This window comes from Amycolatopsis sp. NPDC089917, from assembly GCF_040684635.1.
In the GTDB taxonomy this organism is placed as follows: Bacteria; Actinomycetota; Actinomycetes; order Mycobacteriales; family Pseudonocardiaceae; genus Amycolatopsis.
Map to the genome: position 1 here is coordinate 1 of NZ_JBFBGL010000062.1, position 47,587 is coordinate 47,587.

The window sequence follows — 47,587 nt, forward strand, 5'->3', positions numbered from 1 at the left end:
TCAGCCCGCCGGCGTGACGAATCCGGTGTCGTACGCCTTGATCACCGCTTGGATGTCCCGCAAGTGGCTTTCGCGACGCCGTCCGGAGGAGTCCGGCTTCGCCTTTCCACCGGCTTAAACCGGTTGCGGATGGGGCGCCGTCGTTCTTAGTGTCGCTTATGGTCACCACCTTGCGAGCGCTCGAATTCGCCGCGCACGACCCACAAGGCCTGGAGCGGTTCTGGTCCGGCCTTCTCGGCCCGGCAATCGACGACACCGGCTTCCGTCTCTCCTTCAGCCAGCGCGACGAACCGAAGAACCGCCAGAACCAGATGCATTTCGACCTGACGAGCGAGTCCCTCGAAGACCAACGGCGGACCGTCGCGAAAGCGCTCGAACTCGGCGGACGGCACATCGACATCGGCCAGCTTCCGGAAGAGCGGCACGTGGTGCTCGCCGATCCCGAAGGCAACGAATTCTGCGTCATCGAGCCGGGCAACGGCTTCCTCGCCGGCTGCGGTTTCGTCGGAGCCGTCGCGAGCGACGGCTCGCGGGAGGTCGGCTGTTTCTGGGGCGAGGCGCTCGGCTGGCCGCTGGTGTGGGACCAGGATCAGGAGACCGCGATCCGGTCGCCTCACGGCGGCCCGAAGATCACCTGGGGCGGCCCGCCGTTCACGCCGAAAACCGGCCCGAACCGGCTCCGTTTCGTCCTCGACGGCCCCCTCACGGAGGTCGAGCGGCTGGTCTCGCTCGGCGCGACCCACCTCGGCACCGGCGAAGACGGCCGGGTGGAAATGACGGATCCCGACGGCAACGAGTTTTCCGTCGTAGTGCTTGGCTAGCCTCCGCGGTGTGGACATGAGAGCCGTGGCCGAGAGCCTTGTCGCCGGGGAACGCGTCAGCGCCTGGGACCTGAACGACGCGGGACCGGACGATTTTCCCGAGCTGCGCGAAATCCGGCGCACCGGGAATCAGGCGCTGCGCAACGCGGCACGCGCTCTGTTGTTCGGGCTGGGCGGCCCGGAAGCGCTCGGCGAGGACGACCTCACGCTCCTCCGCCGTCTGATCAAGAGCAAGATCGCCGTCGAAGTCCCGCTCGCGATGCGGAGTTGCGAGTTCTGGTACGCCATCCCGACCACGGATCAGGCGGCGGTGCTCGACGCGTTCGGACTGTCCGACGCGGAGCCGGTGACCATGTCGCTGGGCACCGAGATCTGGAACCAGCACTACCACGGCTCCGGGCATCAACGGTGTGCCCGGCTCTACGTCAGCCCGGCGCTCGACGGATGGACACTCGTCTTCGGCAGGCCGTCGGACGATCAGCACCCCGCGGACGTCACCGGGGAAAGCTCCTGGAGCATCGAGCCGCGCGAGCAGTACCAGGCCATGCTCGCGAACGAGAAGGTCCGGCGCGGAGTGGATCGTGACCGCTGCGTCGCGTTGAGCCGCCGGTTCGGCGCGGCGCAGCTGTACTGGCGCAGCCATGGGGATTCCACGACGTCGTGGTGCGTCGCCGAAAAGGGCGAGCTGGTCCGGTTCTACGACGTCTCCGCACCCGAGGAGTCGGCCGGCGAACTCGCGGCCGAGAACGGCTACCTCCTCCCCCACGAGGACACCCCGCTGCCCGAAGGCTGGGCCGACGACATCGAGCACACCGACGATCCCTTGGACTGGCAACGGGAATGGGTCCGGCGCCACCGGCGGCTCAAAGCGGAACTCGGGCTTCCGGACCACTGCGACGCGGACACGATCGCCGAAGCGCTTTCGGTGCACCCGGGCAAGATCGGCCCGCACACCCGCGCCGAAGGGCACGGGGTCATAGCACTCACCAGATGTGGCCGGGAGTATGGCCACCCGCGAACCTTGTTGCGGGGCCTGGCTTACCCGCCCGCGCCGGAACGGCCTTCGTTTCTCGACGAGGACCAGACCTGACGAAGCACAGGTACGTTCGGCCATACGGCACAGGATGGAAATTGGTCTACACCTATTGACGCGCGCCCGGTGCCCGGCTCAAGCTGCTCTGACCGAGGGCCATCTTCCACTGTCGGAGGTTCGGCGTGCCAAGGAGAACCAGAAAACTACTCCCCCTGCTGGCGTCGCTCATCACGCTGGCCGGACTCATGATCGTCGTCATCAGCCCCTCCGCGTCGAGTGCGGCAGGCCACGAGGACTGCCGTCCCGACGGGCTGTACCGGACACCCGGCGTCGACACCCCCTACTGCACCGTCTACGACACCACCGGCCGGGAAAACCTGGGAGAAGGGCATTCCCGCCGGGTGATCGGCTACTTCACCAGCTGGCGCACCGGCAAGAACGGCGCGCCGGCGTATCTCGCGAGCAACATCCCGTGGACCAAGGTCACCCACCTGAACTACGCGTTCGCGCATGTCGACGCGCAGAACAAGGTGTCGGTCGGCGCCCCGGGCCCGAACAACGAGTCCATCGGCATGGAATGGCCGGGCGTGCCCGGCGCGGAGATGGATCCGGCGTTCCCCTACAAGGGACATTTCAATCTGCTGAACAAGTACAAGAAGCAGTACCCGAACGTGAAGACGCTGGTTTCGATCGGCGGCTGGGCGGAGACGGGCGGCTTCCTGAACCCGGACGGCACGCGCAACGCGTCGGGCGGGTTCTACAAGATGACGCAAAGCCAGGCGAGCATCGACACCTTCGCCGATTCCGTCGTGAAGTTCCTGCGCGACTACGGATTCAACGGCGCGGACATCGACTACGAGTACGCGACGTCGGCGAACTACGCCGGAAACCCGGACGACTACTGGATCGCGCAGGCCAACCGCGGCACGCTGTGGGCGGGCTACGAGAACCTGATGCGCACGCTGCGCCAGAAGATCGACCAGGCGGGTGCCGCCGACGGCAAGCACTACCTGCTGACCGCGGCCGTCCCCGCGTCCGGCTGGCTGCTGCGCGGCCAGGAGGTCTACGGCGTCACGCAGTATCTCGACTACGCCAACATGATGAGCTACGACCTGCACGGCGCGTGGAACCAGTTCGCCGGGCCGAACGCGGCGCTCTACGACAACGGCAAGGACGCGGAACTCGCGCACTGGCAGGTGTACACGACACCGCAGTACGACGGTCAGGGCTATCTCAACACCGACTGGGCCTACCACTACTTCCGCGGTGCCATGCAAGCCGGCCGGATCAACATCGGCGTCGGGTTCTACACCCGGGGCTGGCAAGGCGTGTCCGGCGGGACGAACGGACTGTGGGGCAACGCGCCACTGCCGGATCAGAAACAATGCCCGCCCGGCACCGGATCCCAGGTCGGATCGACCGTGCCGTGCGGCAACGGCGCGATCGGCATCGACAATCTCTGGCACGACATGAGCCTGACGGGCGCCGAGGTACCGGCGGGCGCGAACCCCATGTGGCACGCGAAGAACCTCGAGAACGAGATCACCCCGGACTACCTGGAGAAGTACGGGCTGGATCCGAAGAACAACCCGAAGGACCGGCTCTCCGGGACCTACAACCGGTACTACGACAACTCGATGGTGACGCCGTGGCTGTGGAACAACGACAAGAAGGTGTTCCTGTCCACTGAGGACGAAGAGTCCCTCGCCACGAAGGCGAAGTACGTGTCCGACAAGGGCATCGGCGGCATCATGATCTGGGAACTGGCGGGCGACTACGCCTTCGACGACGCCAAGAAGCAGTACTTCATGGGCGACACGCTGATCACGAAGATCAACGACGGCCTGCGCGGTGCCGCCCCGTACGGCGCGTCCAAGTCGTCGCGTCCGGCGCCTTCGTCGGTGCTGAACGCGAACGTCAAACTGACCGGGTTCGCGCTGGGCGACGCGAACTACCCGATCACCCCGCAGATGCGCATCACCAACAATTCGACCACCGCCATCCCCGGTGGGACGAAGATCGAGTTCGACTACGGCACGAGCGCGCCCGGCAGCATGTCCGACCAGTCCGGCTTCGGCCTGTCGGTCACGAGCAAGGGCCACAGCGGGCCCAACGTCGGCGGTATGAAGGGCGACTTCCAGCACGTGGCGGTGACCGTGCCGTCCTGGCAGACCATCGCCCCGGGTGCCACGGTCGAGATCCGGCTGAACTACTACATGCCGATCGCGTCGCCGTCGAACTTCACGTTCACCTTCGGCGGGACGACCTACGCGATCGCGTCGGACAACCCGCGTGGCGGCGGTGCCCCGCCGACGACGACCACCACGCCGACGGGAACCACGACCACGTCACCCACCACCACGACCAGTCCGACGACCACGACCCCGACCACCACCACCCCGACGACGACCACCTCGGTGCCGTCCGACGCCTGGAAGCCGAACGTCGATTACACGACCGGCACCCGGGTGACCTACAACGGCGCGGCTTACGTGTGCCGTCAGGGCCATCGGTCCCTGCCGGGCTGGGAGCCGCCGAACGTGCCTGCCCTCTGGACAGCCGCTTAGACCCCGGCAGCGCGTAAGCGTCGTGAGCGGCGATTCGGGTTCTAACCCGAATCGCCACTCACGACCCCGACGCTCTAGTAACGCCCGGCCGTCAACGTGTCGAAGTCCGGGAAGTCCCCCGCCAGCGTGGCGCCGGTGAAGTTCCCGACCCATCCGCCGTCGTCGTGGAAGAACCGGACGGACACGTAATCCGGCCGCGTCCCCATGTCGAACCAGTGCGTGGTGTTCGCGGGCACGCTCAGCAGGTCCCCCGCCTCGCACAGCACCGCGTACACCTTGCCGCCGACGTGCAGGTAGAACACGCCGGACCCGCGCGCGAAGAAGCGGTCTTCGTCATCGTCGTGGGTGTGCTCGGCGAGGAACTTCTGCCGGGCTTCGGCGGCCTCGGCCGCCCAGCCGGGCTCGTCGGACGGCGTCATGCGGACGGCGTCCACGAAGGTGTAGCCCTCGGCCGCCGAGACCTTGCCGATCTGCTCCTCGTAGGCGGCCAGCACCTGCTCGGGCGTCACTTCGCGCGGCAGGTCCTCGACGAGGTCCCACCGTTCGAACCGGACGCCGAGCCGCCCCAGTTCCCCGGTGATCACGGCCGGGTCCTCGGTCCTGAGCGCGATCTCGTCGGGCCGGTCGTCCGGCCACACGGACAGCAAGGTCATCGCACTCCCCTTTCCTCGGTCACGAGTCTTGTCTCTACCCGGAACCGGAGCAACCACTCCAAACATTCCAGGCGATGACGAGCGTGGCGCAGGTCATCGCCCCACACGTAGATCCCGTGCCGCGCGACGATCACCGCCGGCGTGTCCGCCCGGAACCCCGCCTCGAACGCGTCGCCGAGGACGCGCATGTCCTGGCCGTTGGCGATCACCGGGATCGTCACCAGGTCGTCGTGCGCGGCGCGGCCGAAGCCCTTGAGCATCTCCAGGTCTCGCAGTTCGACGCCGTCCGGCCAGTGCTCGGCGGCCACCACGGGAGCGAGCGCGTGCACATGGATCACCGCGCCCGCGCCCGACACCGCCGCGATCCGGGCGTGCAGCCCGGCCTCGGCCGAGGGCACCTTGCCCGGCTGCGGCTGGTCGGCGACGGCCAGCCCGTCCTCCCCGACCACCACGACGTCGTCGCTGGTCAGCTCGCCTTTGTCCCGGCCGCTGACGGTGACGGCGACCCGCAGCGGATCGCGTCCGAGCACCACCGACAGGTTGCCCGAAGTGCCCCGCATCCAACCAAGCCCGGCGAAGCGGGCGGACTCCTCGGCCAGCGCGCGCCCGGCGAGTTCCAAGACACTCACAGCGGGACGACCTTGATCTCGTCGAACGTCCGGATCGTCCGGTGCGTCCCGAAATCGGCGTCGCCGAACGGCTCGCCGTCGCGGGCGAGGCCGACGGTCTGCCAGCCGTCGGCGGCGGCCCCGTCGAGTTCGGCCGGGACGTCGGAGAAGAACACGACGTCGCCCGGCTCGGCCTCCAGCGCGGAGGCGATCGCGCGATACGACGGCGCCTCGCGTTTCGGTCCCGCGTTGACGGTGTCGAAATGCTTCTCGAACAGGCCGGTGACGTCGCCGTCGGTGGTCCGCGAGAACGACGCGACCTGCCCGGCGACCGAACCGGAGGAGAACACCGCGAGCCGCAGCCCGGACTCGTGCCACGACCGCAGCGCCGGGGTGACATCGCCGAAGAACTCCGTCGTGAGGTCACCGTCGGCGTACCCGCGCTGCCAGATGAGGCCTTGCAACGTCTTCAGCGGCGCGATCTTCTGGTCCGCGTCCATCCAGCCGTGCAGCACCCCCACGACGTCCACTGTGGACGCGTCCGTCGGGAGCCCGCCGAGTTCCTTGATCCGCGCGACGGCGTCGACGACCTCGGGGTCGTCCAGGTGCTCGTCGATCCACGGGCCCAGCCGCGGGCGCGCGTAGTCGTAGAGGGTCACGTGCACGTAGCTGGTGGCGGTCAGCGTGCCCTCGATGTCGAGGACCACCCATCGGGCGGTCAGCGTTGCGGTCACTGGTTCGCTTCCCCTTCTGCGTAGTACTCGCTGAGTCTTCCGGGTTCGAAGGCCCCGCGGTCGGTCACCACCGCGGTCACGAAACGCGGTGGTGTGATGTCGAAGGCCGGATAGTGCCCACGGACGCGTTCGCTGGCGACGCGGTGGCCGAGCGCGCTCAGCACCTCGTCGCCGTCGCGGTATTCGATCGGCACGTCGGCGCCGGTCGGTGTCGCCTGGTCGGGCGCCTGGACCATCGCGTAGAACGGCACGCCGAACGCCTCCGCCGCCACCGCGAGTCCCAGGGTGCCGATCTTGTTGACGACGTGCCCGTCCATGGCGACGCGGTCGGCCGCGGTCACCAGCGCGCCGACCTCACCCGACGACAGCACCGCGGCGCCCATCCCGTCGGTGATCAACCGGGTGTCGGCGCCCATCTCGGCGAGGGTCTCGGCGGTCAGCCGCGCGCCTTGCAGGTACGGCCGGGTTTCCGTGCAGAGGAAGGAGAACTCCTTGCCCTGCCGCCGCGCCGCGAGCACGAATTCGACCAGGTACAGATCGGCCCAGCAGTGCGTCAGCACCGTTGCGCCGTCCGGCACCGACGAGGCCGCGTGCTCGCCGAGCGCACGGCTGCGCGACCGGTACAGCTCGTCACCCGCTCGCGCACCCGCTGTCGCGGCTTCGACGAGGTCGCCCGTCGATTCGTCCACTTCGGACAGTACGGCGGCGACGGCCTTGCGCAGGTGGTTGTTGGTCTTGCGGGTCGCGACGATCCGCTCCCCCGCCCGCTCCAGATACGCGCGGGCGTCGGCGCGGCCGGACGCCTCACGAGCGGCGAGCACCATCGCGCCCAGCGCGGCGAAGTACGGTCCGGACGACTGAGTGACCATGTCCTCGATGGCCACCGCGACCTCCTCCGAAGTCCGGCAGAGCACCCACTCCCGCTCGAACGGGAAGACCCGGCGGTCGAGGATGTGCACGCCTTCGTCGTCGAGGCGGACGCTTTCGGCGAGGATCGGCAGCGTCATCAGCTGTACCCCGAAAGGCACGGCGGGATCGCGTTGAGGAAGTGGTCGCCGACCTCGCGGGCCTTGTAGGTCACGGGGTCGTGCAGGGTGAGTGTGCGGGCGTTGCGCCAGAAACGGTCGAAGCCGTACTTGGTCGCTGTGGCCCGCGCGCCGGTGAACTCGAAGACCTTGCTCGTGGTCTCGACGGCGGCCCGGCTCGCGACGATCTTCGCCGACGAGATGGCGATCGCCGCTTCGGCTCGCTCGGCCGGGGTCAGGTCGAAACCGCGCTCGTCGGCCTCGCCGAGCGCCGAAACCGCGGCGTCGACGGCGAATCCGGCCGCCCGCGCCGTCGCGACCAGCTCGCCGTAGCCGGCCAGGATGTACGGATCCTGGGTCGCTTTGTCCACATCGGACAGTGTCCAGGCCCGTGCGGTCCCCCGTGTGTACACCGCCGCGGCGTCGAGCGCGCCGGTCGCGAGGCCGACGTACACCTGGGCCAGCATGAGCTGGAACCCGATCGCGGCGAGGGAGATCCGGGGAACCTTCGGGTCCGACTGGTCCTCCGGCTGGGCGCCGAGGACATCGTCGTGAGCGACCCAGGCGGCCTCGAACCGCACCGCGCCGCTCGCGGTGAGCCGCTGGCCGATGTTGTCCCATTCCCCGGGGAAGGTGATCCCATCGGCCCGCGCGTCGACGACGAACGTCAGCTTCTCGCCGTTGTCCGTCCTCGTCGCGCTGACCACCAGGCGATCGGCGACGGCCGCGCCGGTGGCGAAGGTCTTGGTGCCTTCGACGGTGAATCCGCCGTCGACCGGGGTCAGCAGCAGGGCGGCGTCGAGCGGATTGCTCACGCCCGCCCAGAACCAGCCCGGTTCGCTCGCCGCGCGCGGCCCGAACAGGCCGGTGCGCCACAGCTGCAGATAGTGGTAGCCGAGCAGATGCCCGACCGACGCGTCCGCGGCCGAGACGATCCGGGTGGCCTGGTTCGCGGCCGCCCAGCCGGCGGTGCCGAGCAGGGGCAGGAGCCCGGACTCGCGCAGCAGGCCGACTTCGCGCACCGGAAGACGCCCGGCGAGGTCTCGTTCGGCGGCGTCCGCCACCAGGGTGCTCGCCAGCTCGTGCGCCGCTTTGCGCCACACTTCGGTCATTCCGCCCCCTCCAACTCGACCAGCGCGTCGAGCGCCACGCGGGTCGCCCTCGCCACCCCGTCCGCCACGACGTCGCGGTGCGGGTCGTAGGCCGACGGGTCGGGATGCTCGGGCCGCGCGTCGCCGTCGATCACGAGCACACCACCGGCCCGCAGGCCGCGCAATGCCGCGAACACCAGCAGCGTGGAGAGTTCCATCTCAATGGCGATCACCCGCGCGGCCAGGTAGTCGGCCATCGGGAGGGTCAGGACCAGCGGACTGAACGCCGCCCGCGTCCACACCACGCCCCGGTGCGCCTCCGGGGCGGCGCGGCTCAGCGCCACGACGGCCTCCGGGGTGGCGAACGCCGGGTACTCGGGGTGGATCAGCTGCTGGGTGACGCCGTCGTCGCGGACCGCGGCCTCGGCGATGACGAGGTCGCCGTCGGTGATCCCGTCGGCCAGCGAACCGGCGGTGCCGAGCCGGAGGAACGTGCGGACGCCCGCCTCGGCCAGCTCGCCGAACTGGCACAACGCGCCCGGGCCGCCGACGCCGTGCGAGGACACGACGACCGGGACGCCCTTCCAGGTGCCGGTGTAACTGCGGTACTCGCGGTTCTGGCCGACGAGAACGGCACCTTCGAGTGACTCGGCCACCGCGGTCGCGCGGTCCGGGTCGCCCACGACCAGCGCGCGGGGCGGCAGTCCGTGCCGGGGGATCTTGGTGATGGGCAGGACGTCGCTCACGCGGGTTGTCCCTTCTTCCGCTTGAGGTTGGACAGGAACAACGCCACGAGCGTGACGACATAGGGAGCGGCGTCGGTGGCCTGCTGCGGCAGCCCGATGCCCTGCAAGCGGAAGCCGAACGCCTCGGCGAGGCCGAACAGCAGCGCCGCGAGGAGCACCCCGAGCGGATGCGCGCGGCCCAGCATGACCGCGACGACGGCGATCCAGCCGCGGCCGGCGGTCATGTTCTCGGCGAACAGCGTCACCGAGCCGAGCGCCAACTGCGCGCCGCCGAGACCGCAGAGCGCTCCCCCGGCGAGGATCACTCCGTAGCGGTACTTGGTCACGTTGACGCCGAGGCTGGACGCGGCCTCCGGGCGTTCGCCGACACCGCGCAACCGCAGGCCCCACGGGTGCCGGTACAGCAGCACCGCGAGCGCGGGCACGGCCAGCCAGGACAGGTAGACCAGCAGCGACTGCCCCGGAATCGGGCCGAACTGGCCGAGCCCCTGCAAGGTGGGGTCGCTGAACGAACCCTCCGTGCCGAAGACCGTCCGGATCAGGAAGCTCGTCAGCCCGACCGCGAGCAGGTTGCTCGCGACGCCCAGCACGATCGGGTCGCCGTCGAAGGTGATCGACCCGATCGCGAGGATCAGCGAGTACGCCGTCGCCGCGATCACCGCCACGACGACGCCGATCCAGGCGCTGCCGGTGTACCAGCTCCCGGCGACGGCGCCGAAGCAGCCGACCAGGAGCGAGCCTTCGAGGGAGATGTTGAAGACCCCTGCCCGCTGGCACAGCGCGCCCGCGAGGGCGGCGAACAGGATCGGCGTCAGCGCGGTGAGCGCCGAGGAGAACAGGCTCGCGTCGATCATGCCCGCCTCGCCTTCCGCTTGAAGACCCCCGAAGCGGCCGCGAGGAAGATGATCAGCACCGCCTGCAGGACCGCGGTCAGTTCGCGCGGGACCTGGGTGGCGCGTTCCATGGCGAATCCGCCGCTGGTCAGCGCCGCGAAGAAGACCGCCGCGAGCAGCGTCCCGAGCGGGCTGGCCCCGGCGAGCAGCGCCGCGAGCAGGCCGATCCAGGTGTACTGCGGCGTGATCAGCGCGCCGTCGATGAACCGGTACGGGAAGCCGAGGACGGCGATCGCGCCGACCAGCCCGGCCGTCCCGCCCGACGCGGCCAGCAGCCGCAGCGTGAGTTTCGGCCGGTCGATCCCGGCGTAGGCGGCGAACCTCGGTGCCCAGCCGGTCACCCTGGTCTCGAACCCTGCGGGCGTACGGGCGTCGAGCACCGCGTAGACCGCGATCACCGCCACCACCAGGAAGATCCCGGTCGTCACGCCGTCGATTTCGGGCAGCCGGGCACCTTCGGCCAGTTGCGGGCTCTGCGGCAGGCTGGAACCGGCGTCCTTCAGCGGGAACCGCACCAGGTACCCGGCGAGCGACATCGCCGGGTAGCTCAGCAGCAGTGTGCTGATCAGCAGCGGGACGCCGAGGCGGTTCTCGCAGACAGCGGCCAGCGCGGCGTACGCGGCACCCGCGAGAACGCCCGCGAGCAGCGCGAGCACCACTTTGACCGGCCCGGGGCCGGGCACGTACAGGCCGACGGCGAGCGCGCTGATCGCGCCGAGCACCAGCTGTCCCTCGCCGCCGAGGTTCACCATGCCCGCCCGCAGCGGGATCGCGAGCGCGGTCGCCATTCCCGCGACGGGGACCGCGTAGGCGAGGGTGTCGCCGACGCCGTCGGGACCGAACGCGCCGGAGACGATCGCGCCGTAGGCGGCCAGCGGGTCGGTTCCGGTGGCCAGCAACAGGATCGCGCCGAGGACGAGCGCCGCCGCGATCGGGACGGCGACGAGGCGGACGCGGGTCATCCGGCACCTCCGGCCATCGCCAGGCCGACCGTGTGCGGATCGGCCTCGTCCTTGGTGAACTCCGCGACGATCCGGCCCTCGAACAGCACCAGCACGCGGTCCGACAGTGCGAGGACCTCGCTGAGCTCGGCGGAGATCAGCAGGACGGCGTGCCCGGCGTCGCGGTGGGCGACGAGCCGGGCGTGGATGTTCTCGATCGCGCCGACGTCGACCCCGCGGGTGGGCTGCTCGACCAGCAGGAACGGGGCGTCGTGGGTCAGTTCGCGGCCGAAGATCGCCTTCTGCTGGTTGCCACCGGACAGGGTGCCCATCGCGGCGCCGGGACCGGACGCGCGGACGTCGTAATCCTCGATGACCGCCGACGCGTGGTCGTCGATCGCCTCGCGGCGCAGAAACCCCTTGCGTGCCAAGGGCCGCTTGCGGTGGAAGCCGACGGCCAGGTTCTCCCGGAGGCTCGCCGTGGGCGCCGAGCCGACCTCGGCGCGGTCTTCCGGGACGTGCGCGAGCCCGGCGTCCCTTCTGGCCCGGACCGGCAGCCCGTCGAGGATCTGTCCTTTGAGGACGATGGTGCCGCCGGTCTTCAGGAGGCCGGTGATGGCGCCGGAGAGTTCTGCCTGCCCGTTGCCCGCGACCCCGGCGACGCCGACGATCTCCCCGGCGCGCACGGTCAGGGAAACGTCGTCCAGCAACGGTTTTCCTTCCACTCCGGGTACGGTCAGGGAACGGGCTTCGAGGATGACGTCACCGGGCGTCCCGGCCGGATGGACGCGGTCGAGGTCGACGTCGCGACCGGTCATCGCGGCGGCGAGCCCGGCGGCCGTCTGGTCCGCCGTGCGCCCGCGAGCGCTGACCCGGCCGTCGCGCAGCACCGTGACGTGGTCGCTGACGGCGAGGACCTCCTGGAGTTTGTGCGACACCACCAGGATCGTGCGACCTTCGGCGGCGAGCGCGCGCAGGACGCCGAACAGCCGCTCGGTTTCGGGCGGGGTCAGCACGGCGGTGGGTTCGTCGAGGATCAAGACGTCCGCCTCGCGATACAGGAGTTTGAGGATCTCGACCCGCTGCCGGAGCCCGACCGGCAAGTCACGGACCCGGTCGCCGGGCCGCAGCCGCAGTCCGTGCCGTTCGATCAGTTCGGTGACGCGGGCCGTCGCCGCCTTGCGGTCCAGCAGGCCACGGCGGGTCGGTTCACTGCCGAACACGACGTTCTCGGTGACGGTGAGTTCGCCGAACAGCGCGAATCCCTGCTGCACCATGCCGACACCGGCGTCGATCGCCTGCGCGGGCGAGCCGAAGGAGACTTCCTCGCCGTGCAAGGAGATCGTGCCCTCGTCGGGCCGGTGCAGACCGTAGAGCACGGACATGAGCGTGGACTTGCCCGCGCCGTTCTCTCCCATCAAGGCGTGGATCTCGCCCTTGCCGACGTCGAGGTCCACGTGGTCGTTCGCGAGCACTCCGGGGAACCGCTTGACGATCCCCCGGAGTGAGACGGCGTCAGGATTTGGCGGGGTCATCGACGACGATCGCGCCCGAGATGATCTGGTCCCGCAGCTCGCCGACCTTGGCCAGCACGTCGGGGTGGCTCGCGACGACGCACTGCGACGTCGAGGCGCCGGGCTCCAGCCCGGTCAGGGAGATGCCCTTCTCCTTGACACCGTAGGACTTCGTTTCACCGGTCTTGCCGCCGAGGATCGCGTCGACCCCGTCTCCGACGACGACGTTGGTGCGCTTGATGACGTTGTCCACGACCTGCCCCGGGCTGGCCGGGCACTGGTCGGCGTCGACGCCGAACGCGAAGAACCCGCCCTGTTTCGCCGCCTCGAACACCCCGAGGTTGCCCGCCGCCGAGGCCGCGCCCATGACGTGGTCGACGCCCTGACCGGCAAGCGTGCCGGCCAGCGCCTTCGCGCGGGCCGGGTCGTTGAACGGGTTCGCGCCGCCGATGAACAGCGGGGCGAGCGTGGTGCCGGGCTTGGCCTTCTCCGCGCCCTGACCGAACGGGATCGAGTACCGGCGGAACTGGGGCGTGTCGAGGACGACGACCGCGCCGACCTTGCCGGACTTGCTCAGCAGCCCGGCTTCGGCGCCCGCGAGGTAGCTGCCTTCGTGCTCGCGGAACACCGCGCAGGTGACGTTCGGGAACGGTTTGGCGGTGCAGGAGTCCACGAACAGGAACTTCTGCTCGGGGTTGCGTTCGGCCTCGGCCGCGATCGCGTCGGCGAAGTTGAAGCCGACGGCGACGATCACGGCGGGCTTCTCGCGCACCGCGGCCGCGAGGTTCTGCTGGATCGACGCGGGATCGGTGCTCTGGAACACCTTCTGCGTCCCGTTGTGCTTCTTGGCCGAGTCTTCGATGCCCTGGACGGCGAGCTTGAGGAAGTCGTTGACCCCGACCGGGCTCGGCGTGATCAGGACGAGCGCGGGTCCGGCGGCGTTCCGCGTGGCCGGATCCTTGGCCGAGGCGTTGCACGCGGCGATGAGCGTGACGGCGGAAATGGCCATGACGGCCCGCAGGAGGGTTCTCGGCGACATGTCCCGGACTGTATGGCTCCGGTCCACGATATGGCACCGAGTCCCACCATGCGAGAGCGTGTAGATCGTTATACGTCGCCCGGGTCGGCGCCGAGGACCGACGCGGCGGCGTACCGCGAACGATGGAGACCAGCCGTGCGGCGAAGGGTGAACCGGTCGATCTCCGCGCCGTCGTTGCGCAGGGTCCGCACGGTCAGGGTCGTCCGGCGGCCGAACCAGGCCGGCTCGACGTCGATCGCGAGGAACGAGTAGCCGGTGTAGCGCACGCGGGACCACGCCACCGTTTCGGTCACCTTCTCGCCGCCCTTGACCCAGTGGTACGACTGGAACTCGCCCGCGAACGTGTCGGGCACGGGGAAGCTGTAGAGGCTCTTCCCACCGCCACCGCAGGTCGCGTACACGGTGCCGTCGCGGTCGGGCTCGACGGAGTCGCCGATCTTGACCTCACGCGTCACCTTGCCGCCGCGCAGCGCGTCGGTGCGTTCGTAGATGTGGTTGTGCCCGTTGATCACGAGGTCGACCTGGAACTCGTCGAACAGCGGGACCCACTGCTCGCGGACGCCGCCCTCGGACGCGTGCTGGTTGGTCGTCGAGTACGCGCAGTGGTGGAAGAACACCACGACGAAGTCGACGTCCGGCTGCGACCGCAGATAGCGCAGGCGCCGCTTGAGCCAGGCCGTCTGGGAGCCGTGCGAGTAGCCGAGGTTGGCGGGGATCTCGTAGGAGACGTCGTTCGCGTCGAGGGAGATCACCCCGACGTTGCCGTAGATGAACGAGTACACGCTCGGGCAGTCGTGCGGGCCGCCGCCGGGGAAGTCCCAGCGCTTGAGCTGGCCGCCGTAGCCGTCGGGCGAGTAGAGGGCCTCCATGTCGTGGTTGCCGGTGGTGACCATCCACGGGACCGACGCCGCGACGCCCTCGATCTGGTTGTAGTAGGCGTCCCAGACCTTGGGGTCGAACAGATCGTGATCCGCGTCGGGCTTGCCGCCGGGCGGTTTGCCCGCGCCACTCGGGTCGGCGTAGGCGATGTCGCCCGCCAGCAGGTGGAAGCGCGGGTCCTGCCGCGCGACGGCGCCGTCCTGTGCGAGCGCCGTCGTCGAGACCCCCTGGTCGCCGAACGCGGTGAAGGTGAACTTGTCCGCCGGGACACCCCGGGCAGGCGCGGTGGTGAACGTCGAGATCGCGGCGGGACCGCCGTCGCCCGAAGCCGGGTCGAAACCTTCGTGCCCGACGGCATAACGGTAGGTGCGCCCGGGCCAGAGGTGATCGGCCTCGGCGTGCAAGTAGTACTGGTCGTACGGCGCGATGACCCCGGCGACCTCGGAATGCAGCGCGCGGACCTCCGCCGGGATCCGGTGACTCCAGCCGCCGTGACCGTCGGCGATGCGCAGGAACGGTTTCCGCACCGGCGCCGGCACCTGCCACGCGACGCGCATCGACGTCCGCGGATTCCGGCCGAACGCGAGATGCCGCCCCGCCGGGACGACCTTGTCGCCGTCGGCGTACGCGGCGCCCTGGAGCAGCAGCGGACCCGCCGCGAGAGCGGCACCGGCGCCCTTGAGCATGGTGCGACGGCTCAGGTACTCGTATTGTTCGGCCATCGTCAGGCGCGAGGCCAGCGCGTCGGGAACACCGACCCTGGGGATTTCCATGCGCGCGATCCTCGCGCACGGATATGTGGGGTTGCCGAAGCTGAAACGAACGTGAGTGGTCCAGCTGCTCAGGACGGACTCAAGGGGATCTCAAGCGGGCTTTACCACTCACGACCTTCTGGCCGATCACGCAAACGCGACCCGATTACCGTCGCCATCACACTTTGGTGCAATGAATTCAGGTTCATTGTTGCCTAAAATTACGAACACGTGTTCGACAAATGGGCGTATTATGGAGGGGTGTCCGAGACCTTCCTCCCTGAGTTGCCGCACGAGTTGTGGCGGGCCGGCAAGCTGGAGCTTGCCCATGGCGTGCAGCAGTTCCTGCAGGTGATGCGGGTTGCCTCCGCGGGGCTGGGGCAGTACTTGGCGGAGGTGGAGTCGCGGGGCGCGAAAGACTTGTTCGGCTATGGGTCGACGGCGGCGTGGTTCGCTGATGTAGCCGGGCTGTCTCGGGGCGAGGCGGCTCCGATTGTGAAGCGGGCTATCGCATTGAACCCGACTCGTTCCCTAGATGGAAGTAAAGTTCCGGCTGTCGCGCCTGCTATCGCCGCGGTGGCGGCTGAGGGGTTGATCGGTGAACATCGCGTCGATCAGATCTTGGAGATCTTGAAGAGGCTCCCGGCCGACACCTCTATCGAGGATCGGGAAAGCGCGGAGAAGATCCTGGCTGATCTGGCTCGTGGTGCGGGGCCGCGGCAGTTGGTGGACGCGGAGGCGAAGATCCTCGCCTGGCTCGACCCCGACGGCAGTGAACCCAAAGACCCCGAACCCAAAGAGCCGCGCCCGGAAGTCACGCTGGAACGTCGTCGGGACGGCTTCTGGAAACTCACCGGCCTGCTCGACGACGAACTCGGCGCCCGCACCGCCGCCGCCCTGGCGGCCCACGCGAAACCACGCCCCGCAGACGAATTCGGCCAAGCCGATCTGCGGATGAAGTGCGAACGCCAGGGTGACGCGTGGGCCGAACTACTCGACCTCGCGATCGCCTGCCCGGACCAGCCCGGAACCAGCGGCTACCGGACCCTCGTGCACGTCACCATCGGCTTGGAAGAGCTCAAGACCGGGATCGGGAAAGCCTGCCTCGACTTCGTCGGGACCATGACCGCCCGCGAAGCCCGCATGGCCGCCTGCGACTGCCTGATGCTCCCCGTCGTCCTCAACGCCGCCGGAGAACCCCTCGACCTGGGCCGCCTACGACGCTTCGTCACCCCAGGACAACGCCGCGCCCTCAACATCCGCGACCGCGGCTGCGCCTTCCCCGGATGCCATCGAAAACCCAAGAACTGTCACGCCCACCATATCGAGCACTGGGCAGACGGCGGACCCACCGACCTCCGCAACCTCGTACTCCTCTGCAGCTTCCACCACCGCCTGATCCACCACGGCGACTGGCAAGTCCACATGGCGCCAGACGGGCTACCGGAGTTCATGCCGCCCCAGTACTTGGATCCGCTCCGAAGAACCCGCCGCAACACCCTCCACCACGCCTGAACCCCCGCACCACCCGAGGAGCCCGCCAGCCAACCCGGCGACGGGCCCCTCACCATGCCCACGGACCGAAGCCCGCCACCGGACAGCGCTGAGCCAGGGTGGTCGTGAGTGGCAAATAGGGTTCTAACCCGAAACGCCACTCACGACCACCCCGACCGACCGGCCACCGGCGCCCTTGCCCACCTGAAATCGGTGATGCACCCCAGCCAGACCCAGTAGGCACTTAAGCCACAGTGGACTCGACCCCGAAACGCCACTCACGACGAACCCCACCCTCCGCATTCAGAGGACTAAATGCGGCACGCGCCCGACCGGAAGTCTAACGTTCCCCCCGGATGGTGCGCCTCAGCTTCGGAACCCGCTCGTGCAATGTCCGCTCCGCCCCGCGCTGCGTCGGCTCGTAGTAGTCCCGCCCGACCAGCTCGTCCGGCGGATACTGTTGCGCCAGAACACCTTCCGGCACATTGTGGGGATACCGGTAGCCCTTCGCGTTGCCGAGCTTCTCCGCTCCCGCGTAGTGCCCGTCGCGCAGATGCGGCGGCACCGTCCCGATCCGCCCGGACCGGACGTCGCTGAGCGCGGCGTCGATCCCGGTGATGACGGCGTTCGACTTCGGCGCGGTCGCCAGGTGCACGGTCGCCTGCGCCAGCGCGAGACGGCCTTCCGGCATCCCGATGAACTGCACCGCGTGCGCCGCCGCGACGGCCGACTGCAGCGCCGTCGGGTCCGCCATGCCGATGTCCTCGCTCGCGTGCACGACCAGGCGCCGGGCCAGGAACCGCGGGTCCTCCCCCGCTTCGATCATCCGCGCCAGGTAGTGCAGCGCGGCGTCCACATCGGACCCGCGGATCGACTTGATGAACGCGCTGATGACGTCGTAGTGCTGATCGCCGTCCCGGTCGTACCGCACCGCCGCTTTGTCCACTGTGGACTCGACGATGGCGAGGTCGATCGTCTTGGCCTCGGTCGCGCTCGCGGCGTCGGCGGCGGCTTCCAGCGCGGTCAGCGCGCGCCGCGCGTCACCGGAGGCCAGCCGCACCAAGTGCGCCCGCGCGTCCTCGGTCAGGGTGAGCTCGCCGCCGAGCCCGCGTTCGTCGGTCATCGCGCGCTCGATCAGCGCGACGATGTCAGCGTCGGTCAGCGGCCGCAGCTGCAGCACCAGCGACCGCGAGAGCAGCGGCGAGACGACCGAGAACGACGGGTTCTCGGTGGTGGCCGCCACCAGCAGCACCGTCCGGTCCTCGACGGCGCCGAGCAGGGCGTCCTGCTGGGTCTTGGAGAACCGGTGGACCTCGTCGATGAACAGGACGGTGTTCTCGGCGTTGTAGTTCCGGCGGCGCCGGGCCTCCTCGATGACCCCGCGCACCTCCTTCACCCCGGCCGACAGCGCCGACATCGCCACGAACCGGCGTCCGGTCGCGGCCGAGACGAGGTTCGCCAGCGTGGTCTTTCCCGTTCCCGGCGGTCCGTAGAGCAGCACGGAAGCGGGCGCGGCGCCTTCGACGAGCCGCCGCAGCGGCGCGCCCTCGCGCAGCAGGTGCTGCTGGCCGACGACCTCGCCGAGCGACCGCGGCCGCATCCGCACGGCCAGCGGCGAACCCGCGGGTACAGCGACCTCCCTCGGCTCGGCCGGCTCCTCAGGAGGCGGCCCGAGGTCGGGGTTCACGGTGAAGAGTTCGTCCTGTGCCACGGTGTCGACGGTAGCCGTAGCCACCGACGGTTCCGGTCACAGGTCAGCGCAGCCGCTCCCGGAACGAGTGCCACATGATCACGGCCGCGTACGGCACGAACTCACGCCCCCGCCGCCACACCCACGGGACGCCCTTGAGCACCAGCCAGCCGAGATGCCCGGCAGTGCTCGGCTCGACGCCTCCCGAGCAGGTCAGGCTGACCGGCAGCGGCACCGCGAACCCGGCTTCGGCGAGCCGCTCGGTGAACCCGGTCGCCAGCATCCGGTGCCCGAGCTCCGACGGGTGCAGCCGGTCGACGCTCCACGCGGTGAGGTCGTAGGCCCCCGGCAGCAGCTCGAGGTCGAGGCACGGCACGCCCTCGCGCTCGACGACGCCGTCGATGGCGGCGTTCAGTTCGGCCACCCGCTCGCTCAACGCCCGCCGCAGCGACTGCGGGAGGCGGAACACCTTGCCGTGGTCGTGGTACCGCACCGGCACCACGGTGGTGCCGACGGCGGCCAGCGACCGGATCACCTCGGTGAGGTCCGCGGCGATCTTCTCGGCGCTGAAATCGGGGCGCAGCGTGTCGTTCATGCCCGCCACCACCAGGGCGACGTCCGGCCGGTGCGCCACGGCCGCGGGCAGCTGCTTCGTCAGCACGCACCCCATGCGCGCTCCGGTGAACGACGGGTTCAGGTAGCCGTCCGGCTCGATGCCCAGGGCCTCGGCGACGAGCGGGCCGACCCCGCGCCAGCCGCCGCGGTTCGGCAACGGGTCACCCAGGCCCACGGCCGTGGAATCGCCGAGCACGACCAGTCTGCGAGCGGACCGGGGGACGGCCGGTGCAGGAGGAAGGAGAGGTTCGGGACTCGGGGTGACTTCGACACTGATCACGGTCACGATAGACACCATCGGCCACGCAGACTCACCTGCGGTGATGCCTGGGTAACGCGGCGAGGACGGTCGAGCGAAAAGTCCGTGCGGCGATTACCGGAACGCCGGGTAGAACGCGAGGTCCGCGTGCGGTCCCAGCCGGGCCCCGAGCGCCGCGGCGACCCGGGTGGCGTGCTCCGAGATGTCCGTCAGGCGGGCGCGCAGCGAATGCTTGGCCAGCTCCCGCCACCAGGTGACCAGCGCGGCCTCCCGGCTGATCGGCGTGGCGTGCCTGTCCAGGTTCAGCTCCGGGAGGATCTCCCAGGTGATGACCCACAGCAGGAGCAGCTGACCGTCCATCAGGTGCTCGGCCAGCGCGTCCTCGTCCGCGAGCCCGGGCCAGACCGAGACGACCTCGGCCCGCCACGCGGCGATCATCGCCTCGCTCATCCCCGGCGGCAGCGCCAGCGCGTCCGCGCTCGACGCGAACGGGAGCCGCAGGTACGCCGCGTCCATCAGGGTGCTGCGCACCCGGCCGCGCTCGAAATCGAGGAACCGCACTCCGCTGCTGGTCACGAGGTTGTTGTCCGGGCTCAGATCGACCGGGCTGAACGCGCGGTACGACGGCGAACCCGCCCGCTCGGCGACCGCCATGACCCGTTCCTGCACCGGCTCCGGCGTCTCGACGTCGAGCAGTTCCTCCAACAGCCCCGGAAGTTGCGCGCAGACCGCGGGCAGCGGCGCGTCCTCGTTCTTGACCGGGCCGCCCAGACGGCGCAGCAACGCGTTGAAGTCGGGCTCGCGGCTCGCGGTGCTCGCGTGCAGCCTGCCCAGCGACCGCGCCCAGGACAGCAGCGCGCGTTCGGCGCCGCGCGCGTCACGCGCGTAGAGCTTGTCGTGCAGCGTCGGGACGCCGCCGAGGTCCTCGATCACCAGGACGCGGGCCCGGCCGTCGTGCGCCAGCAGCTCGGGGCACATCCGGTCTTCCGGCGCGAGCGCGGTGAACAGCTGGTAGCTGACCGCCTCCTGCGCGAAGGGATCGGACCGTCCCGGTTCCGGTGGATCGGGGTAGTGCTTGATGACCAGGGTGCGAGGAAGCGCGAACGGCGACGACGCCACCCGCGCCCGCACGACCGTCGCCGGGCCGCTGCCCGCGAGGTCTTCGGGGGCGACGAGAGTGATCGCGCTGCCGAAGCGGCGTGAAAGGACTGCCTCGCCGGCGGCGACCGCGGCCGCGACGGCGAGGGTTTCGGCTCCAGCTCCGACGGTCGAATCGTCGGCAGAGGAGGTATCGACTGTCATTACCACCGACCCTACTCGTGACTGAGCAACCATGACCACTGAGATCCGGGCAAACACGCGCTCTGGCGCGATCGGCGGACTCATCCGCGTGAAAGCGGACGTTCCGTCACCCTCGATCGTTGCCCACGACGGCGCAATGTCAGCACAATGGCCGCAGCTGCAACGATTCCGATGAGATTGACCAACAGCTGACCGGTCGAATACAGGCACCGGTCCCACTGACCGGCAACCCCGGCGACCACCGCGTACCCGGCCGCGGGCACCGTCGTCACCGAGATGAAGACACCCACGAGCGCGGCGGATTTGGCCGAGGTCATGGAAAGCATTCCCGCCGCGCCGGCGAGCAGCGCGACGATCAGCGAAGCGATTCCCACCTGGTAAACGAAATCGACCTCGTGGTTCTCCGCGAGCTTGCTGACCTCGAGCACCCCGGTGGCGTTGCCCACCAGCACCACACCGAGGGTGATCACCATCGCGATCGGGAAGCCGCCGAGCAGCGCGATCCCGCCCTGCCGCACGAGATCCCCGCGACGCAGCACCAGACCGACCGCCATCGCGGCCAGCGGGCCGAATTCCGGCCCCACGACCATCGCGCCGACGATGGTGACCGCCGAGTTCGTGATGACGCCGACCGACGCCAGCAGGCACGCGATGGTCAGGAATGCCTGAAAAGTCCAGGTGAGCCGGGACTCCTCGCCGGAGCGGCCGACGAGTTCCTGCCACACCACCGCGTCCGCCGCCTCACCCGGCGCCTCCTCCTCGGCCTTGTCCGCGGCGTCGGAAACGGCGGTGTCGAGGGCTTCCAGGGTGATCCCGCCGGTGTGGTCGAGATCGAGCCCGCAGAGCGACTCGACGAGCTCGTCCGCCGCCTCACGGGCGACGTCGGCCTCGATCAGGTCGCCCTCGGGCGAGACCGCGACCCCGTGATGCACGACGAGATGCGCGGTCCCGGCGTGTGCCCGCAGGATCCGGATCGCTTCGTCAGTCCGGTCCGGCGGGCACACGGCCCTGAGATGGAGCATCAGTTCTTGGCGGGCGGCGCGGGCTTGGCGTCGATACCCGCCTCCTTGCGCTGCTCCGCCGTGATCGGCGCCGGCGCCGCGGTCAGCGGGTCGAACCCGCCGCCGGTCTTCGGGAACGCGATCACGTCACGCAGCGAGTCGGCCTTGGCCAGCAGCATGACGATCCGGTCCCAGCCGAACGCGATGCCGCCGTGCGGCGGCGGGCCGAAGGCGAAGGCGTCGAGCAGGAAGCCGAACTTCTCCTGCGCCTCCTCCTCGGACAGGCCCATCAGCTCGAAGACCTGCTTCTGCAGTTCCTGCTGGTGGATACGGATCGAGCCGCCGCCGATCTCGTTGCCGTTGCAGACGATGTCGTAGGCGTAGGCCAGCGCGTTGCCGGGGTCGTCGGCGAGTTTGCCGATCCACTCCGGGGTCGGCGAGGTGAAGGCGTGGTGCAGCGCCTTCCACTTGCCGCCGCCGACCGCGACGTCGTCGGAGTCCTCGGCCGAGATGAACATCGGGAAGTCGACGACCCAGACGAACGACCAGGCGTTCTCGTCGATCAGGCCGAGACGGCTGCCGATCTCCAGGCGGGTGGCGCCGAGCAGCGCCCGCGCGTCGGCGGGTTTGCCCGCGGCGAAGAAGACGCAGTCGCCGGGCTTGGCGCCGACGGCCTCCGCGACCGTCTCGCGCTCCTTCTCCGACAGGTTCTTCGCGACCGGCCCGCCCAGCGTGCCGTCCTCGTTCACCAGGATGTAGGCGAGGCCGCGGTGGCCGCGCTGCTTGGCGAAGTCCTGCCAGGCGTCGAGGGTGCGGCGCGGCTGGTCGGCCCCGCCCGCCATCACGACGGCGCCGACGTACGGCGCCTGGAAAACGCGGAACGGGGTGTCGGCGAAGAACGCCGTCATGTCGGTGAGTTCGAGGTCGAAGCGCAGGTCCGGCTTGTCCGAGCCGTACTTCTCCATCGCCTCGGCGTAGCTGATGCGCCGGAACGGCCGGGGGATCTCGGCGCCGATCAGCTTCCACAGCGCGGTCACGATGTCCTCGCCGAGGGCGATGACGTCGTCCTGCTCGACGAAGCTCATCTCGATGTCGAGCTGGGTGAACTCCGGCTGCCGGTCGGCGCGGAAGTCCTCGTCCCGGTAGCAGCGCGCGATCTGGTAGTACCGCTCGAGCCCGCCGACCATGAGCAGCTGCTTGAACAGCTGCGGCGACTGCGGGAGCGCGTACCAGGAGCCGGGCTTGAGCCGGGCCGGGACCACGAAGTCGCGGGCGCCCTCGGGGGTGGAGCGGGTCATGGTCGGGGTCTCGACCTCGACGAACTCCTGCGCGTGCAGCACCTCGCGGGCGGCGCGGTTGACCTCGCTGCGCAGGCGCATCGCGGCGGCGGGGCCGCTGCGGCGCAGGTCGAGGTAGCGGTGCTTGAGGCGCGTCTCTTCGCCGACGTCGACCCGGTCGTCGATCGGGAACGGCAGCACGGCGGCCTCGGACAGCACCTCGAGCTCGGTGACCAGCACCTCGATCTCGCCGGTGGGGATCTCGGCGTTGGCGTTGCCCTCGGGGCGCTTCGAGACCTCGCCGACGACGCGGACGCAGTACTCGGAGCGCAGCTGGTGGGCGCGCTCGGCCATCTCGCCCTCGCGGAAGACGACCTGGCTCACGCCGCCGGCGTCGCGCAGATCGATGAAGATGACGCCGCCGTGATCGCGCCGCCGGGCAACCCATCCGGTGAGGGTGACCGTCTGACCGGCGTGCTCGGCACGCAAGGCGCCGGCTTTGTGGGTGCGAAGCACTGCGGGTGCTCTCCTTCGGCATCACGATTCTGCGATTCGACGGCCTTCCGCCGCCGACTCGACAGGCTATCGAAAGGCCCCGAATGCCTCGCGACCAGGTACAAACCCGGCGTTTCGTCAGATCGTCGGCCAGGCTTCCAGCGCCGCGACCATCCGCCGCGTGTGCGCCAGGTAGTCGGGCACGGTCAGGACCCGGCCGTCGATGTTCTCCAGCAGCCAGCCCGCGGCCGCCTCCTTCGAGGCGAAGAACTGCGTGCAGACCAACGCCCCGACGTAGTCCTGACCGAGGGTGAGATCGATGTCGGACAGCCGGGACGCGGCGACGACCGCGTGCGGCGGGTCGACGCTCAAGACGTGCGCGCGGGTGAAGTGGACGCGGACGCGTGCCCCTGTCGCCGGGCAGACCGAATCCGCGTGCACGGGCTCGCCGGTGGCGAACGCCAGCAGGAACAGGTCGACCTGGTACCGGTCGGAGCCCGCCCTCGCCGGGCCGGGACGCGATCCGCGGTCCATCACGACCAGGCCGTCACGGATGACGAAGCCCATCAGATCCATCAGCCGGTGGGCCTCGGCGGGCTCCATCCCGACGGTGGCGGCGAGTCTGCCGATGGCGATGGGATGCCTTCCCGCCCTGGTCAGCTTGGTCGCGGCCCAGGCGATGCGGACAGCGGCGGTGCGATCCGTACGGGTGGTCAACAGGCACCTCCTCGCCTTCCTCTTCTCAGAGGTTAAGCACGAAAAGGATTTCCGCCAAGTGACTGCGCCGAACGGCCGAATACGTTGTGCGGTAAGAAGATTCACATTACGTACGGCACATCGGGGAGACGTTTTCCGGTAGTGCCCGAAAGAAGACGATCTTTCGATCGGCAGAGGCAAAAGTGACTCGGGCGCCGGATTCCGCCGCGGTGAACGCGATCCGGTCCGTGACTCGAGCGCCACGTTCGAGACCTTGAGCGTCCCAGGCGTGGCGCTCGGGACACGCTCACCGATCCGAAACGCCTCTCACGGCCCACCGGCCGCTCACAACAGCTTGAGCTGTTCCACGGCGGGCACCACCTCCTCGGACCGCTGCACGGGCATCGTCACCTGCATGCGTTCCCCGTCATCGGCACGGGCACCGAAACCGTGACGGCGCAGCAACGGGCCGACGCGGGTTCCCAGCCGCTCCCGATAGGACTTCGGGAGATAGGCGCCGCGCGAGTACAGCTCCCGGTATTTCGGCACCAGTTCCGGATGCTCCCGGCCGAGCCAGCGCGCGAACCATTCCCGCGCGCCCGGCCGCAAATGCAACGGGAGGACGGTGACCCGCGTGGCGCCGGCCTCGGCCAGCCGCGCGAACAGGGCGTCCAGCGCCTCCGCCGAGTCAGTCAGATACGGCAGCACCGGGGCGACCAGCACCGAACACGGGAGCCCGGCGTCCCGTGCCTTGCGGATCAGGTCGAGCCTCGCCCGCGGGCTCGGCGTCCCGGGTTCGAGGCGGCGCTGCAGGCCTTCGTCCAGCAGCGCGAGGGAGATCGCCAGCCCAGCGGACACGTCCTTCGACACCGACTCCAGCAACGGCAGGTCTCTCGCCAGCACGGTCCCCTTGGTCAGGATGGACAGCGGCGTGCCCGAATCCGCGAGCGCGGTGATGATGCGCGGCATCAGCTCGTACCGGCCTTCGGCGCGCTGATACGGATCGGTGTTCGTGCCCATCGCGACGTGCTCGCGCGTCCAGCTCGGGCGGCGCAGCTGCGCGGCCAGCACCTCGGGCGCGTTGACCTTCACGATCACCTGCGTGTCGAAGTCGCGTCCGGCGTCGAAATCCAGGTACGTGTGGGTGTTCCGCGCGAAGCAGTTGTGCGTGACCATGCCGTCGGCGATGAAGTCGCCGGTCCCGGTGGTGATGTCGAACAGCGGCAGCTCGATGCCGAGCGCTTCGATGGACGACACCTTCCGCCTGGTCCGGCCGATCGCGAGCCCGTCGAGCGACCGTTTCCAGGCGACGGCGGGATCGGCGAGGTGGAAGAACCGCACCTCTTCCGACGGACCGCCGAGCAGCTGCACCGTCCACAACGGACGGAACTTGACGTTTTCGGTTTTGACGTAACGGAAGCCGAAATTGTCCAGAGCGGCGCAGAAGGTCGAGACGATCTCCTGCTCGTCGTGGGTGACGCGCAGCGCGCCGTGCCGATGACTCCCGGCGAGGTCGAACAGTCCCGCCAGGAACCCGCGCCGCCAATGGGAATCCGGCGACGGCGGCACCTGCACGAAGCCGACCGAAGCGCCGAAGTCGGGCAGGTACTTGAGCGCGCGGTCCGCGGCGTCCTTCTCGGCCGAGAACCCGCCGGAGCGCAGCATCCCGCAGAGATATCCGGCGCGATAGCCGAGAGTGTCGTCCGGTGTGCGGACGAGTTTCCCGACGCCGACGAGTTCGGTGCCCCCGACCAGATGCGGCCGCTGCGCCGCGCCGAACCGGGTGCCGGTGACGTGTTTCCAGCCGCGGCCGGTCAGGAACCGGTGGTCGCCACTGGCCACGATGGACGTTCCGTCGTCGAGGGTCACGCGGTACGCCGGTTTCAGCGTCGACCAGTGCGCCAGCACCTCCGTCGGCACCAGGCGCCTGCCCGCGCCGCGGCCGCGCGTCCCGTAGATCGCGTCGCCGGGCGCCAGGTCCGCCAGCGGTTTCGTCCGGCCGTCGGCCATCAGGATCGGCGTCCCGCCTTCGAGGCAGTACGTACACGCGTGCGAACAGCCGCGGTACGGGTTCACGGTCCATCCGAACGGGACACCCGAACCCTGGGGCACCTTGTTCAGCACGGATTTGGCGTGCACCTCGTGAAAGGTGACGCCGTCGAACTCGGGGGTGCGCACCGAACGCCGCAACCCGTCCAATCCGGGCAGCACCGGCTCGCCGCCGTCCACCCGCTGTCGATCCCATCGCACCCGATCAGTCGAACACATGTTCTAGACGGGTGTCAAACAGGTGTTCGAACGTGGGTGATCTTCGCGGTATCTACAGCTTCTTGATCTCGTCCGTGACGTAGCCGGCGGGCTGGATCAGCCCCGCGCACCGGCTTTCCCCGCGCGGTGTCGCCGACCGGCGCCGCACGGTCACCGAGTAGAAGTCCTCGCCGCCGCGCACGGTGACCACTCGCGCGTCGGATTCGAGCAGCGGCTCCTCCTGGACGGCGAGCACGTCGTCCAAACCGGACAGATCGAGCCGGCGGCGGATCGCGATCTCCGCGAACTGCGCCCACGCCGTACGGGCGGACGTGCGACCGCGGAGCTGCTCCGGTTCGACCTGCCCGCGCAGGGCGGCCTTGGCGACCAGCGCCGCCTCGGCCGGGTTGAGCTGGCCGTGAAGGAAACCGTCGGGGACCACGAGGAGGTTGCCCGCCCAGCGGTCGCCGCCGACGTGGCTGACCTCCCAGGAACGCCCCGGATGATTGGTGTTGAGCGCCGAGGCCAGCGGGCGGCCGAGCACCGCGCAGCACATGTCCTTGGTGCCGTGCGTACAGACCAGGAAGAGCGGGCCGTCGACCCGTTCGCCGAGCCCGCCGACGCCGTCCGCGATCAGGTCGAGGTCCAGCCCGGCCAGTTCGCTCAGGTCGTGGATCTCCAGGCGTTCCAGCCAGCGGTTGCCCGGCTCGCCCCCGCCGACGAACACGGTACGGGGACGATCCGGGTCGCGCCGGTGCTTGCCGGGACGGCGGATCAGCAGCGGACGGAGCCCATGGGACCGTCTCAAGTTCTCGAGCAGCTCGCGGCGCTCGGCGGGGAAAGCCTCGTCGAGGACGTTTTCCAGCGCGTCCGCGGGCCAGGGGCCCGGCTGCTCGATGAGCAGCCAGCGGCGCATGTCGGCCGCGGTGCCGGCGGGGCTCGCGCCCAGCATGCGCGCGACGGTCGCGCAGCCCGGCAAGGCGGCGGGCGGCGCCGGACCGTCCGACGCGGAGGTGTCCGAAAGCTGAGCGGTCATCGGCTGACCCCTCCGGACTTGACCTTAGGCATGCCTTAGCTTACCCCGTCCGCACTCCCTTCACACTTTCCGTCCGTTGTGAGATTCAGCCGATCGAGAGAAGTCCCTGCGTGGTGAGCTCCCCGAGGAAGGCCCGGACCGTCCCCCGATCGAGTTCGGACAGCTCGGCGAGTCGCTTGACCGCCTGCGGCGTGCCGTCGAGCAGCGCCTTCAGCAGCGGCGACGCGGCGGCCGCGAAAACGAACCGTTTACCGTCCGCGAGCAGGGTCACCCTGCCGTCACTCTCTTCGAGCACCGCCCGCGGGACGAGGAACCGGACCTCGGTCTCGTCACCGTCCGGCAACAGGCCCGGGGTCGCCGCCCACGGCAGCCCGACCCGCGGATGCGCCGGGGCCGACGAGTCGCGTTCGGCGAGGAACCTGTCGACGACGTCGCCGGTCAGCGCGGTTTCGAGTTCCGCGCGCAGGGCGGCGGCACGCGCCGTGCGCTCCTCCTCCGTCCCGAACCTCGGCAGATCCTGGCGGAAGGCGGTGCTCGACCGCAGCTTGTCGGCGAGCCAGGACACCAGGTCGATCCCGGTGGCCGGACTGAACCCGAGCGTGAGGTGCAGCGACATCTCCCCCACCGCGGTGACGTCGTGCCAATGTCCGCGCGGGACGTAGAGGACATCGCCGTCTTCGAGGATGAAGTCGTCGATCGGCTCACCGGGCCGCTCGGGCTGCTCGACGTCGCGATGCAGCGGTGCGGGCCTGGTCGGGCCGTGCATCCGCCAGCGTTTGCGGCCGGCGACCTGGATGATGAACGCGTCGTGGTCGTCCCAGTGCACGTCGAAGCCGTGGGTCACGCCCCAGCCCGCGTACAGGTTGACCTGGACGCTCTCGCGGAGGTCGTGTTCGAGTCCCCTGGCGAGGTCGCCGATCGGATCGCTGAGTTCCTGGATGGCGTCGAGCACCATCGTCGCGCCACCGCGGAGGTGCTCGGTGAACGGAGCGGCCCGCAGGCGGGGGACGGTGCCACTGCGGCGGGTGGGGACGAGATCGGTGTAGCTCTCCATGGGCACCGGGGTGCCGTCGAGCGCCAGGCGCAACCGCGGGAACTCCAGGCGGTGCTGCCGGAGGATCGCGTTCAGCGCCGGCCACGGCAGCAGGCCTGCGAACCGGCCCGCGGGCCCTTCGAAACGGCGGTAGGTCTCGCCCTGGACGTCTTGGAAGAACTGGCTGACCCCGAGCGGAGCCACGAGGTCAGCCAGTGTCGGCGTTTCGGGCACTCAGCCGTCGTTGCCGTCGTTGTCGGCGGCCGCGCCGTTGGCCTTCCCGCGGTCGACCGCGGTCGGGATCTTCTCGACCTCCAGCAGCAAACCGCTGTCGGGAGCCTGCGTACCTGACTGTTCCTGTGCCATCCTGCCACCTTTTCTCAGACGAGCGGACGGACCGAAAATCGGCCTGGAGCGCCGCCCAGCCTACGACACGTTTCGAAAAAATTCACTGTCCAGCAGGGAAAAACGGCCTGGTGAGCGATCTTCGACACCGTGGCGCGAGTTCACCCGGACAGCGGTTCTAAGCTGCCATCCATGGCTGATGCGGCATCCTTCGTCCGTCCTCGCTGGGACGTGCTCGCGGCCGTCGGCGTGGGGGGCGCGCTGGGCAGCCTGGCCCGCTACGGCCTGTCCGTCGCGCTCCCCCATTCCCCGGGGCGATTCGCGCTTTCCACCTTCGCCACCAACGTTTCCGGCTGCCTGCTGATCGGTGTCCTGATGGCGCTGCTGAGTGCCACGACCGACCCACACCGGCTGCTGCGGCCGTTCCTCGGGGTCGGGATCCTGGGCGGCTACACCACGTTTTCGACCTACGCGACGGACACACTCGATCTCGTGACGAACGGGCGCCCGTTCACCGGGTTGGCGTACGCGTTCGGCACGGTGGTCGCCGCGTTGGTAGCGGTCTACGCCGGGCACGGGATCACCCGGGCGGTGACGAAATGACCGTCCTTTTCGTCGCGCTGGGCGGCGGCCTCGGCGCGATCCTGCGGTTCCTGACCGATCTGCGGGTGCGGGCGTGGCGCGGCCCCGCCTTCCCGTGGGGCACCCTGACGGTCAACATCGTGGGCTCGGCGATCCTCGGGGTCCTCACCGGCTGGGCGCTGTACGGCGGCGAGCCGGACGGCGTCCGCGCGCTGCTGGCCGTCGGGTTCTGCGGCGGCCTCACGACGTTCTCGACCTTCAGCTACGAGACGCTGCGCCTGTTCGCCGAGAAGACGCGAGTGCGCGCCGTGCTGAACGTCGGCGTCACGATGGTCGCCGGGATCGGCGCCGCGGCGGCCGGGCTCCTGCTCGCCGCCGCCGTCTGGCACTGAGTCAGTCTTCGGGCGCCATGCGCCACGCGGCCGCCGCGACCGCCTCGCGCTGTTCGGCCGGGAGACCGGCCGCCATCTCCTCCAGCTTGTCGACGACGCCTTCGTGCGCGGCGTTCGCGAGCCGGAGGCCCTCTTCGGTCAGCGTGATCTTGAGCGCGCGGCGATCGCCGGCATCCGCGACCCGCTCGACGAGCGCGCGCCGCTGCACCCGGTCCACCAGGCCGGTGACACTGGATTTCTCCAGGTTCAGCATCTTGCCGAGCTCGGTCATCCCGACGCCGGCCTCCCCCTGAGCCAGCACGCAGAGCAGCTGCGCCTGCTGCGGAGTGAGGTCGTGAGACCGGCCGACGTCGATGAATGCCCGCTGCACCAGATGCGAAAGCCGCACCAGCGCCGTCGCGAATCCGAGGTCTTCGGCCGTGGTCATATCCGCAGTCTACTTGACGATGGTTCGGAGTACGAACTACTGTAGTTCGCAGTACGAACATTACGCACTACGAACTAGGGGATCCCATGAGCACGACCGTGGCCGTCATCGGCGGGGGATACGGCGGGACAGCCGTCGCGAAGGAACTGGACTCGCTTGCCGACGTCGTCCTCGTCGAGCCGCGCGAGGACTTCGTCCACCACGTCGCCGCGTTGCGCGGACTGGTCGATCCGGAGTGGACGGACCGGCTCTTCTACCCGTACGCCGGGCTTCTCGAACGCGGACGGGTGCTCCGCGACCGCGCGGTGAGCGTCGACCAGGGCGGTGTCACGCTCGCGTCGGGCGAGCGGCTCACGCCGGATTACGTCGTCCTGGCGACCGGGTCGGCGTACCCGTTCCCGGCGAAGATCGATTTCCACGACAGCGCTTCGGCGAAGGCGAAAATCCGTGCCACCCGGGAAGAACTCGCGGGCGTGGGCAAGGTGCTGCTGCTCGGCGCGGGCCCGGTGGGCCTCGAACTGGCGGGCGAGATCAAGGCGGTGTGGCCGGAGAAGGCCGTGACGATCGTCGACCCGGCGAAGGAGATCTTGCCCGGCTTCCCGGAGGAGTTCCGCGCGGAGATCCGGCGTCAGCTCGACGGGCTGGGCGTCGAACTCCTGCTCGGCACCGCACTGGCCGAGGCACCGGTCTCGGAACCCGGGCAGGCGAAGACGTTCACCTCGGGCCTCACCGGTGGCGGCGAAGTGACCGCCGACCTGTGGTTCCAGTGCTACGGCGGCGCGCCGCACACCGCGTACCTCGACGGCTCCCTCGCCTCCTCCCGGCGGCCGGACGGCCAAGTGGAGGTGAACGCCGACCTGCGGCTTCCGGGACAGCCGAGGGTGTTCGCGCTCGGCGACATCACCGCGCTGCCGGAAGGGAAACTGGCGAAGGTGGCCGGCGACCACGCGGAGGTCGTCGTGGCCAACATCCGGGCGCTGATCGAGGGCGGCGAGCTGCGGACCCACACGCCGGGCGGGCCGATGATCTCGTTGCCGCTCGGGCCCTCCGGGGGCGCGACCTACGCGGAGGAGGTCGGGATCCTGGACGCGGCGACGACGTCGGAGATCAAGGGGTCGCACATGATGGTGTCCCGGTACGAAGAGCTCTTCGGGACGGCGTAGGGCTCAACGTCGCGAAAGCCACTTCCGGGACGTCGGGTGTCCCGAAAGTGGCTTTCGCGACACCCGAACCCGGCAGGCAGGCACGCGCGCGATCGAGCACGACACCTCCGCCCACTTTCGCGTGACCAGATGGACGACACCTGTGATCAGACGGACGACACACGTGACCACATGGACGACACGCGACGGGGACTCGGCTGTCTCCGTGTGTCGTCCGTCTGATCACGCGAGCCGTCCACCCAATCACGTGTGTCGTCCGTACGGTCACGCGAAACCGCCGGACCGTAGGTACTCAAGACACGATTCGTTCTAACGACCCGAAACACTCACGACCACCGAGAGACAGCGCCCCCGGCGAGGGCCGCGTGTCGCGAAAGCCACTTTCGCGACGTCTAATGTCCCGAAAGTGGCTTTCGCGGCATGATCGCCGGGGTGAGCCGGTCAGTGAAGGAGGCTTCAGCGCGGAGCGAGACCCCGCACGTGCGCGAACGGGTCCTCACCCGTAGGCAGCAAAGCGATGATCGGCGTCGTCAGCCCGTTGTCCACATAGGACTGAACCTGCTCGCGGCAGGAATCGAGGCTGCCGTGGACGATCAAGTCGTCGACGACCTCGTCCGGGATGACCTGGTTCGCCTTCTGCCGGTCACCCGCGGCCCACGCTTCGTGCATCGGCGCGAGCGCCTCGCCGCGGCCCAGCCAGTCGTGGAACGCCGCGTACACCGGCACGGTCAGGTAGCTCGAAATGAGCATCCGGCCGAGCCCGCGCGCGGCGGCCTTGTCCTCGGTGGGGCAGACGAAGATCCGCGCGGCCAGCTCGACGTCCGGTCCGACTTCGGCGCGCACCTTCGGCACGTCCGACGCGGCGAGCCAGTTGGTGATGGCGCCGTCGGCCTCCTTCGCGGCCAGCCGCAGCATCCCCGGCCGCAGCGCGGCGAGCATGATCGACGGCGGCGGGTCGGCCGGCCGTTCCAGCCGGAACTTGCTGACCGAGAAGGACTCGTACTCCTCGGAGACCTTCTCCCCCGCCAGCGCCGACCGCAGGAACCGCAGGGTGTCCCGGGACCGCGCGAACGGGGCCTCGAACTCGGCGGCGTTCCAGTTCCTCACGATCACCGGCGACGACGCGCCGATGCCGAGCACGAACCGGCCGGGCGCCAGTTCCGCGACCGTGGCCGCGCTCATCGCCAGCAGACCGGGTCCGCGCGTGTACACCGGCACGATCGCGGTGCCCAGCCGCAGCTGCGGCGCCCACTGCGAGGCGAGCACCAGCGGGGTGAAGGCGTCGTTGCCCGCGGTCTCGGCCGACCACGCGTCGGTGTAGCCGAGATCCGGCAGCTCCTGCACCATCTCCCGGTGCGCCGCGAGCGGCACCCCGGTCAGCGGAATGGTGATGCCCCACCGTTTCATGCGTTCTCCTCGCTCTCGACCGCGTCACCGGACAGCTCGCGCACGATCCAGTCCACCTGCGTGCGCATCAGGTTCTCCGCGACCTCTTCGGCTTGCGGTGTCATATGCGTCGCGCCGGCCAGCGGCAGGAACACGTGCGGACGGCCCTTGGCCAGCAGGGCCGACGAAAGGCGCAACGAGTGGGCGACGAAAACGTTGTCGTCGGCCAGTCCGTGGACGATCAGCAGCGCCCGCGAAAGGTCGCCGGCGTCGGCGATCAGCGAGTTGTGCTCGTAGGAAGCCGTGTCCTTCTGCGGAAGCCCGAGGTAGCGCTCGGTGTAGTGCGTGTCGTACAAGGACCAATCGGTCACCGGGGCGCCCGCGACACCGGCGTGGAAGACGTCCGGACGGCGCAGCACGGCCAGCGCGGACAGATAACCGCCGTAGGACCAGCCGCGGATCGCGACCCGGTCCAGGTCCAGTTCCGGACGCAGCGCCGCCGCCGCGTGCAGGGCGTCGACCTGGTCGGCGAGGGTGACGTCGGCGAGCTTGCCCGAGATCTCCTTCTCCCAGGCGGAACCCCGGCCGGGCGTCCCGCGGCCGTCGGCGACCAGCACCGCGAAACCCTGGTCCGCCAGCCATTGCGGGGTCAGGAAGGCGTTGCGGGTCTGCAGGACACGCTGGGCGTGCGGGCCGCCGTACGGGTCGAGCAGCACCGGGAGCTTGCCTTCGCTCTCCTCGTACCCGGTCGGCAGCACCAGCGCGGCACGCAGGCCCCGCTCCCCCAGCGTCAGCCAGGTCAGGTTCGGGACGACGTCGGGGTCGACGGTGTGGGAACCGATGCTCGCCACCGTCTTGTCGCCGGCGACGACGCTCACCGCCGGGCCGCTGCGGTCCAGGCTCCACGAGGAAAGCACGGCCAGCGAGGCGTTCCCGGAGCCGACGTGCACACCGTCCTCAGTGGACAGACGGCGGAGTTCGCCGCCTTCGGTGCGGAAGACGTGGATCTGCGTCGGGTCGGCTTCGGACGCGCTGAACAGCACCTCGTCGCCGACGTGCAGGATCGACCGCACCTGCAGCCCGGACGGGGTGACCGCGACGCCGTCGACGACCAGCCGGTGGTCGCCGTCGGCGGCGCTCTCGCGCACCAGGCGGCCGTCGGCGGTCCACGCCGGAACGCCCGCGGCGAGCTCGACCCAGTGCTCGTCGGTCTCGGTGTGCAGGACCTCGACGGAACCGTCCGCCGGGTCGACCGCCTGGATCTCCAGCGTGCGCTGGTCCCGCGACTGCACGGACAGCAGCGGCTTGCCCGCCGCCGACCAGTGCACCGCGGCCAGGTACTCCCAGTCGGTCTTCGCGACGTCGACGCGCGAGCCGTCGAGGCCGAGGATCGCCAGCGTCACGTCCGCGTTCGTCGTGCCCGCCGCCGGGTACGCGACGACGTTGGCCGCCGACTGCGGATTGGCGGGATCGGCGATCGTCCAGCGCGGCACGTTCGCCCGGTCGGACCGCTCGACCAGCAGGCTCTGCCCGTCCGGGGCCCACCAGTACCCGCGAGTGCGGCCCATCTCCTCGGCCGCGATGAACTCCGCGAGTCCCCAGGCGATGTCTTCACTGTCCTCGCCGTCCTCCTCGACGAGCACGCGGTCCGCGCCGGTGGCCCGGTCGATCACCCGCAGGCGCCGGTCGCGGACGTAGGCGACGCGGGCGCCGTCCGGGCTGGGCCGCGGGTCGACGACCGAGCCCTCGACCAGCACGGACACGTCACCGGTGGCCAGGTCGAGGGTGTGGAGCTTGCCTGAGAGCGAGAACGCGGCGACGGTGAAGGCGTCGTCGACCGCGTAGCCGACCACGCCGCCGCCGGTCTCCCGGCTGCGCTCGCGGCGGGCGCGCTCCTCGGGCGGCAGGTCCTCCTCACCGGGCAGCAGCTGGGCGGCGTCGACCAGCTTCGTCTCCTCGCCCGACGCGACGTCGAACGACCACAGGCTGTGCCGCGGGTCGGTGCCGGACTCGGACCGCAGGAACAGGACGCGCGAGCCGTCCGGGGCGACCTTGAACTCTTTCGGCGCGCCGAGCGTGAAGCGCTGAGTACGGGCCTGACGACGGAGGAACGGGAGATCTTCGAAGCTGGTCACGCCCGAACTCTCTCAGACGATCAACCGGGAACGCCAACGCCTTCCAGCTTCTTCAGCTCCGTCTCGGGGTCGAAGTCGGCAGGCGGGAACTTCGGGTCCAGCTCCTCGATCGTCTCGATCAGCAGCCGCGCGACCAGGTAGTTGCGGTACCACTTGTGGTCAGCGGGGACGGTGTACCAGGGCGCCGTCTCCGTCGAGGTCTTGGCGAAGATGTCGGCGTAGGCCTTCTGGTAGTCGTTCCACTGGGCGCGCGCGTCGAGGTCGGCGGGGTTGTACTTCCACCACTTCGCCGGGGTCTCCAGCCTCGCCTTGAGCCGTTTGAGCTGCTCCTCCGGCGAGATGTCGAGGAAGACCTTCACGACCGTCGTGCCGGCGTCGGCGAGTTCCTTCTCGAACGCGTTGATCTCGGCGTAGCGCTTGCGCCATTCCGCGGCGGGCACCAGCTTCTGCACGCGCGGGACCAGGATGTCCTCGTAGTGGGAGCGGTCGAAGACGCCGACCTGCCCGGGCACGGGAAGCTGCTTGCGGATCCGCCACAGGTAGTGATGCCGTGCCTCGGCCGCGGTCGGCTTCTTGAACCCCGCGTACCGCACGCCCATCGGGTTGACCAGGCCGAGGACGTGGCCCACCGTGCCGCCCTTGCCGGAGGTGTCCATCCCCTGCAGGACCAGCAGCAGGCTGCGGTTTCCGCCGCCGACGCCCTCCGCGTAGAGGGCCTCCTGCAGCTTCGCGAGCTTGGCCCCGGCCTCGGCGAGTTCTTCGAGCGCCTTGGGCTTCTTCTTCGGTCCGATCGGGAACGTGCCCGGGTCGTGCCGCTCGGTTCCCTTGCCGATCCTCAGCGTGTCCCGGACGGACACGGTGTCCTTTTTCGCCATCCGGCGACGATAACCGCGGCCGGGGTATCGCGCCTCCGGTGATCAAGTACTCGTCTGCATGATTTCGTCGCACGAACGAGTCGATACGCAACGAACAACGGGTCAAAGCAACGTTTCCCGGATGAAGTCCACCACCGTGGCATCTAACCTGAACGCATGACGACCGCCGACTTCATCGCGCTCGACGAGCAGTGGAGCACGCACAACTACCACCCCCTGCCCGTGGTGATCGCCACCGCCGAAGGCGCTTCGGTCACCGACGTCGAGGGCAAGACCTACCTCGACTTCCTCTCCGGTTATTCCGCGCTGAACTTCGGGCACCGCCATCCCGGGCTGATCGCCGCCGCGGTCGAGCAGTTCGGCCGGGTGACGCTGACCTCGCGCGCCTTCCACCACGACCAGCTCGGACTGTTCTGCCGGGAGCTCGCCGAGCTGACCGGTACCGAGATGACCCTGCCGATGAACTCCGGCGCGGAGGCCGTCGAGTCCGCGGTGAAGATCGCCCGCAAGTGGGCGTACCGGGTCAAGGGCGTTCCCGACGGGACCGCCGAGATCGTCGTCGCCGGCTCGAACTTCCACGGCCGTACGACCACCATCGTGTCCTTCTCGACCGACGAGACCGCGCGCGCCGACTTCGGGCCGTTCACCCCGGGCTTCGTCACCGTCAAGTACGGCGACGCCGAAGCGCTGCGCGACGCCATCACCGAGCGCACCGCCGCGATCCTGCTGGAACCGGTGCAGGGCGAGGCGGGCGTGATCGTGCCGCCCGCCGGCTACTTCGCCGAGGCTCGGCGGCTGTGCGACGAGCACAACGTCCTGTTGATCGCCGACGAGATCCAGTCCGGTCTCGCGCGCACCGGCACCGTCCTCGCGCTCGACCACGAAGGCGTTCGCGCCGACGTCTACACCCTGGGCAAGGCCCTCGGCGGCGGGATCATGCCGGTCTCGGCCGTGGTCGGCGGCAAGGACGTGCTCGGCGTGCTGCGGCCGGGCGAGCACGGCTCCACCTTCGGCGGGAACCCGGTCGCCTGCGCGATCGGGCGGGCCGTGGTCGGGCTGCTCAAGACCGGCGAGTTCCAGGAGCGCTCGCGGGAGCTGGGCGCCCACCTGCACTCCCGGCTCGGCGAACTGGTCGGGAACGGGCTGGCCGAGGTGCGCGGGCGCGGGCTCTGGGCGGGCATCGACATCGCGCCCGGCGGGCCGACCGGCCGGGAGGCGTCCACCGCGCTGGCCGAACGCGGCGTGCTGTGCAAGGAGACGCACGACCACACGCTGCGGATCGCGCCGCCGCTGGTGATCACCCGCGAGGAACTCGACCGGGGTATCGACGCGATCACGGAGGTCGTCAAGACCCGGTGAACCTTTCGGGCGGCCGGTACGTTGGCTGTCCATGGGAGACGAGCGGGAGTGGGTGGAGCGGCCGCTGGTCGGCACCGAGACGGTGACGCCGGAGGACTGGTTCGCGAGGGGCAAGGCGCTGCGGGACGAGGTGCCGTCGTCCGCGCACGATCACGCGGCGGCGGGCGACGGCCGCCCCGGCGTGGCGGAGTTCTTCGCGCGGACCAACGAAGGCCGCCTGCCGGACCTGGTGGAACTGCGGCGCGAGCGCATGCTCGCGTCGCCGTTCACCTTCTACCGCGGGGCCGCCGGGCTGATGGCCGCCGACCTGGCGGGCTCGCCGGTGTCCGGGCTGACGGCGCAGCTGTGCGGAGACGCGCACGCCGCGAACTTCGGGCTGTACGGCACGCCCGAAGGCCGGATCGTCATGGACATCAACGATTTCGACGAATCCGTGCCGGGCCCGTGGGAATGGGACCTCAAGCGGCTCGCGGCGAGTCTCGTGCTGGCCGGACGTGAAGGCGGCATCGGCGAGTCGGGCTGCCGCGAAGCCGCCGAGGACGCGGTGAAGTCCTATCGGCGCACCATCCGCGGGCTCGCGGAACTGCCGTTCCTGCGGTCGTGGAACGCGCTGCCGGACGCGTCGGTGCTGAGCAAGGTCCGCGCGCACGACCTGATCGACGACTTCGAGGAAGCGGCCGAGAAGGCGCGGAAGAACACCAGCGCCAAGGTCACCGCGAAGTGGACCCGGCGGATCGACGACCGCGAGACCGGTCTCGAACGGCACCGGTTCGTCGAGGATCCGCCGGTGCTCACCCACGTCGACGACGCCACGGCGGAAGCGGTCGTCACCGGACTGGTGTCCTATGTGGACACCCTGCGCGAATCGCGGCGGACGCTGATCTCGCGGTACCGGGTGTCCGATGTGGCCTTCCGGGTGGTCGGCACCGGGAGCGTCGGCCTGCGCAGCTATGTCGCGCTGCTGCACGGGAACAGCGGTGAAGACCTTGTCCTGCAAGTGAAACAGGCCAACCCGTCCGCGCTCGCGCCGTTCCTCGGCCTGGCCGCGCCGGAGCACGAGGGCCGCCGGATCGTCGAAGGCGCGCGGCTCGTCCAGGCCGAGACCGACATCCTGCTCGGCTGGACGACCATCGACGGCGTGCCGTACATCGTGCGCCAGTTCCGGAACCTCAAGGGCGACATCGATCCGGCGGAGCTGAAGAGGGACCACCTCGACGACTACGGCCGCCTGGCGGGCGCGCTGCTCGCGCGGGCGCACGCGCGCTCGCTGCATCCGCGGATGCTCGCGGGGTACTTCGACGACGACGAAGACCTCGACGAGGCCATCGGGGCGTACGCGGTGCGGTACGCGGATCAGACCGAAGCGGACCACGAGACCTTCGCCGCGCTCTGACCCTCACATCACACCAGGGCCAGGACGTCGTCCGCGCAGCCCCAGGCCAGCGTGATCCCCGCTCCCCCGTGCCCGTAGCAGTGCACGACGTCACCCTCCCGTTCCAGCCGCACCTGCGGCCGGAACGGCCGCAGGCCGACCTTCGCGCCCAGCACCGGCGCGTCGGCCAGCGCGGGCACGAGTTCCCGGCAGCGCCGCACGATGTCCGCGGTCACCCCGGGATCCGGCTCGGTGGAGTCCCGGCCGGGCTCCTGCGTGCCGCCGCAGACGACGTGCCGTCCGTGCGGGATCACGTGCCGCAGCACCGGCGTGGCCCCGTCGACGATCCATTCGGTCAGTCCCGGATCGGCGAGGTGGACGACCTGCCCGCCGACCGGGACGACGGTGCCGTCGCCCGCCAGCCGTCCGGCGCCGAGCCCGGCCGCGTTCACCACGAGATCCGCGTCGAGGTCGTCCAGCCGCGAAACGGCGCGGTACTCGGTGCGCACGCCCAGCGCGGCGACCCGTTCGGCGAGCCACGCGAGGTACACCGGCGTGTCGATCACCGCGGTCGTGAAGGCGAGCCGTCCGGGTTCGTGCTCCAGGTCGGCCATCGAGAACGCCCAGGACGGCACAGGCGCCTCGCGGGGGATGAAGAACGTGCCCCGGCGCAGGCGGACGCCGGGAGCGCCGAGGGTGCGGTAGTCCTCCACGCTCGTCGCGGTCCAGCGATCGACGCGGCCGGAGCGCACCGAGAGCGGAGGGAACAGCACGCCGCCGGCGACCGCCGACGTCGTCTCGCCGGGCGGGTCGGCCGTGACCACCGTGAGGTCGTGACCGGCTCCGGCCAGCCGGTACGCGCAGCTCAGCCCGATCACACCGCCGCCGACCACCGTGATCCGCATCGAATGCCCCTTCCGCACGCCGTCCCTGCATGGTGACTGATCGCGGGTCACGTAATCTCGCCGGATGAGCGGAAAGGCGCCGTACGGGCTGGTCGCGGTGACCTGCGCGGTGATCATGGTCGTGCTCGGGGTGCTGGTCTCGGGCGAAGGCCCCGCGGGTCCCGACGAGCTCGCCGCCAAGTGGGTGGAGCGCACCTTCGGCAGCGCTAACGGTCTCCTCCGGCTGCTCGTGCTGCCGACCGAGGCCTACGTCCTCATTCCCGTGGCGGCCATCGCCGTCGCCCTCTGCCTGGCCGGACGGCGCAGGCTCGAAGCGGCACTGACCGTCCTGGGCCCGCTCATCGCGATCTTCGCGAACAGCTGGGTGCTCAAACCGCTCTTCGACCGCTGGAAGACCACCTACCTCGCCTACCCCAGCGGGCACACCGTCGCGCTGGTCGCGGTGCTCACCGTGCTCGTCCTGCTGGCCCGGCCCGGCGTCGCGACCGCCGTCATCTCGGTCGTGGGCGCGGTGGTGCTCGTCGGGGTCACGATCGGCATGATCGGCCTCGGCTACCACTACCTGACCGACGTCGTGGGCGGCACGCTGTTCGCCATCGCGGCCGTCTGCGCGACCTGGGCCCTGCTCAGCCGGGCTGCACGGCGTCGCGAGCCAGTGCCGTCAGACGGCTGACGGCCCGCAGGTACTTCTTGCGGTAGCCGCCGTTCACCATCTCGTCGGTGAACAGCAACGGCACGGGCTCGCCGGAGACCACCAGCGGGATCGCGCGGTCGTAGAGCCGGTCGGCGAAGGCGACCAGCCGCAGTCCGACGTTCTGGTCGGGAACCGGGTGGATGTCGCGCAGGTGCACGCGGCTCACGCCGTCGAGAAGCCTGCCGTAGCGCGAGGGATGCAGCCCGGCGAGGTGGTCGCACAAGGCGTCGAAATCATCCACAGTGGACTCGGGATGCGCGGCGGCGGAGGCTTCCAGCTCCTCCGGGCTCACGGGCGGCGGCGCGTCCGGCAGGCCGCGGTGACGGTAGTCAGGGCCGTCGACCCGGCAGACGCCGAACTTGGCGGACAGCGACTGGATCTCGCGCAGGAAGTCCGCAGCGGCGAACCGGCCCTCGCCGAGTTTGTCCGGCAGCGTGTTGGAGGTCGCCGCCACGAACACCCCGGCCGAGATCAGCTCCTGCAACAGCCGGGTGACGAGCATGGTGTCGCCGGGATCGTCGAGTTCGAACTCGTCGATCGCCAGGAACCGGTGTTCGGAAAGCCGTCGCACCGCCTCGGCGAACCCCAGCGCGCCGACGAGGTGGGTCAGCTCCACGAACGTGCCGTACGCCTTGGGCGACGGCGTCTCGTGCCACGTCGAGGCGAGCAGGTGCGTCTTGCCGACACCGAAGCCACCGTCGAGGTAGAGCCCGCGCGGCCCGGACGGCTCCTCGTCCCCGCCGCCGAACAGCGCGCGCAGCTTCGACTTCGGTTTCCGGTTCGCGGCCTCCGCCACGCGCTTCGCGAACGCGCCGCAGTCGACGACGGCCTCCGCCTGGCTCGGCTCGTCCGGATTGGGCACATAGGTGGAGAACCGGACCGCGTCGAACCGGGGAGGCGGGACGAGCGCGGTGATCAGCTCGTCGGCGGAGAGCTCCGGACGGCGATCGATCAGGCGGGCGGGCATTCGCCGAGAGTAACGGCACCGGGGGACGCCGTTCACTCTCCCTGACCGGGCGTATCCCCCGCTCAGCGGTGCCGTCGGGCCCGTGCTGGGATGGTCGTGTGCAGCTTTTGTGGCCAACGACACCGGCGGATCCCGTCTCCGATGCCGACCTCGAACGGCTTTACGGGTATCCCGAGGACATGACCGCCATGAACCGTCCCTGGGTGCAGGTCAACTTCGTCAGCTCCGCCGACGGCGCGGTGGCGGTCGACGAGCTGTCCGAGGGGCTTTCGCATCCCGCGGACAAGCGGATCTTCCTGATGGGACGGCTGCTTTCCGACGTGATCCTGGTCGGCGCCGGCACCGCTCGCGCCGAGGGTTACCGCGGTGCGCGGATCACGCCCGCGCGCGCCGCCCGCCGGGTCTCGCTCGGGCTGTCGGAGGTCCCGCCGATCGCGGTGGTGACCCGTTCCGGTGATCTCGACCCCGCGGGCCCGTTGTTCACCGACACCAAGGTTCCGCCGATCGTCATCACGACCGGGAAGGCGCCCCGGGCCGCGCTGGAGCGCGCGGGGGCCGAGGTGCTCGTCGCCGGGACCGACGACGTCGACCTCCACCGCGCGCTCGCGCTGCTGGCCGAACGCGGACTGCGCCGTGTCGACTGCGAGGGCGGGCCGGGGCTGTTCGCCGACCTGATCGCGGCCGACCTGGTCGACCAGCTGTGCCTGACCGTCGCCCCGCTGCTGGCCGGCGCGGGCGAACGCCGGATCGCCGACGGCCGTCCGTCCCCGGCGCCGCGGCGGATGGACCTCGCCTCCGTGCTGTTCGAAGACGGCTTCACCATGCTGCGCTACCGCCGCCGGGAGGGCGGGTGAGAGAGCCCGCGCCGGTTCCCGACGAGGAACTGGCGGCCCGGGCCGCCGCCGGGGACCACGGTGCCTTCGACACCTTGGTTCGGCGGCACACGGCCAGGATGTACCGAGTGGCGTTGCGGATCACCGGCAGCACGTCGGAAGCCGAGGACGTCGTCCAGGAAGCCTGGCTTTCCGCGTGGCGGGCGCTGCCCGGGTTCCGGTACGAGTCCGCGGTGTCGACCTGGCTCTACCGGGTCACCACGAACGGCGCGCTCAGGCAGGTCCGGCGCCGGAAACCGACCGTGCCGCTCGACGAGGGCGACGCGGGCGTCGTCCCTGGTCCGGAGCGTCACGTGGTGAGCGCCGAGCAGGTCGACACGGTGCTCCGCGCGATCTCGGAACTCGACGTCGGCCAGCGGATCCCGCTGATTCTGCGAGAATTCGAAGGGTTGACCTACGACGAGGTTGCCGAGGTGATGGAAGTGAGCGTGCCCGCTCTGCGCACTCGGCTGCATCGCGCGAGAGCGGCGCTGCTGGCGAAACTCGGCGACAACTTCCGACCCCGGGAACGGTGATGAGCGAGGATCCGCGCGACGACCCCCGGTGGGAGCAGGTACGCGCCGCCGCGAGCCGTCCGGTGCCGACGCCGCCAGGACTCATCGAACGGGTGCTCCGGTCGGTCGGGGGCGTCCGTGGCAAGCACACCACCCCTCCCCTCGATCTGCCGTCTGCGGGCGGGAAGACCCAGGTGTCGGAACGGGCGCTGGTGCTGATGACCCGGAAGCTCGCCGCCGGGATCGGCCGCGACCTCGGCGGGGTCCACGTCTCGGCCGTCGCGCTCGAGGACGACGTGCTCCAGGTGCTGGTGACGGTCCGGTTCGGCGTCGAAGCGGCGGTCGCGGAACTGTTGCGGCACCGGGTCAGCGCGGCGCTGACCGGGCAGCTCGGGTCGGCTCCGCCGACGATCAACGTCCACGTCGTCGACGTGCACCCCGACTGAAGCAAGCGACAGAAGCGGCGGTGGCCCGTCACCTCCGGAAGGTGAACCCCGGAACTGATTACCCCATCCGGGGGACATCGCGTGACGACTCGGCGTGCGCGCGTGTCCTGGTCGGTGAGAGCGTAGGGACCGCCGCGCGCGCAGGTCGCGCGGCGCAGGCCGAGAAGGAGCGAACTCCATGGCGCAGCCGAGCGTGAGCAAGCCCGACACCCCGGTGGTGGGGTCGTCCCTCAACGAGGAAGGAGCCGCCGGCAAGACCACGATCTCGTCGGTGGTGGTGCAGAAGGTGGCGGGCCTCGCCACCCGCGAGGTCACCGGGGTCCACGCGCTGGGCGGCGGGGTCTCGCGGGCCTTCGGCGCGATCCGCGAGCGCATCCCCGGTTCCGGCACGGTCACCACGTCCGGTGTCTCGGTCGAGGTCGGCGAGAAGCAGGCCGCGATCGATCTCGACGTCGTCGTCGAGTACGGCGCGCGCATCGTCGACGTCGCCCGCGCGGTGCGCCGCAACGTGATCGGCCAGGTCGAGCAGATCACCGGCCTCGAGGTGATCGAGGTCAACATCGCGGTCAACGACATCCACCTGCCCGACGAGAACGGCGGCGAGACCGAGACCTCGCGGGTCGAGTGATGAACGGGACTCAGACCGGCCTGCTCGCCGGCCTCATCCTCGGCCTCGCCGCGACCCAGGGCTTCACCGCGTTCCTGGTGACGCTGGCCGTTGGCGTCATCGGCCTCGTCCTCGGCCGCGTGCTCGACGGCGAACTCGACCTCGGCGACCTGTTCGGCCGGGGCCGCGACAAATGACCCTCCCGGCCGAACCGGAGGACCGCGGCACCCTCACCATCGCGCCGTCCGTGGTCCGCAAGATCGCGCAGCACGCCGCGGACCAGGTCGACGGGACCACGCGCGCCGAGCGGCGGATCGCCGGGCTCGGGCTGGGGACCCACGGCGCGAGCGCGAAGGTCGGCGGTGAGGGCAACGACGTCGACCTCCTGCTCGACGTCGCTTTGCACTACCCGGCGCCGGTGCGGCGGATCGTCGGCGATCTCCGCGCCCGGGTCACCGAGGAGGTCGAACGGATCACCTCGTACCAGGTCCGGGACATCTCGGTGACGGTTTCCGCGCTCCTGCCCGACATCGCGCCCCGCGTCAGCTAGAAGGAGCACCATGCGTTTGTTCGTCCGCCTGCTGTCGGCCCTGATCGGGCTGGCGCTGGCCGCCGCGGGGGTCCTGCTGGCCTTGGAGGTCGGCTGGGGCTGGTGGCGGCCCGGGCGGGGGCCCCTGTTCGTCCCGTGGGACGACTGGCGCGACAGGCTCGCGGAACTGTCCTGGACCACCACCGAGGTCCGTTACCTCGCGATCGCCGTCGCGGTCGTGGGGCTGCTGCTGATCCTGGCGTCGGCCTCGGCCGGGCGGCGCGCCATCCGGCTGACCGATCCGGCGAACGAGGTCAGCGTGACCACGTCGCCGCGCTCGCTGGCGAGGCTGGTCGGGGTGACCGTGCGCGCGCAGGACAACGTCGCGGGCGCGAAGGTCACCGCCACCGCCAAGAAGATCCGTGTCCGTGCGACGAGCAGGCTGGAAACCGAAGGCGAGCTGCGGCCGCGGCTGCTGGAGACGGTCTCCGGTCTGCTCGACGACGTCCCCCTGGTGCGGCGGCCGAAGGTGTCGGTCGTCGTCGACTCCCCGAAGGACCGCCGATGACCCGTTCGGTCTCCGCCAAGGCACTCGGCCGGTCCACCGGCACGGAACGGACGCTGACCGTCCTCATCGGACTCCTCGCGCTGCTCGGTGGCGCGGCGGTACTCGTGGTCGGCGCGGGCTGGCTCGGCACGTACCGCGCGAACCGTTCGCTCGTCGACCCGATCGCGCTCGACTGGCTCCTCCGGAACGCGCTCGCCGCGCGGATCGGGGCGCTCGTGCTCGGCGTCCTCCTGCTGTGGCTGGGCTTGTGGTGGTTCTCCCGGTCACTGCGCCCGGAAGGCCGTCCGGATCTCGAACTCGACGACCTCGTGGTGACGGCGTCGGCCATCTCCGAGGCCGTCCGCGTCGACGCCGAAACGATCGACGGCGTCGGGCGCGCCCGGGTCCGCGCGGTCGGCGACAAGGAGAACCCTGCGCTGCGGATCACGCTCTGGCTCGTCGAGGGCACCGACCTGAAACGGGTCTGGGAACAGCTCGACCTCACCGTGCTGGCCAGGGCGCGGGAATCTCTCGGCGTCGACGTGCTGCCCACCGCGGTCCGGATCGAACTCGACACGGCAGCACCGCAACGGGTGCGCTGACCGTGTCCTTGCGGCAAGAATGGCCGTCATGTCGCTTCCCTTGACTCCGCCGGTCAAACCGATGCTCGCCAAACCGGCGAAGGCGATCCCCGATTCCGGCGGGCTGCTGTTCGAGCCGAAATGGGACGGGTACCGATGCCTGGTGTTCCGCGACGGTGACGAACTGACCCTGCAGTCGCGGTCGGAGAAGCCGCTCAACCGATACTTCCCCGAGGTCATCGAGCGGCTGAAGGCGACCCTGCCCGAGCGGATCGTGCTCGACGGCGAACTCGTGGTCGGCCGGGACGGGAAGCTGGACTTCGACGCGCTGACCGACCGGATCCACCCCGCCGAGAGCCGGATCAAGCTGCTCGCGGACCAGACTCCGGCGGAATTCGTCGCGTTCGACCTGCTGGCGCTCGGCGACGAGTCCTATCTGGACGAACCGACGTCGAAGCGCCGGGAACGGCTGGAGAAACTGGCTTCGGACGGCATCCACCTGACCCCGGCCACCTCGGATCCGGCGATCGCCCGGCACTGGTTCGAGCTGTTCGAGGGCGCGGGGCTCGACGGCGTCATCGGCAAACCACTCGACGAGCCGTACACCCCCGGCAAACGCGTGCTGCTGAAGTACAAGCACTCGCGCACCGCCGACTGCGTGCTCGCGGGGCTGCGCTGGCACGTCGACGGCGAAGAGGGCGAGATGGTCGGCTCGTTCCTGCTCGGGCTCTACGACGAGAACGGCGTGCTGCACCACCCCGGTGTCGTCGGGTCGTTCCCGGTCACCCGGCGGCGTGAACTGGCCGAGGAGCTGGCGCCGCTGATCACCGACGGGGCCGATCACCCCTGGCTGGGCGACAACGTGCGGGAACACCAGCGGATCCCCGGCGGGATCACCCGGTGGAAGTCCAAGGAAGCCCCGTGGGTGCCGCTGAAGCTGGAGAAGGTGGTCGAGGTCGGCTACGAGCACACCGAAGGCGGGTATCCGTCGCGGTTCCGCCACACCGCGCAGTTCAAGCGCTGGCGTCCCGACCGCGAACCGGACTCCTGCACCTACGCGCAGCTCGACGAGGTCGCCCGCTACGACCTGGACGCGGTGTTCCGCGGCGAGGTGAAACGCACCCGCTAACCGGGGCCTGACACGTCACCTGCGAAGCTCACCTACGAGCTTTTGTCATGCCCGGAAAGTGAGGACCAGCCCGTGCGCCCCGCCAGCACCGTCCGCCGCAGGCCACGGCTGATCCTGATGACGACCGTGGTCGCGGCCGTGCTCACGGGCTGCACGGCCGGACCGTCGGTCCGGCCGGCGGTGATCGACAACGACGGCAAACCGGACCCCGGCTCGTCGACGTCCGCGCAACCGGTGCCGTTGCCGCCGCTCGCCGAGCCGCAGTCGCCGTCGATCAAATGGGACGACTGCGACGAGGCGACCAGGCAGCGGCTGGGCCAGCCGTCCGTGCCGGACACGCTGAAGTTCTCCTGCGCCAGGGTGCCGACCACACTCGACGCTCCGGACCTGCCGGGCCGCGGGCTCTCGCGGCTGTCGGTGGTCAAGACCGGCGGCGGGCCGATCCCGCTCGTCGTGGTCAACGACGTCGACGGTGAACCGGGCTCGCTGTACGCCGCGCGCCTGGCCGCGACGCTGCCGCCCGAGTTCCTGCAGAAGTTCTCGCTGATCGGCGTGGACCGGCGCGGGACCGGGACTTCCGCGCCGGTGCAGTGCGTCCCGGCGGAGATCCGCACCGACCTGCTCGGCGGCGACCCGGCGGCCGGTGACCTCGAAGGCGTCGTCGACGCGGCGCGCAAGGCGGGGCAGCAGTGCGCCATCGAACTGGACGACTCGCAGGTCGCGATGGACAGCTGGCGGGCCGCGGGCGACCTCGAAGAGCTCCGGCAGCAGCTGGGGCTGGACAAGCTGCACGCGCTGGGACGCGGTGACGGTTCGAAGGTCCTCGCCGAATACGCCGTGCGGTTCCCGGCGCAGGTCGGCCGCATGATGCTCGACGGGCTGCCCGATCCCGCGCCCGACGGCGCCGCCGTGCAGGAATCCGTCGCCGCGAGCGCGCAGGCGACCCTCGACGCTTTCGGCACCGAGTGCATCGCGAAAGGTTGCCCGATCGGCGACGCCCGCGCGGCCGTGACCGCCGTCGCCGACCGGCTCCGCTCGGCCCCCGCGACGACCACCGACGGCGCGGAGATCACGCCGGGGATCGCGCTGTACGCCGTCTACTCCGGGCTCGCGCAGCGCTCGCGCTGGGTGGAGCTCGCCGAGGCGCTCAAATCCGCGCAGACCGGTGACGTCACGCCGCTGGCCGCGTTCGCCGAGCCGGTGCTGAAGGATTCCCGGGCGCGGCCTTGGCGTAATCGCCCATCTGGTGGTTCTCCGTTTCCTCACCCCCAACCGGTCGGGGTGACCGGTCCAGGGGACTCCTCGAGTCGAATACTCA

47 protein-coding genes are annotated in these 47,587 nt (G+C 70.1%); 20 read left to right on the top strand and 27 right to left on the bottom strand.

Annotated elements, in window-relative coordinates; all coding sequences use genetic code 11:
- Nucleotides 1-170: 170 nt before the first annotated feature.
- From AB0N89_RS32770 to AB0N89_RS32780, 3 genes are all read left to right on the top strand, one after another.
- Complete coding sequence (locus tag AB0N89_RS32770) at nucleotides 171-821, top strand: VOC family protein (protein ID WP_364212720.1); 651 nt, start codon at nucleotides 171-173, stop codon at nucleotides 819-821.
- 16 nt (nucleotides 822-837) lie between these two features.
- Nucleotides 838-1,911, top strand: coding sequence for a hypothetical protein (locus tag AB0N89_RS32775; protein WP_364212851.1), 1,074 nt, complete (start codon nucleotides 838-840; stop codon nucleotides 1,909-1,911).
- Between the two features lie 125 nt (nucleotides 1,912-2,036).
- Nucleotides 2,037-4,421: a glycosyl hydrolase family 18 protein gene (locus AB0N89_RS32780; protein WP_364212723.1), complete on the top strand. Its 2,385-nt coding sequence runs from the start codon at nucleotides 2,037-2,039 to the stop codon at nucleotides 4,419-4,421.
- 74 nt (nucleotides 4,422-4,495) lie between these two features.
- Here AB0N89_RS32780 and AB0N89_RS32785 read toward each other — a convergent pair whose 3' ends face one another.
- The 11 genes from AB0N89_RS32785 to AB0N89_RS32835 all read right to left on the bottom strand — a co-directional run bounded on the left by AB0N89_RS32785 (nucleotide 4,496) and on the right by AB0N89_RS32835 (nucleotide 15,317).
- The gene (locus tag AB0N89_RS32785; RefSeq protein ID WP_364212726.1) at nucleotides 4,496-5,074 is read right to left on the bottom strand and encodes a cupin; all 579 of its coding nucleotides are present in this window, start codon (nucleotides 5,072-5,074) and stop codon (nucleotides 4,496-4,498) included.
- Nucleotides 5,071-5,703 (bottom strand): methylthioribulose 1-phosphate dehydratase, encoded by a 633-nt coding sequence (mtnB, locus tag AB0N89_RS32790; protein WP_364212729.1) that lies wholly within the window; start codon nucleotides 5,701-5,703, stop codon nucleotides 5,071-5,073. Before mtnB ends, AB0N89_RS32785 begins: the two co-directional genes overlap by 4 nt.
- The gene (gene mtnC, locus AB0N89_RS32795; protein WP_364212732.1) at nucleotides 5,700-6,416 is read right to left on the bottom strand and encodes an acireductone synthase; all 717 of its coding nucleotides are present in this window, start codon (nucleotides 6,414-6,416) and stop codon (nucleotides 5,700-5,702) included. The genes mtnB and mtnC overlap by 4 nt, the downstream gene beginning before the upstream one ends.
- Nucleotides 6,413-7,423: a s-methyl-5-thioribose-1-phosphate isomerase gene (locus AB0N89_RS32800; protein WP_364212735.1), complete on the bottom strand. Its 1,011-nt coding sequence runs from the start codon at nucleotides 7,421-7,423 to the stop codon at nucleotides 6,413-6,415. Before AB0N89_RS32800 ends, mtnC begins: the two co-directional genes overlap by 4 nt.
- Nucleotides 7,423-8,553, bottom strand: coding sequence for an acyl-CoA dehydrogenase family protein (locus tag AB0N89_RS32805; RefSeq protein WP_364212738.1), 1,131 nt, complete (start codon nucleotides 8,551-8,553; stop codon nucleotides 7,423-7,425). Before AB0N89_RS32805 ends, AB0N89_RS32800 begins: the two co-directional genes overlap by 1 nt.
- The gene (locus AB0N89_RS32810) at nucleotides 8,550-9,278 is read right to left on the bottom strand and encodes a nucleoside phosphorylase (protein WP_364212741.1); all 729 of its coding nucleotides are present in this window, start codon (nucleotides 9,276-9,278) and stop codon (nucleotides 8,550-8,552) included. The genes AB0N89_RS32805 and AB0N89_RS32810 overlap by 4 nt, the downstream gene beginning before the upstream one ends.
- Nucleotides 9,275-10,132, bottom strand: coding sequence for an ABC transporter permease (locus tag AB0N89_RS32815; protein ID WP_364212744.1), 858 nt, complete (start codon nucleotides 10,130-10,132; stop codon nucleotides 9,275-9,277). The genes AB0N89_RS32810 and AB0N89_RS32815 overlap by 4 nt, the downstream gene beginning before the upstream one ends.
- On the bottom strand, nucleotides 10,129-11,133 hold the full coding sequence (locus AB0N89_RS32820) for an ABC transporter permease (protein ID WP_364212747.1): 1,005 nt from the start codon (nucleotides 11,131-11,133) through the stop codon (nucleotides 10,129-10,131). Before AB0N89_RS32820 ends, AB0N89_RS32815 begins: the two co-directional genes overlap by 4 nt.
- Entirely contained in the window at nucleotides 11,130-12,647 is a 1,518-nt protein-coding gene (locus AB0N89_RS32825) for an ABC transporter ATP-binding protein (protein ID WP_364212750.1), read from the bottom strand. The genes AB0N89_RS32820 and AB0N89_RS32825 overlap by 4 nt, the downstream gene beginning before the upstream one ends.
- Complete coding sequence (locus AB0N89_RS32830; protein WP_364212753.1) at nucleotides 12,628-13,665, bottom strand: BMP family ABC transporter substrate-binding protein; 1,038 nt, start codon at nucleotides 13,663-13,665, stop codon at nucleotides 12,628-12,630. Before AB0N89_RS32830 ends, AB0N89_RS32825 begins: the two co-directional genes overlap by 20 nt.
- A 68-nt stretch (nucleotides 13,666-13,733) precedes the next feature.
- Nucleotides 13,734-15,317 (bottom strand): metallophosphoesterase family protein, encoded by a 1,584-nt coding sequence (locus tag AB0N89_RS32835; RefSeq protein ID WP_364212756.1) that lies wholly within the window; start codon nucleotides 15,315-15,317, stop codon nucleotides 13,734-13,736.
- 240 nt (nucleotides 15,318-15,557) lie between these two features.
- Here AB0N89_RS32835 and AB0N89_RS32840 point away from each other — a divergent pair, with 240 nt between their 5' ends.
- A complete protein-coding gene (locus AB0N89_RS32840; RefSeq protein WP_364212759.1) occupies nucleotides 15,558-16,811 on the top strand; it encodes a DUF222 domain-containing protein in 1,254 nt (417 codons plus the stop codon).
- 319 nt (nucleotides 16,812-17,130) lie between these two features.
- On the opposite strand, the gene AB0N89_RS32845 is transcribed toward AB0N89_RS32840, so the two are convergent.
- The 10 genes from AB0N89_RS32845 to AB0N89_RS32890 form a co-directional block, all read right to left on the bottom strand.
- The gene (locus tag AB0N89_RS32845) at nucleotides 17,131-18,501 is read right to left on the bottom strand and encodes a replication-associated recombination protein A (RefSeq protein ID WP_364212762.1); all 1,371 of its coding nucleotides are present in this window, start codon (nucleotides 18,499-18,501) and stop codon (nucleotides 17,131-17,133) included.
- Between the two features lie 43 nt (nucleotides 18,502-18,544).
- Nucleotides 18,545-19,393 carry an SGNH/GDSL hydrolase family protein gene (locus AB0N89_RS32850; protein WP_364212765.1) on the bottom strand — a complete coding sequence of 283 codons (849 nt, stop codon included), beginning with the start codon at nucleotides 19,391-19,393 and terminating at the stop codon, nucleotides 18,545-18,547.
- Between the two features lie 75 nt (nucleotides 19,394-19,468).
- Entirely contained in the window at nucleotides 19,469-20,656 is a 1,188-nt protein-coding gene (locus AB0N89_RS32855; protein WP_364212768.1) for a phosphotransferase, read from the bottom strand.
- A gap of 80 nt (nucleotides 20,657-20,736) precedes the next feature.
- Nucleotides 20,737-21,678 (bottom strand): DUF389 domain-containing protein, encoded by a 942-nt coding sequence (locus AB0N89_RS32860; protein ID WP_364212770.1) that lies wholly within the window; start codon nucleotides 21,676-21,678, stop codon nucleotides 20,737-20,739.
- The gene (aspS, locus tag AB0N89_RS32865; RefSeq protein ID WP_364212773.1) at nucleotides 21,678-23,450 is read right to left on the bottom strand and encodes an aspartate--tRNA ligase; all 1,773 of its coding nucleotides are present in this window, start codon (nucleotides 23,448-23,450) and stop codon (nucleotides 21,678-21,680) included. The genes AB0N89_RS32860 and aspS overlap by 1 nt, the downstream gene beginning before the upstream one ends.
- A gap of 117 nt (nucleotides 23,451-23,567) precedes the next feature.
- Nucleotides 23,568-24,146 carry an organomercurial lyase gene (merB, locus tag AB0N89_RS32870; protein WP_364212776.1) on the bottom strand — a complete coding sequence of 193 codons (579 nt, stop codon included), beginning with the start codon at nucleotides 24,144-24,146 and terminating at the stop codon, nucleotides 23,568-23,570.
- Between the two features lie 324 nt (nucleotides 24,147-24,470).
- Nucleotides 24,471-26,375, bottom strand: coding sequence for an intein-containing Rv2578c family radical SAM protein (locus tag AB0N89_RS32875; RefSeq protein WP_364212779.1), 1,905 nt, complete (start codon nucleotides 26,373-26,375; stop codon nucleotides 24,471-24,473).
- A gap of 70 nt (nucleotides 26,376-26,445) precedes the next feature.
- Nucleotides 26,446-27,408 carry a sucrase ferredoxin gene (locus AB0N89_RS32880; protein ID WP_364212782.1) on the bottom strand — a complete coding sequence of 321 codons (963 nt, stop codon included), beginning with the start codon at nucleotides 27,406-27,408 and terminating at the stop codon, nucleotides 26,446-26,448.
- An 85-nt stretch (nucleotides 27,409-27,493) separates the two neighbouring features.
- Nucleotides 27,494-28,675: a cupin domain-containing protein gene (locus AB0N89_RS32885; protein WP_364212785.1), complete on the bottom strand. Its 1,182-nt coding sequence runs from the start codon at nucleotides 28,673-28,675 to the stop codon at nucleotides 27,494-27,496.
- Nucleotides 28,676-28,807, bottom strand: coding sequence for a hypothetical protein (locus AB0N89_RS32890; protein ID WP_005157133.1), 132 nt, complete (start codon nucleotides 28,805-28,807; stop codon nucleotides 28,676-28,678).
- Nucleotides 28,808-28,978: 171 nt separating this feature from the next.
- On the opposite strand from AB0N89_RS32890, the gene crcB (AB0N89_RS32895) reads away from it, so the two are divergent.
- Nucleotides 28,979-29,389: a fluoride efflux transporter CrcB gene (gene crcB, locus AB0N89_RS32895; protein WP_364212788.1), complete on the top strand. Its 411-nt coding sequence runs from the start codon at nucleotides 28,979-28,981 to the stop codon at nucleotides 29,387-29,389.
- Entirely contained in the window at nucleotides 29,386-29,760 is a 375-nt protein-coding gene (gene crcB, locus AB0N89_RS32900) for a fluoride efflux transporter CrcB (protein ID WP_364212791.1), read from the top strand. Before crcB (AB0N89_RS32895) ends, crcB (AB0N89_RS32900) begins: the two co-directional genes overlap by 4 nt.
- A 1-nt stretch (nucleotide 29,761) precedes the next feature.
- Here crcB (AB0N89_RS32900) and AB0N89_RS32905 read toward each other — a convergent pair whose 3' ends face one another.
- The gene (locus tag AB0N89_RS32905; protein ID WP_364212794.1) at nucleotides 29,762-30,187 is read right to left on the bottom strand and encodes a MarR family transcriptional regulator; all 426 of its coding nucleotides are present in this window, start codon (nucleotides 30,185-30,187) and stop codon (nucleotides 29,762-29,764) included.
- 86 nt (nucleotides 30,188-30,273) lie between these two features.
- Between AB0N89_RS32905 and AB0N89_RS32910 the strand changes: the two genes are divergently transcribed.
- A complete protein-coding gene (locus AB0N89_RS32910) occupies nucleotides 30,274-31,350 on the top strand; it encodes an FAD-dependent oxidoreductase (protein ID WP_364212797.1) in 1,077 nt (358 codons plus the stop codon).
- 456 nt (nucleotides 31,351-31,806) lie between these two features.
- Here the strand turns inward: AB0N89_RS32910 and AB0N89_RS32915 are convergent, their stop codons facing one another.
- Genes AB0N89_RS32915 through AB0N89_RS32925 form a run of 3 tightly spaced genes read right to left on the bottom strand, consistent with a single transcriptional unit; the run spans nucleotide 31,807 to nucleotide 35,746 of the window.
- Nucleotides 31,807-32,757 (bottom strand): LLM class F420-dependent oxidoreductase, encoded by a 951-nt coding sequence (locus tag AB0N89_RS32915; RefSeq protein WP_364212800.1) that lies wholly within the window; start codon nucleotides 32,755-32,757, stop codon nucleotides 31,807-31,809.
- A complete protein-coding gene (locus tag AB0N89_RS32920) occupies nucleotides 32,754-34,871 on the bottom strand; it encodes an alpha/beta fold hydrolase (RefSeq protein ID WP_364212803.1) in 2,118 nt (705 codons plus the stop codon). Before AB0N89_RS32920 ends, AB0N89_RS32915 begins: the two co-directional genes overlap by 4 nt.
- A gap of 20 nt (nucleotides 34,872-34,891) precedes the next feature.
- Nucleotides 34,892-35,746, bottom strand: a complete 855-nt coding sequence (locus tag AB0N89_RS32925; RefSeq protein ID WP_364212806.1) for a PPK2 family polyphosphate kinase — start codon at nucleotides 35,744-35,746, stop codon at nucleotides 34,892-34,894.
- A gap of 156 nt (nucleotides 35,747-35,902) precedes the next feature.
- On the opposite strand from AB0N89_RS32925, the gene rocD reads away from it, so the two are divergent.
- Both rocD and AB0N89_RS32935 read left to right on the top strand, forming a co-directional pair.
- Nucleotides 35,903-37,105: an ornithine--oxo-acid transaminase gene (gene rocD, locus AB0N89_RS32930; protein ID WP_364212809.1), complete on the top strand. Its 1,203-nt coding sequence runs from the start codon at nucleotides 35,903-35,905 to the stop codon at nucleotides 37,103-37,105.
- Nucleotides 37,106-37,136: 31 nt separating this feature from the next.
- A complete protein-coding gene (locus AB0N89_RS32935; RefSeq protein ID WP_364212812.1) occupies nucleotides 37,137-38,498 on the top strand; it encodes a DUF2252 domain-containing protein in 1,362 nt (453 codons plus the stop codon).
- A gap of 8 nt (nucleotides 38,499-38,506) precedes the next feature.
- Here AB0N89_RS32935 and AB0N89_RS32940 read toward each other — a convergent pair whose 3' ends face one another.
- A complete protein-coding gene (locus tag AB0N89_RS32940) occupies nucleotides 38,507-39,382 on the bottom strand; it encodes an FAD-dependent oxidoreductase (protein WP_364212815.1) in 876 nt (291 codons plus the stop codon).
- A gap of 64 nt (nucleotides 39,383-39,446) precedes the next feature.
- Here AB0N89_RS32940 and AB0N89_RS32945 point away from each other — a divergent pair, with 64 nt between their 5' ends.
- Entirely contained in the window at nucleotides 39,447-40,055 is a 609-nt protein-coding gene (locus AB0N89_RS32945; protein WP_364212818.1) for a phosphatase PAP2 family protein, read from the top strand.
- Here AB0N89_RS32945 and zapE read toward each other — a convergent pair.
- Nucleotides 40,009-41,043, bottom strand: coding sequence for a cell division protein ZapE (gene zapE, locus AB0N89_RS32950; protein ID WP_364212821.1), 1,035 nt, complete (start codon nucleotides 41,041-41,043; stop codon nucleotides 40,009-40,011). The two genes, AB0N89_RS32945 and zapE, sit on opposite strands and share 47 nt — an antisense overlap.
- Nucleotides 41,044-41,141: 98 nt before the next feature.
- Between zapE and AB0N89_RS32955 the strand changes: the two genes are divergently transcribed.
- From AB0N89_RS32955 to AB0N89_RS33000, 10 genes are all read left to right on the top strand, one after another.
- Nucleotides 41,142-41,897 (top strand): pyrimidine reductase family protein, encoded by a 756-nt coding sequence (locus AB0N89_RS32955; protein ID WP_364212824.1) that lies wholly within the window; start codon nucleotides 41,142-41,144, stop codon nucleotides 41,895-41,897.
- Nucleotides 41,894-42,451, top strand: coding sequence for a sigma-70 family RNA polymerase sigma factor (locus AB0N89_RS32960; protein ID WP_364212827.1), 558 nt, complete (start codon nucleotides 41,894-41,896; stop codon nucleotides 42,449-42,451). Before AB0N89_RS32955 ends, AB0N89_RS32960 begins: the two co-directional genes overlap by 4 nt.
- A complete protein-coding gene (locus tag AB0N89_RS32965; protein WP_364212830.1) occupies nucleotides 42,451-42,876 on the top strand; it encodes a hypothetical protein in 426 nt (141 codons plus the stop codon). Before AB0N89_RS32960 ends, AB0N89_RS32965 begins: the two co-directional genes overlap by 1 nt.
- Before the next feature lie 178 nt (nucleotides 42,877-43,054).
- Entirely contained in the window at nucleotides 43,055-43,504 is a 450-nt protein-coding gene (locus AB0N89_RS32970; RefSeq protein ID WP_364212833.1) for an Asp23/Gls24 family envelope stress response protein, read from the top strand.
- Nucleotides 43,504-43,680, top strand: a complete 177-nt coding sequence (locus AB0N89_RS32975; protein ID WP_005157087.1) for a hypothetical protein — start codon at nucleotides 43,504-43,506, stop codon at nucleotides 43,678-43,680. Before AB0N89_RS32970 ends, AB0N89_RS32975 begins: the two co-directional genes overlap by 1 nt.
- Nucleotides 43,677-44,033 (top strand): Asp23/Gls24 family envelope stress response protein, encoded by a 357-nt coding sequence (locus AB0N89_RS32980; RefSeq protein ID WP_364212836.1) that lies wholly within the window; start codon nucleotides 43,677-43,679, stop codon nucleotides 44,031-44,033. The genes AB0N89_RS32975 and AB0N89_RS32980 overlap by 4 nt, the downstream gene beginning before the upstream one ends.
- A 10-nt stretch (nucleotides 44,034-44,043) precedes the next feature.
- Nucleotides 44,044-44,580, top strand: a complete 537-nt coding sequence (locus AB0N89_RS32985; RefSeq protein ID WP_364212839.1) for a DUF6286 domain-containing protein — start codon at nucleotides 44,044-44,046, stop codon at nucleotides 44,578-44,580.
- Nucleotides 44,577-45,161, top strand: a complete 585-nt coding sequence (locus AB0N89_RS32990) for an alkaline shock response membrane anchor protein AmaP (protein ID WP_364212842.1) — start codon at nucleotides 44,577-44,579, stop codon at nucleotides 45,159-45,161. Before AB0N89_RS32985 ends, AB0N89_RS32990 begins: the two co-directional genes overlap by 4 nt.
- Before the next feature lie 28 nt (nucleotides 45,162-45,189).
- Nucleotides 45,190-46,269: an ATP-dependent DNA ligase gene (locus AB0N89_RS32995; RefSeq protein ID WP_364212845.1), complete on the top strand. Its 1,080-nt coding sequence runs from the start codon at nucleotides 45,190-45,192 to the stop codon at nucleotides 46,267-46,269.
- Nucleotides 46,270-46,341: 72 nt separating this feature from the next.
- On the top strand, nucleotides 46,342-47,587 hold a 1,246-nt coding region (locus AB0N89_RS33000; protein WP_364212848.1), incomplete at its 3' end, for an alpha/beta fold hydrolase.

Excerpts from the sequence above, each read along its gene's own strand:
- AB0N89_RS32775 (WP_364212851.1), top strand. The coding sequence starts at position 838 with ATGAGAGCCGTGGCCGAGAGCCTTGTCGCCGGGGAACGCGTCAGCGCC.
- AB0N89_RS32785 (WP_364212726.1), bottom strand. The coding sequence starts at position 5,074 with ATGACCTTGCTGTCCGTGTGGCCGGACGACCGGCCCGACGAGATCGCG.
- AB0N89_RS32800 (WP_364212735.1), bottom strand. The coding sequence starts at position 7,423 with ATGACGCTGCCGATCCTCGCCGAAAGCGTCCGCCTCGACGACGAAGGC.
- AB0N89_RS32805 (WP_364212738.1), bottom strand. The coding sequence starts at position 8,553 with ATGACCGAAGTGTGGCGCAAAGCGGCGCACGAGCTGGCGAGCACCCTG.
- AB0N89_RS32815 (WP_364212744.1), bottom strand. The coding sequence starts at position 10,132 with ATGATCGACGCGAGCCTGTTCTCCTCGGCGCTCACCGCGCTGACGCCG.
- AB0N89_RS32820 (WP_364212747.1), bottom strand. The coding sequence starts at position 11,133 with ATGACCCGCGTCCGCCTCGTCGCCGTCCCGATCGCGGCGGCGCTCGTC.
- AB0N89_RS32825 (WP_364212750.1), bottom strand. The coding sequence starts at position 12,647 with ATGACCCCGCCAAATCCTGACGCCGTCTCACTCCGGGGGATCGTCAAG.
- AB0N89_RS32830 (WP_364212753.1), bottom strand. The coding sequence starts at position 13,665 with ATGTCGCCGAGAACCCTCCTGCGGGCCGTCATGGCCATTTCCGCCGTC.
- AB0N89_RS32835 (WP_364212756.1), bottom strand. The coding sequence starts at position 15,317 with ATGGAAATCCCCAGGGTCGGTGTTCCCGACGCGCTGGCCTCGCGCCTG.
- AB0N89_RS32850 (WP_364212765.1), bottom strand. The coding sequence starts at position 19,393 with ATGGTGTCTATCGTGACCGTGATCAGTGTCGAAGTCACCCCGAGTCCC.
- AB0N89_RS32855 (WP_364212768.1), bottom strand. The coding sequence starts at position 20,656 with ATGACAGTCGATACCTCCTCTGCCGACGATTCGACCGTCGGAGCTGGA.
- AB0N89_RS32860 (WP_364212770.1), bottom strand. The coding sequence starts at position 21,678 with ATGCTCCATCTCAGGGCCGTGTGCCCGCCGGACCGGACTGACGAAGCG.
- AB0N89_RS32880 (WP_364212782.1), bottom strand. The coding sequence starts at position 27,408 with ATGACCGCTCAGCTTTCGGACACCTCCGCGTCGGACGGTCCGGCGCCG.
- AB0N89_RS32890 (WP_005157133.1), bottom strand. The coding sequence starts at position 28,807 with ATGGCACAGGAACAGTCAGGTACGCAGGCTCCCGACAGCGGTTTGCTG.
- crcB (WP_364212788.1), top strand. The coding sequence starts at position 28,979 with ATGGCTGATGCGGCATCCTTCGTCCGTCCTCGCTGGGACGTGCTCGCG.
- crcB (WP_364212791.1), top strand. The coding sequence starts at position 29,386 with ATGACCGTCCTTTTCGTCGCGCTGGGCGGCGGCCTCGGCGCGATCCTG.
- AB0N89_RS32905 (WP_364212794.1), bottom strand. The coding sequence starts at position 30,187 with ATGACCACGGCCGAAGACCTCGGATTCGCGACGGCGCTGGTGCGGCTT.
- AB0N89_RS32910 (WP_364212797.1), top strand. The coding sequence starts at position 30,274 with ATGAGCACGACCGTGGCCGTCATCGGCGGGGGATACGGCGGGACAGCC.
- AB0N89_RS32915 (WP_364212800.1), bottom strand. The coding sequence starts at position 32,757 with ATGAAACGGTGGGGCATCACCATTCCGCTGACCGGGGTGCCGCTCGCG.
- AB0N89_RS32925 (WP_364212806.1), bottom strand. The coding sequence starts at position 35,746 with ATGGCGAAAAAGGACACCGTGTCCGTCCGGGACACGCTGAGGATCGGC.
- rocD (WP_364212809.1), top strand. The coding sequence starts at position 35,903 with ATGACGACCGCCGACTTCATCGCGCTCGACGAGCAGTGGAGCACGCAC.
- AB0N89_RS32935 (WP_364212812.1), top strand. The coding sequence starts at position 37,137 with ATGGGAGACGAGCGGGAGTGGGTGGAGCGGCCGCTGGTCGGCACCGAG.
- AB0N89_RS32940 (WP_364212815.1), bottom strand. The coding sequence starts at position 39,382 with ATGCGGATCACGGTGGTCGGCGGCGGTGTGATCGGGCTGAGCTGCGCG.
- AB0N89_RS32945 (WP_364212818.1), top strand. The coding sequence starts at position 39,447 with ATGAGCGGAAAGGCGCCGTACGGGCTGGTCGCGGTGACCTGCGCGGTG.
- zapE (WP_364212821.1), bottom strand. The coding sequence starts at position 41,043 with ATGCCCGCCCGCCTGATCGATCGCCGTCCGGAGCTCTCCGCCGACGAG.
- AB0N89_RS32965 (WP_364212830.1), top strand. The coding sequence starts at position 42,451 with ATGAGCGAGGATCCGCGCGACGACCCCCGGTGGGAGCAGGTACGCGCC.
- AB0N89_RS32970 (WP_364212833.1), top strand. The coding sequence starts at position 43,055 with ATGGCGCAGCCGAGCGTGAGCAAGCCCGACACCCCGGTGGTGGGGTCG.
- AB0N89_RS32975 (WP_005157087.1), top strand. The coding sequence starts at position 43,504 with ATGAACGGGACTCAGACCGGCCTGCTCGCCGGCCTCATCCTCGGCCTC.
- AB0N89_RS32980 (WP_364212836.1), top strand. The coding sequence starts at position 43,677 with ATGACCCTCCCGGCCGAACCGGAGGACCGCGGCACCCTCACCATCGCG.
- AB0N89_RS32985 (WP_364212839.1), top strand. The coding sequence starts at position 44,044 with ATGCGTTTGTTCGTCCGCCTGCTGTCGGCCCTGATCGGGCTGGCGCTG.
- AB0N89_RS32990 (WP_364212842.1), top strand. The coding sequence starts at position 44,577 with ATGACCCGTTCGGTCTCCGCCAAGGCACTCGGCCGGTCCACCGGCACG.
- AB0N89_RS32995 (WP_364212845.1), top strand. The coding sequence starts at position 45,190 with ATGTCGCTTCCCTTGACTCCGCCGGTCAAACCGATGCTCGCCAAACCG.